Genomic DNA, 44519 nt, shown 5'->3' on the forward strand with positions numbered 1-44519 from the left:
GGCGGGCGGGTACAGGTTCCCCATGACGATCCAGGACAGCTCCCCGGACCAGCGCGCCGTCGGCACCGTCGTCGTGGCGGGCGTCGGCGGGGTCATCGGCCGCCACGTCGCGATCGAGCACGCCCGCCTCGGCCACCGCGTCGTCGGGCTGTCGCGTCGCGCCCCCGGCGACCTGCCGGACGGCGTCGAGCACCGCGCGGTCGACCTCTCCGACCCCGCGCCCGACGCGCTCGGAGGCGTCGGCGACGTGACGCACCTGGTGTTCGCGGCCTACGTCGAGGCCGGGCCGCCGGCCGAGCTCGTCGCCCCGAACGTGGCCCTGCTGCAGGGCGCCCTCGACCTCGCGCAGGCCGGCGGGCACCTGGAGCACGTCACCCTCTACCAGGGCGGCAAGGCGTACGGCGCGCACCTGGGCGGCTTCCGGACGCCCGCCAAGGAGAGCGACCCGCGGCTGCTCGCGCCGAACTTCTACTACGCGCAGGAGGACGTGCTGCGCGAGCGCGGGGCCCGGGACTCCTTCGCCGTGACGATGCTGCGCCCCGAGGCCGTGCTGGGCTACGCCACCGGCAACCCCATGAACCTGCTGATGGCGATCGCGGTCTACGGGAGCGTCTGCGCCGCAGCCGGTCTCCCCCTGTCGTTCCCCGGCAGCCGCGCGGCGTACGAGGCGCTCTACCAGTCCACGGACGCGGAGCTCCTCGCCCGCGCCACGGTGTGGGCCGGCCGCAGCCCGCACGCCGACGGTCAGGTGTTCAACGTCACCAACGGCGACCAGTACCGGTGGGCGAACCTGTGGCCCCTGCTGGCCGAGGACTTCGGGGTCGACGTCGGCCACCCGCTGACCGCGCCGCTCGTGGACACGATGTCGGACAAGGAACCCGTGTGGCGCCGGCTCGTCGAGCGGTACGGACTGCGCCCGACGCCGTTCGCGGACCTCGTGCAGTGGCCGTTCGCCGACTTCATCTGGAACTCCGGGTTCGACAACGTCAGCTCCACCGTGAAGCTGCGCCAGGCCGGGTTCGGCGACTGCCTCGACTCCGAGGACCGCTACCGCGAACTGCTCGCCCGGTTGCGGGAGAACCGCGTCATCCCCCCGCGCGGCGCCCGCGCCTGAGCGACCACGACGAGGTCGCCCGGCCGGGTCGCCCCGGCCGGGCGGGACGTCAGAAGCGGAAGCCGGACACGAGCTGCTGCAGCCCGGCCGCCGTGCGCGAGACCTCCGCCGCGGTCGCGGCGGTGTGCGTGGCGCCCGAGGTGGTCTGCGCCGCCGCGCCGGCGATCCCGGCGATGTTGCGCGAGATCTCCTGACTGCCCGTGGACACTTCGGTGACGTTGCGGACCATCTCCGCCGTGGTGGCCGACTGCTCCTCCACGGCGGCGGCGATCGTCGACTGCAGGCCGTCGATGCGCTCGATGACGTCGGCGATGCCCGCCACGGCCGCGGCCGCGTCGGTGGCGTCGGCCTGCGTCGCGTTGACGCGCGCCACGATGTCCTCGGTGGCGCGGGCGGTCTGCTGGGCGAGTTCCTTGACCTCCCCCGCGACGACCGCGAACCCCTTGCCGGCGTCCCCGGCCCGCGCAGCCTCGATGGTCGCGTTGAGGGCGAGCAGGTTCGTCTGCTCGGCGATCGAGGTGATGAGCTTGACGACGTCGCCGATCTCGCGGCTGGAGGAGCCGAGGCGGGCGATCGTGTCCCCCGCGGTCTGCGCGGAGTGCACCGCGGTGGCCGCCGTGGCCGACGCCTCGGAGGTCGACGTGGCGATCTCGCGGATCGCGGACGTCATCTCCTCCCCTGCGGCGGCGACCGTGCCGATGTTCGCGGCGATCTCCTCGGTGGCGGCCGAGACGACCTGCGACTGGGCCGAGGACTCCTCGGCGCCGGCGGACAGCCGGGTCGCGACGGTGGTCAGCTCCTCGGACGAGGCGGCGAGGGTGGTCGCGCTGCCCGCGATGGTCCGCAGCAGGTCGGACAGCCGCTCGACGGTCGCGTTGGTCGCGGTGGCCAGCTGACCCACCTCGTCACGGCTGACGTGGTGCACGCGCTGGTCCAGGCGGCCGTCCGCCATGCCCTGGACGACCTGCACGGTCTCCGCGAGCGGACGGGCGATCGAGCGGGAGACGGCGACGGCGAGCAGCACGGCCGCGGCGACCGCCGCCCCCCCGAGGGCGAGCAGCGCGACGACCGACTCCCGGTAGCGGGCCGCCCCGTCGGCCGAGATGGCCTGGGCGGCCGCGGACTCCGTCGCGGTCATGTCGGCGAGCGAGGCGACGAGTTCCTTCGACACGGCGTTGGCGACCTTCGCGCGCTGCGCGTAGAAGCCCGCCACGTCCCCGGCCCGGGCGAACGGCAGCATGGTCTCGCGGCCCGTCCGGTACGTGGCGAGCGCGTCGACGAACACCTGCCGCTGGGCCGGCGTGGTGCCGGGGTTCGTCGTGAGGTACTCGGCCCAGGCCGCGTCCACGACGGCGTCGTCCGCGGCGAGCGTCTCGGTGGCCTTCGCCCGCTCCTCGGCGTTCGGCGACATGGCGATGTTCGCCAGGTCCAGGCGGAGCTGGATGAAGGAGGCCCGCACCTGCCCGATGGACGTCACGGACGCGACACCGGAGGTCGTCATGGTGTCCAGGGCGGCCTGCGACTGCCCCAGCCGCACCACCCCCAGCCCGATGACCGCGGCCAGCAGGACGCAGACGATGCCGAAGCTGGCGAACAGCTTGGAGGCGACCCGGAGGTCGCGCAGCCGGGAGGTCATGGGAAGGCCGTCCTGTCGGGGAGGGTGGCGTCGTCGCCTCGGGTTCCATCGGCCGGCGCGGGCGCTGGGTGAAGCTCCGGGCCAGGCCGACGGCGCCCGGACGTGTGACGGGCAGCGGATCGGGTAGCCGGACGGGTGACCACCCCGACCCCAGGAGGAACCGTGTCCGAGCAGTCCGAGCAGACGTCCCAGCCGGCCCAGCAGCAGCGGCCGCCGGGTGAGACAACGCAGATGACGCCGAAGCCCGACCACGGCGAGGACAGCTACCGCGGCAGCGGCAAGATGACCGGCAAGGCCGCCGTCATCACGGGGGCCGACTCCGGCATCGGCCGGGCCGTCGCGATCGCCTACGCCCGCGAGGGCGCCGACGTGCTCATCAGCTACCTGTCCGAGGACGAGGACGCCCGCGAGACCGCGTCGTGGGTCGAGAAGGCCGGCCGCAAGGCCGTGCTCGTCCCCGGCGACGTCTCGGACCCCGCGCACTGCCGCTCCATCATCGGCAAGGCGGTCGAGGAGTTCGGCCGCGTCGACGTGCTCGTGAGCAACGCCGCGTTCCAGATGAGCCACGACTCCCTCGAGGAGATCCCCGACGAGGAGTGGGACTTCACCCTCGCCACCAACCTCAGCGCGTTCTTCCACCTCAGCAAGGCCGCCGTGCCGCACATGCGGCCCGGCTCGGCCATCATCGGCTCCAGCTCCGTGAACTCGGACATGCCCAAGCCGACGCTGATCCCGTACTCGGTCACCAAGGCCGGCATCGCCAACATGTGCGCCTCGATGGCCCAGCTGCTGGGGGAGAAGGGCATCCGCGTGAACAGCGTGGCGCCGGGTCCCGTCTGGACGCCGCTGATCCCCTCGACGATGCCCGAGGAGCAGGTCGAGACCTTCGGCCAGCAGGTGCCGCTGGCCCGTCCCGGTCAGCCCGCGGAACTCGCCCCCGTGTACGTCCTCCTCGGCTCGGACGACGGCAGCTACGTGTCCGGCGCCCGCGTCGCGGTCACGGGCGGCAACCCGATCCTGTGATCTGGTACCCGCTGCGGCTCGGCAGCACGGCCCGGACGGGCGACCGGGGAGGTCGTGCGATCGCGGACGTGCTGGGCCGCAGCGGGCTGCCCGACGGCCCCGTCCTAGACTCCACCGAGGTGGGCGACCCGGACGGAGCGGTGGTCAGCGAGGGCGCGCTGGCCGGGCGGACGCTGCAGAGCCTCGTCGAGGAGGATCCCGCGGCTCTCGTGGGGCCCGGCTGGTGCGGCGAGCGCTTCCCGCTCGCGGTCACCTTCGTCGACGGCAGCGCCGCCCTGCCCGTCCACGTCCGCCCCGCCCCCGCGACCCGCACCGCCGGGCCAGCCGGCCCCACGGGCACCTGGCACGTCCTGGCGGCGGCCTCCGGGGCCACGGCGTGGTGCGGGGTCCGCGACGGCACGGGGGCGGAGGAGCTACGCCGCGGCCTGCTCGCCGACGACGTGGGCTCGGTCCTGGAGCCCCTGCCGGTCAGCGCGGGCGACACGGTGCTCGTCCCCGGCGGGGCCCCGCACTGCTTCGGTCCCGGCACGCTGCTCTACGAGGTGCAGCCGGGGTCCGGCCCTCCGCAGGCCGGCGTCCCGCGCGGGGGCCGGCGCGGTCTGCCCGGCGACGACCGGGAACGCCGCGCGAACGTCGACGCGCTCGTGCGGGACACCCGGCTCGACGCCCGGGCCGTGGTCCGGGGGGCGCTCGCCGCGGTCGACGAGGACGGCGTCCGCCGCCTCGAGTGCTGCGACGGTCCGTCGGTCGGGTTGCAGCGCTGGCGCTCCGGCGCTCCCGTCACGGTCCTGCGCCGGTTCCGCTCGGTGCAGGTGCTCAGCAACCTCGGCGACCCCGTCCGCGTGCGCACGTCGACGTGGGACGGCGTCCTCGGCCGGGCCCGCAGCCTCGTCCTGCCCGCCGCGCTGGGGCGGGTCCACCTGCAGGGCACGCTGGACCTGCTCATCGGCCACCTGCCCACGGCGGGAGCCTCCCCGCCCACGGGCTCGCGCTCGCCCGGCCGGGAGGCGGTGGGCCCGCGGGCGTCGCCGCGGTGACGGTGCGGACAGGTTTGACCGCCGGTCCGCGCCCGGCGAGGGTGGCTCCGGCGCCCCCGGGCGCCGCCCGACGCCGACCCGCCCGACCCAGCGAGGACCGATGAGCCCCGAAGCCCCCCGCGCGACGCCCCGCGGCCCCGTCGACGCCACGCGGGTCCCCCGCTACGGCGGTCCCCCGACGTTCGCCCGGCTGCCGCGGCTGGACGAGGTCTCGCGCGCCGACGTCACCGTGGTCGGGCTGCCGTTCGACACGGGCGTCAGCTACCGGCCCGGCGCGCGCTTCGGCCCGGGGCACATCCGCGCGGCCTCGAAGCTGCTGCGCCCCTACAACCCGGCCCTCTCGACGGCGCCGTTCGGCACCCAGCAGGTCGCCGACGCGGGCGACCTCGGGCTGAACCCCTTCGACATCACCGAGGCGCTCGCCACGACCGAGGCCGGGCTGCGCGGGCTCGCCGAGGACGGGTCCACGCTGCTGGCCCTGGGCGGCGACCACACGCTCGCGCTGCCCGCCCTGCGGGCGCTGGCCTCGCAGCACGGGCCGCTCGCGGTCGTGCACTTCGACGCCCACCTCGACACGTGGGACACCTACTTCGGGGCGCCCTACACGCACGGCACCCCGTTCCGCCGCGCCAGCGAGGAGGGGCTCGTCGACCTCGAGCGCAGCGTCCACCTCGGCACGCGCGGGCCCCTCTACAGCGAGCAGGACCTCGAGGACGACGCGCTCCTGGGGTTCTCCGTCATCCGCGCCGACGACTACGAGACCGACGGGACCGCACGGGCCGTGGAGCGCATGCGGCGCCGGCTCGAGGGGGCGCCCGTCTACGTCTCCGTGGACATCGACGTCCTCGACCCCGCGCACGCCCCCGGCACGGGCACGCCCGAGGCGGGCGGCCTCACGAGCCGCGAACTGCTGCACACCCTGCGCGGGCTGGTCGGCGCGAACGTCGTCGGGGCGGACATCGTCGAGGTGGCCCCCGCCTACGACCACGCGGAGATCACCGGCATCGCCGCGGCCCACGTCGCCTACGAGATCCTCTCGGTGCTGGCGCTGAACAGCGCGGCCGCCCGCTCGTGACGCTGCCCACGGGAACGCCCGCGCAGGGGCACGGACCGGCACCGATCACGATGCTGGTGCCCGACTTCCCGTTCCCCTACGACGACTACCTCGCCTCCCCCGCGGGCCTCGGCAGCGTCCCGCCGCACCGGCTCGGCACCGAGGTGGCCGTCGTGGGCGCCGGCATGTCCGGGCTGGTCGCCGCCCACGAGCTGATGAAGCTGGGTCTGCGGCCGGTCGTGTACGAGGCCGGCGAGATCGGCGGGCGGCTGCGCTCGGCCGCGTTCCCGGGCGTCCCCGACGCGGTGGCCGACCTGGGCGGCATGCGGTTCCCCAGGTCGGGCCGGGCGTTCTTCCACTACGTCGAGGAGCTCGGCCTGCGGACCAGCCCCTTCCCCAACCCCCTGGCGCCGCAGACGCCCAGCACGGTCATCGAGCTCGGCGGCCGCGCCCACTACGCCGAGACGGCGGCGGACCTGCCGCCGCTGTTCGGCGAGGTGGCGCAGGCGTGGCGCGACGCGCTGACCGAGGGCGCCGAGCTGGAGGCCATGCAGCAGGCGATCCGCGACCGCGACCTGCCGCGCATCAAGGAGATCTGGAACCGGACGGTCCCGCGGCTGGACGAGGTCACGTTCTACGGCTTCGTGTCGGCGTCGAAGGCGTTCTCGCAGCTGCCCTTCGGGCACCGCGAGACGTTCGGCCAGGTGGGTTTCGGCACGGGCGGCTGGGACACGGACTTCCCGAACTCGATGCTCGAGATCCTCCGCGTCATCCACACCGACGCCGACGACCAGCACCAGCGGATCCTCGGCGGGGCGCAGAGCGTCCCGCTGGCGCTGTGGCGCCACGCCCCCGCCGACGTCGCGCACTGGCCGGCGGGGACGTCGCTGGAGTCGCTGCACGGCGGTTCGCCGCGGCCCGGGGTGCGGCGCATCCGCCGCGGCGACGACGGCCGGCTGCTGGTGCTGGACCGCTGGGGCACCGAACGCCCCTACGAGGCCGTCATCACCACGTGCCAGTCGTGGCTGCTGTCCGCGGGGATCGACACCGACGAGGCGCTGTTCTCCCACGACCTGTGGATGGCGATGGAGCGCTCGCACTACATGCAGTCCTCCAAGACGTTCGTCCTCGTCGACCGGCCGTTCTGGCGCGACGTCGACCCGGACACCGGGCGGCACGTGATGAGCACGACGCTGACGGACCGGATGACCCGCGGCACCTACCTGCTCGACGGCGGCGACGGCGTCGACGACCCGGCGGCGGCCGACCGCCCCGCCGTGCTCTGCCTGAGCTACACCTGGAACGACGACGCGCTGAAGTGGCTGGCCCTGCCGACCGACGAGCGGGTGCGGCTCATGCTGCACTCGCTCGCGCAGATCTACCCCGGCCTCGACATCGCCTCCCACGTCCTGGGGGAACCCATCACGATCTCGTGGGAGCGCGAACCGCACTTCATGGGGGCGTTCCGCGGGAACCTGCCCGGGCACTACCGCTACCAGCAGCGGCTGTTCTCCCACTTCGTCCAGGACGGCCTGCCGGCGGCGCAGCGCGGCATCTTCCTCGCGGGCGACGACATCTCCTTCACCCCGGGCTGGGCCGAGGGCGCCGTGACGACGGGGCTGAACGCCGTCTGGGGCGTGGTGCACCAGCTGGGCGGCGCGAGCGCCCCGGGCAACCCCGGCCCCGGTGACCGCTTCGCCGAGCTGGCGCCCGTGGTCCTGCCCGACTCCCCCTGACGGGGGCCGGTCCCCGCAGGCCGGTCCGCTCAGGTCAGGCCGAGCCGCACCGCGACGTCCTCGACGAGCCCGGCGAGGTCGCGGGAGCCGTCGACCGGCACGTGCGCCAGCCCCAGCGCCCGCACCCGCTCGTGCAGCCGCTCGGTGAACAGGCGGTCGCGCTCGAGGAGGTTCGCCAGCGCGCGGGGCGGGTCGCTCGTCCTGCCGGCGACCGTCCACAGCCCGCCGCGGGCCTCGAACGCGGTGCGGCGGAACGTCGGGGTGGGCAGGAGCCACACGGCCCTGCCGGGGCGCGCCAGCAGCGGCTGGACGAGGTCGGGCAGCAGCCGGAAGCCCTCGACGAGGACGGGACGGTCCGCCGGCAGGGCCAGGAGGTCCTCGACGAGGAGCCCGAACCCCTCACCGCGGAACCAGGGGAAGTCCTCCAGCATCGCGGCGGGCGTCCGGCCCAGCCACCGCTCGTCGGGCCCGGCGGCCAGGAAGCGCTGCAGCGCAGGCGTCCGGTCCGGGCGGGCGCGCCGGGCGTGGTCCGCCATCGCGGCGTCGGTGTCGAGGACCCGGAGGTCGCACCGCTGCGCCAGCGCCCGCGTCACCGTGGACTTGCCCGCGCCGCTGCCACCGCCGATCCACCGGACGTGGGCGAGCCGCTCGCGCACCTCGTCCACCGTCACCCCGGAGACCTCCACGCCGTCGAGCATGACCCACGGGTGGCCCGCCGGGCGCGGAGCGGGTCAGGAAGGCGACCACCCCAGCGCCGGCCCGAGGTGCGCGGCGGTGTCGGTGAGGATCTGCACGTAGTCCTCGTGCGCGAAGCCGAACGGCAGGGCGAAGACGACCTCGTCGACCTCGCGGTACCCCGCGTGCTGCTGCAACCGCTCCGCGATCTGCTCCGACGGGCCGAGGAGGTCGGGCGCGAAGAGCAGGCGGCCGGGTCCCTGCGGCCGGACGGTGCGCGGCGTGCGCGCGTCGACGTAGGCGGTGTACTTCGCCCGCTGGGCCGGCGTCGCGGAGTCGGTGGGGACGACCACGAGCCCCTGCGACGTGCGGGCCGCCGCCGGGTCCGGGTGGGCCGCGCGGTAGGCCTGCAGCTGCGCCGCCTGCAGGCGGGCGAAGTCGTACTCGGCCGGGTCGTCCGGGTCGGCCGCGGTCTCGGCGCCCTCGTAGCGCACGACGCTGGACGTCAGCAGGTTCAGGCCCTGCTCGCCGGCCCAGGTGGCCGAGCGCACGCTCACCCCGCCGTACCAGAGGCGGTCGGCGAGCCCGGGCGAGTGCGGCGTGACCACGTCGGTGAACACCTCGATGCCCTGCGTCCCCGCGAACCGGCTGGCGGGGTCGCCGCGCAGGAAGCGGTGCAGGCGCAGCACGCGCTCGTAGCCGAAGTCCTCCTGGTCCGCCGTGTCGGGGTACAGCGCGTCCCGGACGTCGTCGAACCGCATCGGCGGGCCGACGCTGACGCCCGGTTCGACCCGCCCACCGGACAGCACGTCGACGGTGGCGAGGTCCTCGGCCAGGCGCAGCGGGTTCTCCCAGCCCAGCGGCGTCACCGCCGTGCCGAGGTGGATGCGGGACGTGCGCTGGCTCGCGGCGGCCATGATGGCGACGGGCGAGGAGATGCCCGGCTGGAAGTGCCGGTGCCGCAGCCAGGCGCTGTCGAAGCCCAGCCGCTCCCCCAGCTCGATGACCGCGAGGGTGCTCTCGTGGCCCGGGCCGGGGTCGTCCAGGTCGAAGGAGCCGATGGTGAGGAAACCCATCCGCCGCAGCGCGGCACCGGCGACCGGCACGTGTCCTCCTCGGGGCCCGGGGCGAGCGGGCGCACCGCCCGGGCCACCATCGTGCCGGACGCCGGCGCCGCGCGGCGGGCCGGCCGTCAGGCGGCGCGGTCCGCCTGCGCGAGGACCACGTCGCCGCGCTCGACCGCGGCCCGCTCGGCGCCGCGGTCGAGGCCGCGGCCCAGCAGCAGGTAGAGGACACCCGGGACGACGAGGCCCACGACGACCGCGACGTCGACCCCGCCCAGCGCCGCGGCGACCGGCCCCGTGAACGCGCCGGGCACCGCGATGAAGGGGATCTCGAGCGCGAGCCCGACCGCGTACGCCGTCAGTCCCCGCCCGCCCCAGCGGCCGTAGACGCCGTCGGGGGTGAACAGGTCGGGGATCGCGTAGTGGCCGCGGCGGACGAAGAAGTAGTCGACGAGGTTCACCGCCGTCCACGGCGCGAGCAGGTAGAGCATCAGCAGCAGCGCGGTGTTCAGCGCGTCGCTCGCGTCGCTCAGGCCCACGCCGACGACCGTCCACACCACCGCGAGCACGAGGATCGCGCCGACGCGGACGGCCCGCGTCCGCGGGACGCGACGGACCGCGTCCACGGCCGTGACGAGGGAGAGCATGCCGCTGTAGGCGTTCAGGCCCATGGTCGCGACCAGGGCCAGCACCGCGAGGACCGCCAGGACGCTGCCGAGCGCCGGGACGACGGCGTTGCCCGCGTCGTGCAGGCCCACGAGGCCGTCGGTCGCGCCGAGCCGCGAACCGAGCCAGGCCCCGAGGGGGATCAGCCAGGCCGGCGACGCGGCCGCCCCCCAGAACACCGACAGGACGATCGCGGCCGGCCGGGTGTCCTCGGGCAGGTAGCGGGAGTAGTCGGAGACGTAGGGCGCGTAGGTGATGTTGTAGCTGGCGGCCGCCGTGAACATGACCACGAAACCGCTCAGCGTGACCCCGCCGGGGTCGGGCGCGTCGCTGCCGCCGGCCGTCCCGGCGAGGATCCCCACCGTCAGGACGACCCAGAAGGGCAGCGACACCCAGAACAGGACCGTGAACGCGCGGTGCAGCCAGTCGTGCCCGAACACCGCCAGCGCCGTCGCGACGACGCTGATGGTGATGCCGACCGCGACGGCGTTCCAGCCGAAGATGCCGTTCAGGCCGGCGGAGATGATGACGGTGTCGACGACGTTGAACGCGACGAAGGTGACGAGGGTGCCGACCAGAGGCACGAGCACGCCGCTGTAGCCGAACTGCGCGCGCGACTGCACCATCTGCGGCAGGCCGAGGCGCGCACCCTGCGTCGCGTGGAAGGCCATGAAGAAGGTGCCGAAGAGGATCCCCGAGATCCCCGCGACGGCGGTCCAGCCGAGCGAGAGACCCACGGCCGGGCCCAGCAGGCCGATGGCGACCGTGAACGGCTGGAAGTTCCCGAGGAACCAGAACGGGCCCTGCCGCCAGACGCGGCCGTGCCGCTCGGCGCGGGGCACCCAGTCCAGCGACCTGACCTCCACCGCCGGGCGAGGGGTGGACGGTGGTGCGCTCACGCTGGCTCCCGGTGCTCGACGGACGGTCCCGCCGACCGCCCCCGCCACGGTGGCGTCGCGTCACGGCGCGGTCAACACCTGGGGTGGAGACGTCATGCGGTGGTAACACGGGCCGTCCGACCGGGTGTGCGGTGGCGCGCCCGGTCCGCCCGGTGACTCAGCCGTCGACCAGGACGTCCTCGTCGGCGGTGGCGGCGCGCAGGACGGCCGGGCCCGGTGCGGCGCCCGCCGGCACCCGCACCCGCCAGCTGATGGCGTACCCCTCGTCCCCGCCCGCAGCGTCAGCCGTCCCGAGGGTCCAGGTGGTGCCGTCCTGCTCGAGCACGAGGTCCACCCCGCGCATCGGCACGACGGGCGGGGGCCCGTCGCACCCCCACCCGCCGGTGGTGTCGTCGCACCCGTCGGCGAAACCCCGCCCCGACACCTCGATGTCGCCGTCCGAGGTCAGGACCGGCGACGCCGACCCCGTGGGCGACGGTGCTCGACCGGGTCGGCTCTGCTCGACCTGCAGCTCCTGCGGGCCCGCGCAGCTGGCCGAGGCGGACGGGACGGGGAGGACGACGAGGAGGCAGCAGCAGGTCAGAGCCCCCGCCACGGTCAGCGCTCGACCACGGCCGCGGCACCGCAGCGTTCGCACCCGCTCCTGGTCGATCGCCATCCCGCACGCTCTCACGCGCCGGCCTGCACCGCGTCGTGGTCACGACCACCGGGGCCGTGTCCGTCGTGGCGCACGCGTCGCGCCGACCACGACGACGACGGAACCTGCCACCCCGGCGGCGACGAGCACCGAACCGCTCAGAGCGCCGGAGACCCGGTCGGGCCACGGAAGGTGCTCGGAGACGGTGAAACCGCCTCGCACGAACGGCTCGAGGAGGGCCCCGACGGGCACGGTGAGACGAGCCGGCAGCCCCAGGGGTCCCCGGCTCCGAGCGACGGCCCCGACCACGCCCAGCGGCCCGCCCGCGACGGCGGCGATCGCGAACCACGCGGCGTTCTCCGCCCAGATGGCCGGCGCGTACACGCCGAGCAGTCGACCGGCCCCGTAGTGCACGACCAGCGCCGTGAGCGAGGCCACGACTCCCATCAGGGAGCCGTGCAGCGGCCTCCGGGCGAGCCAGCCGGACAGGACCGCCAGCCCGGCCCACACCACGCCCGCGTTGAGCACCTCGCTGACGCTCCGGAACGCCGTCAGCAGCCCGATCCCCTCCCCCGGCAGCCGGCTCGTGACCGCGGCGATCGAGGCGAGCGACACCAGGGCCAGGACGACCGCGGCGGAGAGGGCCGGCCACCACCTCGCGCCCGCCACGCCCGGAGCCTGTGGGGGGCCGAGCGGTGCGGGTCGTCCTCGACGGACGGGGCGTTCCGCCGGGGTGGGCACGTCTCCGACTGTGCCGCAGAGCAACGCCCGGGGGCAGGGCGACCCGCCAGCAGGCACCACCAGCGCACGACCTCTTCACCCAGAGCCTCTCGCCCGTGACGTCACCCCCTCGCCGGCGCTGAGACGACGCCCCTCGGACTCGGCGCGTCGTCCCCGTCGGGTGACGAGGAGCGGGAGCGCGTGGAGGGCACCGGCGCGGTCAGGCACCCGTGCCGACGCTCGAGCGCCTCCGGACGCCGGGAGTTCGAGGAGCGTCGCGAGGCGGTCCCGCGGTCACGGTCGCGAGCCCGTTGACGGCGGTCGAGCCGGGACGTGCCCCGTCGATCTGCACGTGGACCGCCACCGGCCGGGCCGTGGCGTCGTGCGTGGGGAACCAGGTGCGACCGGAGCGCACCAGCACTAGGAGGCCGTCGTCGTCGCCCACCGCCGCGAAGTCGGCCGACGGTGCGTCACCGAAGAGCTGCAGGCCGAAGGTGCGGGCCAGCCGTGCCGCGGCCACCGGCACGTCCGGGACCGCCAGCCCGACCTCGCTGACCCCCAGCAGTGCGTCGGGGCCGAACACGCTGGCCCCCAGCCGGTGCGGTCGCCGCCGTCGGGCGATCAGTTCGAGCACCATCCCGTCCGGGGCGCGGAAGTACAGCGACTGCGAGTTCCACGACGGTGCTCCCTCGAGGAGCGTCCGCCCGGCGTGCGGCAGGACGCGGACCCGGTCGCGCAGCCAGTCGTGGGCGCGCCGGCCGGCGTCGCCGGGCACGGTGATCGCCAGGTGCTGCGACGAGGGGTCCGCGGAGGCGTCCTCGACCAGCACCAGCGTCGTCGCGCCGAGCCGCACGGTCGTCGCGCACGGACCACCGGTGCCGCACCCCGCGGCGGTGTCCGCCCGGGCGCCGAGCACGTCGACGTAGAAGGCGGCAGCGGCCACCGGGTCGGGCACGGGCAGCTGGACGTGGGTGATGCGCATGCCGGCACTCCACCTGCTCAAGCTCCCTTGAGGTCAAGCCCTCACCGAGGGATGCTCGGGCCTGTGCCGGACGACCTGCTGAGCATCGGTGCCGTCGCCTCCCGGGCCGGCGTCTCGGTGCCCGCGGTCCGGTACTACGAGGAGCGCGGCCTGATCACGTCCGCGCGGGACGCCGGTGGCCGGCGGCGGTTCCCCCGGTCGGTGCTGCGCCGGCTCGCCGTGATCGCGGCCGGTCAGCGCATCGGGCTGTCGCTGGCCGAGATCGCCGGGGCCCTGTCGAGCCTGCCCTCGGACCGTGCCCCCTCGACGTCGGACTGGGCCCGCGTCGGCGAGCGCTGGCAAGGGCTGCTCGACGCCCGCCTGCGGGAACTCCAGGCGCTGCAGTCGTCCCTGACCGCGTGCATCGGGTGCGGCTGCCTCTCCCTCGAGCGGTGCGGCCTGGTCAACCCCGCCGACGAGGCAGCCGCCGAGGGACCGGGCTCCCGCTGGCTGCGCGGCGCCCGCCGGACGGCCGCGTCGCCCGACGGCTGAGCGCCCGCGGTTGGAGGCGACGGCCGGCTCGTGGACGGCGCCGCCGCCTCCTTGCCCCGCGGGTAGGTCGCCGGGGACACTGAGTCGTGCGCACCACGATCCGGGACTTCGCGACGGAGTTGGCCTTCAGCCTGCTGCTGGTCCTCGTCGCCGAGGTCGTCGTCCGGCAGTTCGCGTGGGACCGCCTGTGGGCCCTCGTGGCGGTCTTCTCGATCGGGCACGCCGCGAGAGCGGTGGTGACGCGGCGGCGGCGCGTGCTCCGTGCCCGTGGTGGCGAGACCGCGGCCCTGCCTCGCTGACGGGTGGTGCGCGGCACTCCCGCCCCGGCACGGTGCGAGGCGCACCCGCGCGGCGGGCATCAGCTCCGGCCTGGTCGCCGGCACCGGACGGATCGGTGAGCGGGCCCCGACGGGCGAGCAGACCTCGATCGACGTCCCCGACCCGCCGACGTCGCTCCGGCTGACCGTGGTGGCGGGTCGGACGGCCGACGCAGGCGTCGCGCACCGCGCGGCCACCGACCGGCGTCAGTCGCGGGGAGGGGCACCCCCCTCGTCGCGGGCCCGCTTGCGCGGCCAGAGCCCGATCCACACCACCGACGCGATGGCGGCACCTGCGATCATCGACGGGACGTCCATGTCTGAGTCTCTCAAAGCGGTCCGGGACCGAACCGACCTGGTCATCGCCGACGTCGGCCGGCCCGCGAGGTGACACGTAGGCCCGGACCGCCGACGTGCCTGGCCGCGAACGGCGCCCCGTGGAACGACGGACGCCCGCGCACGAGAGGTGCGCGGGCGTCCGGGTCGTGCAGGTCAGTCGCGGGTGAGCTTGCGGTACGTCACCCGGTGCGGGCGGGCCGCGTCGGGGCCCAGCCGCTCCACCTTGTTCGCCTCGTAGCCCGCGAAGTTGCCCTCGAACCAGTACCAGTTCGCGGGGTCCTCCTCGGTGCCCTCGTAGGCGAGGATGTGCGTCGCCACCCGGTCCAGGAACCAGCGGTCGTGGCTGACGACCACGGCGCAGCCGGGGAACTCCAGCAGCGCGTTCTCCAGCGAACCCAGCGTCTCGACGTCGAGGTCGTTGGTGGGCTCGTCGAGCAGGAGGACGTTGCCGCCCTCCTTCAGCGTCAGGGCCAGGTTCAGCCGGTTGCGCTCACCGCCGGAGAGGACGTTGGTGGGCTTCTGCTGGTCCGGGCCCTTGAAGCCGAAGGCCGACACGTAGGCGCGCGAGGGCATCTCCTGGTTGCCGACCTGGATGAAGTCCAGGCCGTCGGAGACGGTCTCCCACAGCGTCTTGGTGCCGTCGAGGCCGCCGCGGTTCTGGTCGACGTAGGACAGCCTGACCGTCTCGCCGATCTGCAGCTTGCCGCTGTCGAGGGGCTCGAGGCCGACGATCGTCTTGAACAGCGTCGTCTTGCCGACGCCGTTCGGGCCGATGACCCCGACGATGCCGTTGCGCGGCAGCGAGAACGAGAGGCCGTCGATGAGGGTGCGGTCGCCGAACCCCTTCTTCAGGTCCTTGGCCTCGATCACCACGTTGCCCAGCCGGGGGCCCGCGGGGATCTGGATCTCCTCGAAGTCGAGCTTGCGCGTGCGCTCGGCCTCCGCGGCCATCTCCTCGTAGCGGTTCAGCCGCGCCTTGGACTTCGTCTGGCGGCCCTTGGCGTTCGAGCGGACCCACTCCAGCTCGTCCTTCAGCCGCTTCTGCAGCTTCTGGTCCTTCTTGCCCTGCACGTCCAGACGCGCGGCCTTCTTCTCCAGGTAGGTGGAGTAGTTGCCCTCGTAGGGGTAGGCGCGACCGCGGTCCAGCTCGAGGATCCACTGGGCGACGTTGTCGAGGAAGTACCGGTCGTGGGTCACGGCCAGGACGGCACCCGCGTACTTGGCGAGGTGCTGCTCGAGCCACGTCACGCTCTCGGCGTCGAGGTGGTTGGTCGGCTCGTCCAGCAGCAGCAGGTCGGGCGCCTCGAGCAGGAGCTTGCACAGCGCGACGCGGCGCTTCTCACCGCCGGAGAGGACGGAGACGTCGGCGTCGCCCGGCGGGCAGCGCAGCGCGTCCATCGCCTGCTCGAGCTGGGAGTCCATGTCCCACGCGTTGGCGTGGTCCAGCACCTCCTGCAGCTCACCCATCTCGTTCATGAGCTCGTCGGTGTAGGCGGTCGCCATCTCCTCGGCGATCGCGTTGTACCGGTCCATCTTGACCTTGAGCTCGCCGAGGCCGTCCTGGACGTTCTGGAGCACGGTCTTGGACTCGTCGAGCTTGGGCTCCTGGGCCAGCATGCCGACGGTGTACCCCGGCGACAGCCGCGCCTCACCGTTGGACGGCTGGTCGATGCCCGCCATGATCTTCAGCACGCTCGACTTGCCGGCCCCGTTGGGCCCGACGACGCCGATCTTGGCCCCCGGGTAGAAGGACATCGAGACGTCGTCGAGGATCACCTTGTCACCGTGAGCCTTGCGCGCCTTGTGCATCACATAGATGAATTCCGCCACGGACCCCAGGCTAGTCGAGTCCCAGCCGGGCGCGGTCCAGCGCTCGGTAGGGTGCCCTCGGACAGGCCCTCGTAGCTCAGCGGACAGAGCACCGGACTTCTAATCCGACGGTCGCAGGTTCGAATCCTGCCGGGGGCACTCCTACGTCACCGCGGGCCCCGCGTCCTGCCCGTGCAGCGTGCTGACGTCCGTGTTGGCGCCGCAGACGACGACGGCCACCCGCGCGCCCGGCGCCGGCGTCCACGCGCCGCTGGTGAGCGCAGCCCACGCGGTCGCCGCGCCGTGCTCGGCGGCGATGCGGTAGTCCCGCCACAGCGCGGCGCGCGCCGCGGTGATCGCCGCGTCGTCGACCAGGACGCTCACGGGATCGACGCGCCGGGCGACGCCGAAGGCGACCTGCCCGAGGCGGCGCGCCCCGAGCGCGTCCGCGGCGACGCCCGACACGGCGACGTCGACGGGGCGGCCGGCCCGCAGGGCCTCGTGCAGGGTCGGGGCGGTCACCGGCTCCACGGCCACCACCTGCGCGCGTCCCGCCAGCGCCGCGGCCACGCCCGCGAAGAGGCCGCCGCCCCCGACGGCCACGACGACGACGTCGAGGTCGGCGACGTCCTCGGCCAGCTCCTCGGCGAGGACGCCCGCCCCGGCGGCGACGTCCGGCTGGTCGTAGGCGTGGCAGAACAGCGCGCCCGTGCTCACGACGTGCTCCAGGGCCGCGTCGTAGGCCTCGGCGTACTCCGCGCCCACCTGGTGCACGCGGGCGCCGAGGCGCCGCAGCCCGTCCACCTTCACGCGCGGCGCCGTGGCGGGGACGAACACCGTCGCCGGCACGCCGAGCGAGGCGGCCGCCCAGGCGTTGGCCAGCCCGGCGTTGCCGCCCGAGGCCGCGACGACACCCACCGCCGGGTCCAGCTCGCCGCGCTCCTCGGCCGCCAGCTGGCGGTTCAGTGCGCCGCGCGCCTTGAAGGTCCCGGTGTGCTGGAGGTGCTCGCACTTCAGCCAGACCCCGGCGTCCGCGCTCCCCGGCTGCTCGCCGAGGAGCACGGGCGTGCGGCGCACCCGGCCGGCGGTCCGGGCCCGCGCGGCGAGCACGTCGTCGCGCGTGATCGTCGTGGTCCCGCCCGCGGCGGCGGTGCTCACGCCTGCGGGCCCGAGCGCAGCTCCTCCGCCGCGGGATCGGCGGGGCACAGCAGCAGCGACATGCCCGCGTAGGGCGCCAGCCAGACGCCGAAGCTCTGCAGGTCGTCGACCCAGCCGATCTCGGCGCCCGACGTCGTGTCGAGCACGGGCACGCGGGGCGTGAACGTCTCCGAGCGCACGGTCCCCTCGATGGTCTCGCCGCCGAAGTTGAGCACCGTGACCTGCAGGGCCTCGCGCCCGTCGTGGTCGGCCGGGTCCAGCGCGTGCACCATGACGAGCATGGCCGGGTGGGCGACCTGGGGGATGTCCACCTGGCGCGCGGAGGCGATGCGGTGGCGCGAGCGGACCTCGAGCACGTCCGCGAGGCGGCGCACGAAGGACGTCTCCGACGCGAGCTGCTCGGGGATCGTCCCGTACAGCGAGCGCCCCACGGGCACGCCCGAGCTGGACACCGTCGCCTCGGGGGCGACGCCCATGAGGTCGTGCGAGGCCCGCTCGATCCAGCGGGTGTCGCCGCTGGTCAGCAGGGGGCGGATGCTCTCGGCGGGCAGCGGCAGCATGCCCAGCAGGTCCCAGCCCGACAGGGCGAACACGCCGGGCTGCCACGCGTTGAACATGGCCATCAGCAGGTGCGCGCGGCGGATCTGCTCGACGTCGTCCTCGGTCAGCGCGTCGAGGTCGCGGTGCCCGCGGGTCGCGGCGATGACGCTGGCCGACGTGCAGGCGATGCCGTTGGTCGTGAACACCTGGTTGTACGGGCCGGCGTCGCCCGTCAGGTGGCGCGTGAGGTCCGCGCGGATCGTCTCGGCCAGCTCCGCACCGGTGGTCTCGCGTCCCCGGAAGGAGTAGACGTCCTCGGCGTGCCGCGTCGCCCAGTGCACGAGCTCGTAGGTCAGCTCGTCGTGGTTCTGCAGGGCGTGCACGAGGGAGGCCGGGTCGACGCCCAGCTCCAGCGACGTGCGCAGCGTCAGGCGCAGGAACTCCGTGTCCCCCGTCGCGAGCGCGTGCTGGTAGGCGGGGCGGTTGATGAAGTCGTAGGACAGGTCCGCGCCGACCTCGGAGGTGTCGCGGATGTCCTCGATCGTGAGGTTGAGCTCCTGGAACGTGAACCCGCCGACCTTGCGGACCATGCCCGCGATGAGGTGGTTCGCGGCCTCCGAGAGCGGGTGACCCTCCGACCACGCCGGTCCCTCGACGCTCTTCTCCACGCCGAGGAACCCGTTGGCGTCCAGGCGGAGTGCGCTCGTGCCGAGGTCGCCCAGGGAGTGCAGGGCGTCACCGATGACGAGCTTCATGCCCGCGAAGGAGGGGTCGAGCCAGTTGATCGACGGCTGCCCCTGCTTGAAGTAGTGCAGGTACACCCAGCGGCGGGCGACCCCGTCGACGCCCACGACCTCGCGGGTCGCTGACCAGTTCGTCTCCTTGATGCCGGGCGCGTAGAAGATGACGCGCTGCAGCTGGCCGACGATGAACCCGAGCTCCTGCAGCGCGGCCTCCGCGACCGCGTCGAGGTTGGCCGCGTCGTGGCCCGGGGCGACCTCGGGCAGCAGGTGCCAGTGCTCCGGGTCGATCTCCACCATGTGGTAGATCCCGGGGTAGTCGCCGTGGTTCATCTCCGCGAGGCGGAAGTCCGCGCCCTTGCCGGTGTGGCCGGGGACGATGTCGTCGATGACGCTGCCGTCGTGCTCGGCCGCGACCCGGCACACCTGGCGGAACTCCTCCTCGGTGCCGAAGACGGGGTCGATCTCGGTGGAGATGCGGTCGAAGTGACCGTCGACGCTCGGCGTCTGGCGCCACCCGTCGAGGCCGCCGGCGTTCTTGACGGGACCCGTGTGCACGGCGTCGATGCCGATGCGCTGGAACGCCTGCCACAGCGCCGGGTCGCCCAGCGAGGCCAGGAAGGAGGTCCCGGGCGCCGTGACGAGGGAGATCGGGTAGGCCGTGAACCACACCGACGCGGTGTCCAGGGCACGGCGGGCGTCCGGCTTGGCGTAGGGGTTCTGCCACATGCTGGCCTTGCCGGAGAACTGCCGGCTGATCGCGGCCGCGTCGGACAGCATGGACTTCGACAGCAGCCAGTCGACGTACTCGGCGTTGCCCGCCTCGGCCCGGCCCTCTCCGGACACGGTCGGCGCGGCGTGGTCAGCGGCCCGCAGCCGGGCCTGCGGGCGCAGGCTCCGGGGACGCGCCGGGTAGCGCACCTCGTCGTAGGTGATCTCGCTCGGTTCGTGCGCCGGCACCTCGAGGTCCGCGAGCTGGTCCTCGACGGCCGGTGCGGGGCTGCCCCCGGTCGGCTCCCCGACGACTGCCTGCCCGACTGCCTCGTCCACGCTCGTGCCTCCTGCTGTCCCTGTCGTCCGTCCCGGCGGCCGCCGAGCCCGCCGATCACCTCACCACACCTGCGGCGGAACCTCGACTCCGTGGGGCCCGGGGTGACACCCCACCGAAGGGGTCAGGACCCCGGCGTCCCGGGGCCGCCGGGCTCCAGCGCCCCCGCGGCGGCCAGGGCCGCGAGCAGCCCGGCCGTCGCCGTGCGCGCGAAGGCGTCGACGGGCGTGAGCTCGGCGCGGGGCGCGCGGACGCCGTGCAGCCGGGTCGCCGCGGCGGCCAGGACCAGGGGCCGGTCGGTGGCCGCCGCGAGGTAGGTCCCCGTGAACCCGGGGTGGGCCACGACCGGCAGCGGGCCGGCCGGGGTGTCGAGGCGAGCGCGGCGGAACCCGAGGGCCTGGTCGGCGTCGGGACCGGGGGCCGTGAAGCGGGCCCGCACGTCCGCGGGCAGGAAGCCCTCGTCGTGCACGAGCGCCGCCCCGAGGCGCAGGAGGTCGGGCAGCGGCGCGAACAGGCCCGCGTGACCCGAGCAGCCGCCGAGGGCGTGCGCCGCGTTGCCGTCGGCGACCTCGCCCCGCACCGGGCCGGTGCGCCAGCCGTCGAAGTCCGCGACGCCGAAGCCCGTGGGGTACGGCTCACCCGACGCCAGCATCTCCCGCTCGACGCCGTCGCCGTCCGAGCCGGTGGCGGCGCTCGCGGGCGGCACCGGCCCGAATACCGTGCGCTGCAGGCCGAGCGGGGCGGCGACCCAGCGCCCGAAGGCCGCGGCGAGGCCCTCCCCCGCGAGACGCTCGAGCAGCCGGCCGAGCAGCGCGAAGCCCAGGTCGGAGTAGACCGTGCGCTCGCCGGGCGGCCCGGCCAGGGGAAGGCGCTCGACGAGGTCGAGGGCCGCTTCCCGCTGCGTCGTCGTGCAGTACAGGGGCACCCAGGGGGCCAGGCCCCCGCGGTGGCGCAATAGGTCGGCGGCGCTCACGCGCTCCTTCCCGCCGCCCGCGAAGCCCGGGAGCACCTCGGCCACGGGGGCGTGGAGGTCCAGGACGCCCGCGGCGACGAGCCGCGCCGCGACGGCCGTGGTGGCGGCCACCTTCGTGACCGAGGCGAGGTCGAGCCGGTGCGCGGGGGTCATCTCCTCCCCCGCCGCCGGTGCGTCCCCCGCCCGCGGCAGCGCGGCCCAGCCCGCGGCCGCGAGCACGCCGCCCGTGGCGGGCGTCCAGGCGCCGACGACGGCTCCCGCCGGGCGCCGGCCCTCGGCACCCGTGGCGAGGACGGCCCGCGCGGTCGCGGTCACGGCGGCGCCGAGGTCGCTGTCGGTCCCGAGGGCATCGGCGGTCCCGAGGGCGTCGGCCTCCACTCAGCGACCCGCCACGACGTCGCCCAGCCGGCCACCCGCGGCGTCGAGCGCGGCGCGGGCCTCGTCGGCCCCGCACCCGAGCACGAGCATCGCGACGGCCGTCCGGGCCTCCCCGCCGGCCGCCGCGAGCGCGGCCGCGGCCTCGTCCTCCCCGGCGCCGGCGGCGGTGACGACGATGCGCACCGCGCGGCGGCGCAGCTTCTCGTTGGTCGCCCGCACGTCGATCATCAGCGAGCCGTAGGTCTTGCCCAGCCGGACCATGGCCAGCGTGGACAGCGTGTTGAGGACCATCTTCGTCGCGGTGCCCGCCCGCAGCCGGGTGGACCCGCGCACGACCTCGGGCCCCACGGCCACCTCGATGCCGAGGTCCGCGGCCGCCGACAGCGGCGTGCCCTCGTTGCAGGACAGGCCGATCGTCAGGCACCCGTGCGCGCGCGCCGCGGCGACGGCCCCGAGCACGTAGGGGGTGCGGCCGCTCGCCGCGATACCCACCACCGAGTCGTCGGCCGTCAGCCCCAGGGCCTCGACGTCGCGCCGTCCCGCGTCCGCGTCGTCCTCCGCGCCCTCGACGGCGCTCACGAGCGCCTCGGGCCCTCCCGCGACGAGCCCGACCACCACGCCGGGCGGGGTGCCGAACGTGGGCGGGACCTCCGAGGCGTCCAGGACGCCCAGCCGGCCCGACGTCCCTGCGCCGACGTGCACGAGCCGGCCGCCGCGGGCCATCCGCTCCGCGATCGCGTCGACGGCCGCGGCGATGACGGGCAGCTGCGTGCGCACGACCCCGGCGACCGTGGCGTCACCGTCGTTCATCCTCCGCACCAGCTCCGCGGTCGGCTCCGCGGCGAGGTCGGCACCGACGCCGTCCAGGGCCTCGGTCGTGAGCGCGTCGAGGCGGCGGGCCTCGTCCCGCACCGCGTCCTCGTCCCGCACCGCGTCCTCGTCCCTCACCGCGTCCTCGTCCCGCACCGCGTCCTCGTCCCGCACCGCGTCCTCGTCCCTCACCCCTCGACCAGGACCCGCCAGCTGTGCCCGCCCAGCTCGACGACGTCACCGTCGGACAGCTGGCGCCCGCGACGGTCGTCGACCTCGCCGTTGACCAGGACCTCACCGGCCGCGAGCACCTCGCGCGCCTCGCCCCCGGTGCCGACCGCACCAGCCAGCTTCAGCAGCTGCCCGAGGCGGACCAGCCCCGTGACCGGCACGTCCTGCGGTGCGCTCACGCCTCGTCGACCGCGAGCGCCGCGAGGACGCCGGCGAGGCGGTCGGCCTCGGCCCGCGTGAGCCGCGCGGGCACGCGCAGCTCGGCGGAGGTGCCGTCCGCGAGCGGCACCACGTGGGTGAGGAAGGCGCGGCCGGCCGGCTCGGCGGCGGTGGCGGCGACCGGCTCGGGAACGGTGGGCGCGGGGGGTTCGGGCGTCTGCGTGGTGCCCGGCCGGCCGGGGTCCGTCGCGGCCGCCCCCGACAGGAACGACCGCACGCGGTCGATGCCGTCGCTGGCCAGCCGCTGGGCCGTCGGGTCGAAGCGGCCCGTGCGCAGCAGCCGCTGCAGGACGTCGTCGATGGGGTCGCCCCCCGGTCGTTCGCTCATGGCTCCTCCTCACCGACCGGGGACCCCGGTCGCTCGGCCTCCAGGATCGCACCGCACCGGGAGCGCCGCCTCCACCGTCGGGACCATCCGCGGACCCCCCGGACGTCGCTCGCCGCCCTCTCAGCCCGCGAGGTGGCCCCAGTCGGCCTGCAGGTCGCGCCAGGGCCCGCTCGCGGCGACCCGGCCGTCCTCGAGCACGACGACCCGGTCGGCGCGCAGCAGCGCCGACCGCTTCGAGGACGACCCGACGACCGTGACCCCCCTGCGCCGCAGCGCTTCCCAGAGCTCCACCTCGGTGCGCGCGTCCAGCGCGGAGGAGACGTCGTCGGCGACGAGGAGGTCCGCGCCCGTGGCGAGCGCCCGGGCGAGGGCGAGCCGCTGCACCTGTCCGCCGGACAGCCGGATGCCGCGGTGGCCGACGAGCGCCGCGTGCCCGCCCGCGTCGAGGAGGTCGGCGTGCAGCCGGGCGTCGTCGAAGGCGGAGGTCAGCCGCTCCTCGGGGTGGGCGTGGTCGAGCAGCACGTTGTCGGAGAAGGACCCCGACAGCACGCGCGGGACCTGCGCGACGAAGCAGACCTGCCCGGGGCGCAGGAACGTCTGGGGGTCGGAGACCTCGGCGTCGTTCCAGCACAGCGAGCCCTCGTGGTCGAGCAGGCCCGCGAGGGCGCCGAGCAGGCTGGACTTCCCGGAGCCGACGCGGCCCGCGAGCAGGACCAGCTCACCCGCGCGCACCGTGAGGTCGACGCCGTGCACGCCGACGGTGCCGTCGTCGTGGACGGCGGCCAGACCCGCCAGGCGGAGCTCCCGCAGCGGCCGGCGCGGCGGGACGTCCGGCCGCGGCGCCCGCCCGCCCCGCAGGTCCACGCCCGGCGGCGAGGAGACGAGGTCGTCGGTGCCGGCGAGCTCCGTCATGGCCCGGACCCACTCGCGGGCCACGGGGGCCTCGGTGACGACCGCCCCCGCGACGGTCCCGAAGTAGGTGGCCCCCGCGAGCGTCGTGGCCACCAGCAGCGTGGTGGCGATGTCCCAGACCCCGGCCAGGTAGACCGACCAGGTGGCGACGGTGGCGACCTGCACGAGCACGCCGGGGACGCCGTCCAGGAGGGCGCGGACGCGGAACTCCCGCACCGACGCGGCGACCCGGTGCCGGTCCACCTCGGCGAGGTGGCGCAGCACGGCGCCGCCGGCGGCCGCGAGCTTCACGGTGCGGGCCGCGTCGAGCGCGGAGCCCAGCGAGCGGCCGAAGGCGACGCGCGCGTCGCCGGCCGTGCGCGCGGAGGCTCCCGCGACGGGCGCCCCGGCCACGGCGACGGCCGCCGACAGCGCCATCACGGCGGCCACGACCCCCGCGGCCGCGGCGCTGCCGGCGACGACCCCGGTGACCGCGACGACGGCGGCGCCGATCACGACGTCGACCCAGCGGTCGGTGTAGAGGACGAGCCGCTCGGAGTCCAGGCAGCGGGCCGTGACCTCCCCCGGCGGCGTCCGGAGCAGCCGGTGCTGCCGCGTCTGGCCCCGCAGGACGGCCAGCCGCAGCCGCAGCGTCACGAGGTTCCACCACAGCGGGTAGACCCGGAAGGCGGCCGCGAGCGCGACCGGCAGCAGGAGCAGGCTCGCGCACAGGCCCGCCGTCGTCCACGCGACCTCCGCGAGCCCCTCGCCGGCGCGCAGGTCGCGCACCAGCAGGCCCCACAGCCAGCCCGTGAGCGTCCCGTACGCCCCGAGCACGGAGACGGCCAGGAACATCAGGGCGCCCGCGACGCCCCACGCGGGCGCGACGGCGACGGTCCGCAGCACCGTGCGCGTCAGCCGGGGCCGCAGCGGGGCGGGCGCGGGACCGCTCTCGCGGCGCGGGCGCGGCAGGAGGGGGGCCGAGGCCACGTCGGCGGTCCCCACGTCGTCGCCCGCGGCCGCGAGGAGGTCGCGGAAGGGCCCGGGCACGCGCGCCAGCTCCGCGCGCGCCCCGTGCTGCACGAGCCGGCCGCGCTCGAGGACCGCGACCGTGCCGGCGCGGCGGGTCGTGGACAGCCGGTGCGCGATGAGCAGACCCGTGCGCCCCACGAGCAGCCGCTCGGCGGCCGTGGTGACGCGGTGCTCGGTCACGGGGTCCATCCGCGCCGTGGCCTCGTCGAGGACGACGACGCCGACGTCGCGCACGAGCAGCCGTGCGAAGGCGACCAGCTGCTCCTCCCCCGCCGACAGGCTCAGGCCCCCGACGCCGAGGCGGGTGTCCAGGCCGTCGGGCAGCGTCGCGACCCAGTCGGCCAGGCCGAGCTCAGCGACGGCGCCGGCCACCGCGGAGCGCGGCACGTCGGTGAACAGCGTGATGTTCTGCGCGAGCGTGGCTGCGAGCAGCTCGGTGCGCTGGGTGACGACGCCGATCGTGCGGCGCAGGTCGACGAGGTCGGTGTCGCGCACGTCCCGCCCGCCCAGCAGCACCGCGCCGCGGGGCGGTTCCACGGCGCGCGAGAGCAGCGAGGCCAGCGTGGACTTGCCGGCCCCGCTGCGGCCCACGACGGCCAGCGTCGTGCCCGCTTCGACCGTGAGGCTGACGTGCTGCAGGGCGAAGCCGCCGTCGTCGTAGGCGAAGGAGAGGTCGCGCAGCTGCAGCTCGAGGGGCCCGTCGGGGACGGGCGCGCCCTCGACGTCCTCGGCCGGGGCGGCGAGCAGGCTGCGGATGCGGGTGAGCGCGCCCAGCCCCGCCTGCACCTCGGGCAGGCGGTTGCTGACCTGGGTGACGTCGCCGACGAAGCCGCCGACCAGCAGCCACAGGGTGACGAGCTCGCCGACCTGCAGCCCGCCGCGGCTGACGAGGACGACCCCGCCGACCGCGAGCGCCACGAGCAGGCCGGACAGCACGAGGGTCGTGCGCAGCCCCACGGTGGCCGAGGCGACGCACGTGGCGCGGACGGCGTCGAGGACGGCCTTGGCCTGCACGGCGTAGCGCCGGACGACGTGCGCCTGGCCGAGGCTGGAGCGCACGTCGTCGCGGCCCGCGACGACCTCCTCGAGCTGGGCGGCGTGGTCGGTCCACGCGGCCTCCTCGACGACCTTGCGCGCCGCGAGCACCCGCGTGAGGGGCCGGGCGACGAGCAGGGCGAGGGCCGTGACGAGGGGGAAGGCGATCCACGCGGGCCACCACGTGAGGCCGGCCACGACCCAGGCCAGGCCCGAGCGGACCACCGCGCGGGCGAGGTCCCAGCCCGTCGTGCGCAGCAGCTGGGCGAACTGCCGCGGGTCGTCGTCGACGCGGTCGAGCACCTCGCCGACGGCCTGCTCGGCGAGCGCCGGCAGGGGCTGCGCCAGCGCGGCGTCGAGCAGGTCGGCGCGCAGCACGCCCTCGGCACGCCCGACGGCGCCCGAGAACAGGGTGCGGCCCACGGTGTCCAGGACGGTCGAGCCGACCAGGACGGCGGCGAGCGCCACGACCAGGGCGGTCGTGGCGTCCTCGGCGAGGCGCCCCGTCACGACGGTCGCGGCCGTCTCGGCCGCCGCCGCGACCACCGCCAGGACCAGCGAGGCCGTGACGGCGGGACCCGCGAGCCGTCGTGCGGTGAGCGTGCGCTCCGGCACGACGACGCCTCCCGTCCCCCGGCGCGCCGGCGGCGCGCTCCCGGCCGACGCTAGCTCCTCGACCGGGGGCGGCACCGCTGCATTTCCGCGGGCGGCTCAGCCCCGCCCGGGGGCCTCAGGCCGCGGCGAGGTACTCGTCCCAGCGCGGGTCGGGCTGCTCGGCCCCGCGCACCGCCCACGACGCGCCGCGCGGCGCCGCCGGCCGGAACGGCAGGTGCCAGCCCATCTCCTCCGGCGTGCGGTTGCCCTTGGCGTTGTTGCAGCGGATGCAGCAGGCGACGAGGTTCTCCCAGCTGTCCGGGCCGCGGCGGCTGCGGGGCAGGACGTGGTCGACCGTCGTCGCGTGCCCGCGGCAGTAGGCGCAGCGCTGGTGGTCGCGGCGCAGCACCCCGCGCCGGCTCACCGGGACGACCGAGCCCCGGGGCACCCGGACGTAGCGGGACAGGAGGATGACCGACGGCCGTTCCAGGCTCATCGACGCGCCGAGGACGGGTTCGGCGTCGGCCAGGACGACCGACGCCTTCCCGGCCAGGACGAGGACGAGCGCCCGGCGGAAGGACACCACCGCGAGGGGTTCGTAGCCGGCGTTCAGCACGAGCGTGCGCACAGGCACCTCCACAGACGACGAGAGGCGCCGTCCCCGAGGGGGAGGGCGCCTCTGACGGCGACGACGTGCGACAGCACGTGGACCGGATGGTGGTGCCTGCGGGGAGCCTGGACGTGGCCGGGCGCGGTGGGCGTCGTGGGCGCGGCGTCCGGGTCGGGACGCACGGTGCGCTGGGACATCGTGGCCTCCCCCGCGGGTGCAGTCGTCGTGACCGCACTGTACGTCCGCTCCGGGCGCACGTCAGCGCGATGGTGACCCTGTCGGCGGCGGGTCGCGGCGCGGCCACCCTCCCGACGGCGGCCGGACGCGGGGTGGACGCGGGCCGGCCACCCGCGGACGCGACGAGGCCCGGCACCCCCCGAGGGGGTGCCGGGCCTCGTTCGTGCTGCGGGGGAACGGCTCAGGCGACGGGCGCGACGCGGCCGAAGGTGACCGCGCTGCTCCAGATCGTGCGGAGCTGGACGGGCTTGCCGCTGCGGGGCGCGTCCCACATCTGGTTGCCACCGGCGTAGATGCCGACGTGGTACGCCCGGCCCCCACCGTTGGAGAAGAAGACGAGGTCGCCCGGGACGGCCTGCGAGCGGTCGATGCGCGCCGCCGCGCCCTTCTGCGCGTTGGCCGTGCGGGGCAGCGAGATGCCGAGCTGGCGCATGACGTAGCTCGTGTAGCCCGAGCAGTCGAAGCCGGCGGGGGTGCTGCCGCCGTAGACGTAGGGCACACCCGCGTACTGCGCCGCGGTGGCGAGGATGCGCTCGCCCATGCCCGCGGGGGCCGGGGCCGGCGCCTGGACCTCGACGACGCTGACGGCCGCGACGGCCGCCTCGGGCGCCGGGGCGGCCACGGGCGCGTCGGGGGTGACGGCGCGGACCTTCGGCTTGGCCACGGCCCCGCGCACGGAGCGCTTGACGGTGACGGCGGGCTCCACGGCCACGGCCGGGACGACGACCACGGGGGCCGGCGTGGGGACGGCCGTGAAGGTGGCGGCCGTGGTCACCACGGCGGCGGCGGCGGGCGCCGAGACGACGGCCGGGACGGAGGTCCCGAACGCGCTGTCGACGGCCGTGGTGACGGCGGCCGGGACGCTCGCGGGAGCGGCCTCGGGGGCGGCGTTCGCGGGGAGGGCGATCGTGGCGACCAGGCCGCCGGCGGCCGCGAGGACGGCGACGCCGCGACCGGCACCGCCGGCCGTGCTGGACACCGAGTGGGACAGGGTCGTGAAGGGCGTGAGGGGACGCACGGCAGCGCGGTGCCGCCCCGGGACGCGACGGGTCAAGGTGGTTGCCTCTCCGACGCCTGCGAGGTGAGCTGTCGGGTTCGGGCGGGAAGGTCGCCCGGCCGGTTCTCACCGGCTTCACCCCGAGGACGTCGCGCGACCTAACGGTCGTGCTCGGCCCGGGAACGTGGTTCCCCCACCCCTGCCATGAGGTGTCGTGGGACCTCCTCGCGGTGGCAGGGCTCGGCGTCCGCGTGAGGACTCCCCGGATGCGTGTTCCAGGAAGCGGGTGGACAGTAACCCACCCGCCGCGCCGATGTCACGCACCGGTCACGGGCAGATGCCAGATCGGCTACCGTCCGTTCAGTCATCGGCGCTCTGCGCAACCACCTTGAACGCAGCGAACGCCCGCCACCGCAACGGGTGACGGGCGTCCGGGAGGTGCTGCGACGTGGCCGGTGTGAGGTCCGTCTCAGTCGGTGGGGCCCACGAAGATGTGCCCGGCCTCGGCCGTGGACAGGTCGACCGCCGTGTCGCCCACGAGGACCTCGAACCCCGAGGCCGACGCCTTCGCGACGACCTGCGCGCCCGGCGTCAGCCCGGCGGCCCCGAAGCGGGCCATCAGCGGCACGTCCGTCTGCAGCGGCTCCCCGAGCCGGCGCACGACGACCGTGCGGCCCTGCAGCTGCGGCGTCGTCAGCGGCTGGACCCCCGCCCGGAAGTCCTCGGTCACGCACAGCTCCCCCAGCTCCTCCAGCCCGGGGATGGGGTTGCCGTAGGGCGAGGAGTGGGGGTGGTCGAGGATCTCGACCAGGCGGCGCTCGACCTCCTCGGAGATGACGTGCTCCCAGCGGCAGGCCTCCTCGTGCACCAGCGACCAGTCCAGGCCGATGACGTCGGTGAGCAGCCGCTCCGTGAGCCGGTGCTTGCGCATGACGCGCATCGCCTTCGCCTCACCCGCCTCGGTCAGCTCCAGGCGGCGGTCGGTGCCGACGTGCAGCAACCCGTCGCGCTCCATCCGCGCGACCGTCTGCGACACCGTGGGTCCCGAGTGGTGCAGCCGCTCCGCGATCCGGGCGCGCATCGGGACGATGCCCTCCTCCTCGAGCTCGAAGACCGTCTTGAGGTACATCTCGGTGGTGTCGATGAGGTCGCTCACACCCCGCATCGTCCCTCATGCCGCACCGGCGGCGCACGCGTGGCCCGGCGGGCACCCGGTGGTGCCCACCGGGTCCCCCGGCTACCGTCCGCAGACGTGACGGAACTCCCCGCCCTGCTCTGGTTCCGCCGCGACCTGCGCCTGCGCGACCACCCCGCGCTGCTCGCGGCGGCCGCCGACGGCGAGGTCGTCCCGCTGTTCGTCGTCGACCCGGCGCTGTGGGGGCCCTCGGGCGACGTCCGGCGCGTGTACCTGCTGCGCTCGCTGCGCGCGCTGGACGCGTCCCTGGACGGCCGGCTCGTGGTCGAGGAGGGCGACCCCGCGACCGTGCTGCCCGCCGTCGCGCAGCGCACGGGCGCCCGCCGCGTCCACGTCACCGCCGACACCGGCCCCTACGGCCGCCGCCGCGACCAGGCCGTCGAGCAGGCGCTCGCCGCCGCCGACCGCGAGCTCGTGCGCACCGGCACCAACTACGCGATCGGGCCGGGGACGCTGCGCACGGGGTCCGGGTCGCCCTTCCAGGTGTTCACGCCCTTCTCCCGCGCGTGGCGCGAGCACGGCTGGCCCCGGCCCGCCGAGTCCCCCGGCTCCGCGCGGTTCGTCGCGGACGCCGGTGCGGGCGTGGGCGGCGCGCACTGGCCGGCGGAACCCGACCTGGGCGACCTCGTCCTGCCCGAGGCCGGCGAGGAGGCCGCCGCCCGGCGCTGGCACGACTTCCTGGACGAGCGCCTCGACGACTACGCGGGCGACCGGGACCGCCCCGACGTCAACGGCACGTCGCAGCTGTCCGCACCCCTGAAGTGGGGCGAGCTGCACCCCCGGACGATCCTGGCCGCCCTGAGCAGCGAGCGGTCGGCGGGCGCGGAGACCTACCGCACGGAGATCGCCTGGCGGGAGTTCTACGCCGACGTGCTGTGGAACCGCCCGGAGACCGCGCGCGAGTACTACCGCCCGCAGCTCGAGGCACTCGCCTACGCCGAACCCGGCGCCGCCTTCCGGGCCTGGAGCGAGGGCCGCACGGGCTTCCCCGTCGTGGACGCGGGGATGCGCCAGATGCGGGCCGAGGGCTGGATCCACAACCGGGTGCGCATGATCTCCGCGAGCTTCCTCGTCAAGGACCTGCACGTGGACTGGCGCCACGGCGCGCGGGAGTTCATGCACTGGCTGCGCGACGGGGACCTGGCGAGCAACAACCACGGCTGGCAGTGGGTCGCCGGGTCCGGCACCGACGCGGCGCCCTTCTTCCGCATCTTCAACCCCGTGACGCAGGGGAAGAAGTTCGATCCCCAGGGCGACTACGTGCGCCGCTACGTGCCCGAGCTGCGCCACCTCGCGGGCAGCGCCGTGCACGAGCCCTGGGCCGCCGCGGACGGCTACGCCGAGGGCTACCCCGAGCGGATCGTCGACCACGCCCACGAGCGCAAGGTCGCCCTCGACGACTACGCCCGCGTGCGCGCCTGACGTCCCGGCCGTCCTCGTGCGGGCACCCGCACGAGGACCGGCGCGTCAGGCGTCGAAGTCGGTGCTCGCGCTGAGCTCGCGCCACTGCGCGATCTCGGCGCGCTGGGCGTCCAGGACCCCCTCGGCCGCGGCCAGGGCGTCCGTGCCGAGCAGCAGGAGGTTCGGCGCCGCCCCGGACTCGACCGCCGTGACGATGGCCCGTGCGGCCTTCGCCGGATCGCCCGGCTGCGTGCCGTGCACGGTGTCGTTCTCCTTGCGCCGCGGCCCCGCGGTCTCGGCGTAGTCGGCGATCGGCGTGGCCGACTGCGTCAGGGACCGGCCCGCGAAGTCGGTGCGGAACCCGCCGGGCTCCACCGCGACCACCTGGATCCCCAGGGGCTGCAGCTCCTTGCGCAGCGAGCCGGACACGCCCTCCAGCGCGGCCTTGGCGGCGGCGTAGTAGCCGGACCCGGGCGGGCAGATGCGCGCGCCGATCGAGGAGACGTTCACGATCGCCCCCGAGCGGCGGTGGCGCATGCCCGGCAGCACGGCCTTGACCATGGCCACGGCACCGAAGAAGTTCGTGTCGAACAGGCGCTGCACGTCGGCCTCGTCACCCTCCTCGACGGCCGCGCGGTAGCCGTACCCCGCGTTGTTCACGAGGACGTCGACGCCGCCGAAGCGCTCCTCGGCGCGGCGGACGGCCGCGGTGACCTGAGCGGGGTCGGTGACGTCGAGCGCGAGGGCCAGCGCCGCGTCGGGGGAGGCGTCGGCGAGGTCCTGCACGGTCGCGGCGTCGCGGGCCGTGACGACGGCCTGGTGCCCGCCGGCCAGGACGGCCTCGGCGAGGGCGCGGCCGAGGCCGGTCGAGCAGCCGGTGATGAGCCAGGTGGCCATGGGTGATCTCCTCAGGGCGGGCGTGCGGGGACGGGTCGAGGGCTGCGGGTCTAGGGCTGCGGGTCGCGGGCGTCGTAGCGGACGAACCGCGGCTGGGCGCGCGCCAGGAGCAGGACCCCGACCACGCAGAGCATCCCACCCACCAGGGCCGCGAGCCCCTCGCCCGTCACCTCGGCGGTCGACCCCAGCACCAGGTCGCCCAGGCGCGGCCCGCCCGCGACGACCACGATGAACACGCCCTGCAGCCGCCCGCGCATGGCGTCGGGGGTCGCGACCTGCAGGATCGTGCCGCGGAACACCGAGCTGACGGCGTCGGCGGCGCCCGAGACCGCGAGCAGCACGACCAGGACGGGCAGCCGCCAGTCCCCCGCGTCGGGCGCCAGCACCAGGACCAGACCGAAGCCGGCGATCGCGGCGCCGTAGACGACGATGCAGCCGACGACGACGGCCCCCTGCCGCCGGACGGCCCCCAGCGGCCCGGACAGCAGCCCCGCCAGCACGGAGCCGATGGCGATGCCGGCCGTGAGGACGCCGACGGTCTCCGCCCCGCCGCCGAGCAGCACCGCGCCGACCGCGGGGAAGAGCACCCGCGGCATCGCGAAGACCATGGCGCACAGGTCGACCAGGAAGGTCATCCGGACGTTCGGGCGGGTCCCCAGGTACCGCAGCCCCTCGAGGACGGACCGGAACCCGGCGCGGCGCGTCCCGTCCGCGCCGGCCTCGGGCGGCAGCGGCGGGAGCCGCCAGACGCCCCACAGCGTCGCCAGGAACGTCACGGAGTCGATCGTGTAGGCGACCTCGAAGCCCCACGTGGCCACGAGCACCCCACCCAGCAGGGGCCCCAGGGTGAGCGCGAGCGACCACGTCGTGGCGTTCAGGGCGTTCGCGGCGGGCAGCTGCTCCGGGGGCACGAGCCGGGGCAGGATGGCCGAGCGCGCCGGGTTGTTGATCGCGAAGGCGGCGCTCTGCACGGCGACGAGCGCGTAGAGCAGCCCCACGGAGCCGACGTCGAGCCAGGCCTGCGCGGCCGTGGCGACCGAGACCACCCAGAGCACGACGGACGCGGCCAGCGCGACCCGGCGGCGGTCGTGCGCGTCGACGAGGGAGCCGCCGTAGAGGCCGAGGGCGATCAGCGGCACGAGCGCCGCGAGCCCGACCAGACCCACCGAGAAGGTGGAGCGCGTCAGCGCGTAGACCTGCAGGCCGATCGTGACGACGGCGAGCTGGTTGCCGATGCCGGCGAGGGACTGGCCGATCCACAACCGCCGGAAGTGCGGGCTCTGCCGCAGGGGCGTCGTGTCGACCAGGAGTCGCCGGCGCACCCGCGCCGGCGCGGCGGGGGAGGTCACACGCCCCAGCCTAAGTGGCCCGGGGCCACCGCCGCTGCGCCGTGGCTCGCGGCGCCGGGGTCCCGGGGGGCGGGGTCCGGGACGGCTGGAGCCGCGAGGACCCCGGACAGGGGAAGTCCCCGGGCGCTTCCTCCACCGCGGTGGAGGGCCGGCTGGACAGACCGGCGCCCGGGGACCCGGTGACTGCCTGGGTTTCGCCGCGCTGCGCGGGGCGACCAGAGCGGTCCGCGTCCTGCACGCAGCTGCTAGCTGGCAGCCACCTCACGTGTCCGAGAAGAACTCATGCTCTGGACCACCTCCTTCCTCGTGTCCGAGAACGGTACGTCCGCTCCCCCGCGGTTGTCACCCCCGTTTCCGGCGGGTCCTTCCCCGGCCCGGCGGGCGGCCCCACCGGCGGTGGCCGCGCGCGGCGGCGACGACGTCCGCGACCGCGGGACCGGACCCCGTCGCGCGACTGCGGGTCAGAACCACCCGAAGACTGGGGGTCAGAACCACCCGAAGACTGGGGGTCAGAACCACCCGAACACGCCGGGCGGCTTGCCCGCCCCGCGGGGCATCGCCTACTGTGCTCACCAGCAGTTGTTGTCGGAACCACCTTTACTCGCGGGAGCGAAGGGTCCGGCACGCACCCGAGACGGCGGCGCACCGATGAACGGCACCTCGCAGGCGATCCTCGTCGCGGTGTCCACCGTGATCTTCGCCCTGCTCCCCGACCGCGACGGCCGGGTCCGCGTCCACCTGCCCCTCGTGCGGCGCACGCGCGACCCCTTCGGGGGCCAGTGGGCCCTGCCGGGCGGCTGGGTGCGCACCGACGAGAGCCTCAGCGACGCGGGCCGGCGGACCCTGGCCGAGACCACGGGGCTGCGGCCGAGCTACCTCGAGCAGCTCTACACCTTCGGCCGCACCGACCGCTCCCCCGGCCAGCGGGTCGTCTCGGTCGTCTACTCCGCCCTCGTGCGCAACCACGAGGCCGCCGCCGCGGTCGAGGGCGAGAACGTGCGCTGGACGGCCGCGGACGACTGCACCGGCCTCGCCTTCGACCACGACGAGATCGTCCGCTACGCCCTGACCCGCCTGCGCAGCAAGGTGCAGCACGCGCACGTCGCCCTGCACTTCCTCGGGGAGCGGTTCTCCCTGGCGCAGCTGCGCGAGGTCCACGAGGCGATCCTGCAGCGCCCCCTCGACCCCGCGAACTTCCGCCGTCAGATCGAGGGCTCCGGCACCATCGCCCCGACGGGGGAACGCCTCACGGGTGGCCGGCACCGGCCGCCGCGGCTCTACCGCGCGCTCGTCGCCGCGGGGTCCACCGGCCCGTTCCAGGACGTCGGCCCGCTGGCCTGAGCCGGCCCGCCGCGTCCGCCCCCGGCGCACCACCGCAGTCCCCTCCGCGTCACCGCTCCGACCTCCCAGCCCAGGAAGGCTCCTCCGATGGCCTCCGTGCCCGTCCAGATCGACCTGCTCAGCCGCACCCCGTCGCCGCACACCGCCCCGTCGCCGCGGACCGCCCCGTCCGTGTGCGACCCCGCGCTCGTGGACGGCCCGTGGACCCTGGACGCGGTCCCGGGGCTGCCGCTGCCCGCGCCGAGCTACGGGGCCGGCGCGTCGCGCCTGGACGTCGCCCCGCCCACGACCCCCGTGCAGCAGCAGATCCCGGCCGAGTACCGGCGGACGCCGGAGCCGGAGCTGGCGCAGCGGATCCAGGCGGCGAAGGACGCGCTGGGCGAGGAGCTCGTCGTCCTCGGCCACTACTACCAGCGCGACGAGGTCGTCCGCTTCGCCGACGTGGTCGGCGACAGCTTCCAGCTGGCGCAGGCGTCGCGCGCCACGACGGCCCGCTACGTCGTGTTCTGCGGGGTGCACTTCATGGCCGAGACCGCGGACCTCCTCTCGCGCGAGGACCAGGTCGTCGTGCTGCCGAACCTCGCGGCGGGCTGCTCGATGGCGGACATGGCCGACATCGACTCCGTGACGGCCTGCTGGGAGCAGCTCGAGGCGCTGTACGGCACCGAGCCCGACGCCGACGGCCGCGTCCCCGTCGTGCCGGTCACGTACATGAACTCCTCGGCGGCGCTGAAGGGGTTCTGCGGTGACCACGGCGGCATCGTCTGCACGTCGTCCAACGCCGCCCAGGTCCTGGAGTGGGCGTTCGCGCGCGGGCAGCGCGTGCTGTTCTTCCCCGACCAGCACCTGGGCCGCAACACCGCCAAGGCCATGGGCGTGCCGCTGACGCAGATGCCGGTGTGGGACCCGCGCAAGCCGCGCGGCGGGAACTCCGCCGAGTCCCTGACCGACGCCCGCGTCGTGCTGTGGCGCGGCTGGTGCTCGGTGCACCAGCGGTTCACGGTCGAGCAGATCGCTCAGGCGCGCGCCGAGAACCCCGACGTCCGCGTCGTCGTGCACCCCGAGTGCCCCGCCGAGGTCGTCGACGCGGCCGACGCGAACGGGTCCACCCAGTTCATCCAGCGGGTCGTCGACGAGGCTCCCGCGGGGACCGCCTTCGCCATCGGCACCGAGGTGAACATGGTGCGGCGCCTGGCCGACGCCCGACCCGACCTCACCATCACGTGCCTCGACCCGGTGATCTGCCCGTGCTCGACCATGTACCGCATCCACCCCGCCTACCTGGCCTGGGTGCTCGAGTCGCTCGTCGCGGGGACCGTCGTGAATCAGGTCAGGGTCGCCGACGACGTCGCCGCCGCGGGCCGGGTGGCGCTCGAGCGGATGCTCGCGGTGCGCCCGTGAGCGCGCTCTCAGGGTCACCGGCCGAGCGCACCGACGTGCTCGTCGTGGGGGCCGGCATCGCGGGCCTCACGGCGGCCCTGGAGGCGGCGCGGACCCGGTCCGTGGTGCTCGTGACGAAGACCTCGCTGGGCGACGGCAGCACGCACTACGCGCAGGGCGGGATCGCGGTCGCCAGCGGCCGCGACGACGTCGCCGCGCACGTCGCGGACACCCTCGCCGCGGGTGCGGGTCTCGCGGTCCCCGCTGCGGTGCAGGCGCTCTGCGCCGCCGGCCCGGAGGCCGTGCGGGTCCTCGCCGAGCGGGGCGTCGCGTTCGACCGCGGCGACGACGGGCACTGGTCGCTGGGCCTGGAGGCCGCGCACTCGCGGCCGCGGATCCTGCACGTCGACGGCGACCGGACCGGCGCGGCCATCTCCGCCGCGCTGTCCGCCGCCGTGCGCCGCAGCGACGTCGACGTGCGCGAGCAGGCGTTCCTCGCCGACCTCGTCGTCGAGGACGGCCGCGTCGTGGGCGCCGACGTCCTGCTGCCCGGCCCGGACGGGCGCGACGTCCGCCGGCGCTTCCTCGCGTCCGCGGTCGTGCTCGCCACCGGCGGAGCCGGACAGCTGTTCTCCCGCACCACGAACCCCGCGGTGGCGACGGCCGACGGCCTCGCGGCGGCCTGGCGGGCGGGCGCCGACGTCAGCGACCTGGAGATGTACCAGTTCCACCCCACCGCGGCCGCGCTGCCGCGGCCGTTCCTCGTGTCCGAGGCGGTCCGCGGCGAGGGCGCCGTGCTGCTCGACGCGACCGGGCACCGGTTCATGCCGGACGTCGACCCCCGCGCGGAGCTGGCCCCGCGCGACGTCGTCGCCCGCGCGATCGCGGCCGCCATGGGCCGCACGGGCGGGCGGCCCGTGCTGCTCGACGCGACCGGGGTCTCCGCGCGGCTGGGCACGCCCTTCGCGCAGCGGTTCCCCGGGATCTCGGCGCTGTGCCGCGAGCAGGGGCTGGACCCCGAGACCGACCCCGTGCCGGTCACGCCCGCCGCGCACTACTGGATGGGCGGGGTGCGCACCGACGCCGCGGGGCGCACGAGCCTGCCCGGGCTGTGGGCCGCGGGCGAGGTGGCGTGCACGGGCGTGCACGGCGCCAACCGCCTCGCCTCGAACTCCCTGCTCGAGGCCCTCGTCACGGGCGGCCGGGTCGTGGCGGACCTCGACGCCGACGGGCCGCCCGCGCAGCCCGGGCCGGACGAGGACGTCCGCACCGTCGCCGGTCCCGCCGCCACGGTCGCGGCCCACCTCCCGCGCCGCGACCTGCAGGCCGCGCTGTGGGAGCACACGGGGCTGGTCCGCGAGGCGGCCGGCCTCGCGGTGGCCACCAAGCTGCTGACGCCGGAGGAGGAACCCGTGACGCTCGACGCGGCGGCGGAGGTCCACCGCGGGACGCGGGAGGACGCGAACCTGCTGCTCGCGGGACAGCTGCTCGTGACCGCGGCCACGGCGCGCGAGGACAGCCTCGGCGCCCACCACCGCAGCGACCACCCGGCCCCGCCGCGCGCTGCCCGGCGACTGACCCTGCGGAGGACCCCGTGCTGAGCTCCCACGCCGCCGCGGCCGCCGTGGTGGCGGCCGCCCTCGCCGAGGACGCCCCGTGGGGCGACCTCACCAGCGACGCCGTCGTCCCCGCGGGGTCGCTGGCCTCCGCCGAGCTCCGCGCGCGCGAACCCGGTGTCCTCGCGGGCGGCGCGGCCGTGCACGAGGCGTTCACCCAGGCCGCCCGCCTCGCCGGCACCGCCGTCCGCGTCACCGACGTCCCGGCCGACGGCACCGCGTTCGCCGCCGGCGACGTGCTCGGGCGCGTGGCCGGCGACGCCCACGCCGTGCTGCGCGCGGAGCGCGTCGCCCTGAACCTGCTGCAGCACCTGTCGGGCGTCGCGACCACCACGGCGGCGTTCGTCGCCCAGGTCGCCGGCACCCGCGCGCGCGTCGTGGACACCCGCAAGACGACGCCCGGCCTGCGCGCGCTCGAGCGGGCCGCCGTGCGCGCGGGGGGCGGGCACAACCACCGGTGGTCGCTGTCGGACGCCGTCCTGGTGAAGGACAACCACCTCGCGGTCCTCACGGCCGGCGGGCTGGACGTCACGACCGCGCTGAAGGCGGTGCGGGACAAGGTGCCGCACACGACCGTGGTGGAGGTCGAGGTCGACTCCCTCGACCAGCTGGACGCCGTGCTCGCGGCCGACGTCGACGTGGTCCTGCTCGACAACTTCTCCCTCGCCGACCTGGCCGAGGGCGTCCGGCGGGTCGCGGGCCGCGCGCTCGTCGAGGCCAGCGGCGGGGTCCGGCTCGACACCGTCCGCGCCATCGCGGGCACGGGCGTGGACCTGGTGTCGGTCGGGGCGCTGACGCAGAACTCCCCCACCCTCGACATCGGGCTCGACATCGCCCTGGTGGCGGCGGCGTGATCTACCTCGACCACGCCGCGACGACCCCGCCGACGCGGGAGGCGCTCGAGGCCGCCTGGCCCTACCTCACGCAGGTCACGGGGAACCCCGCCAGCGCGCACGAGGTCGGGCGCGCCGCGAAGGCGGGTCTCGACCTGGCCCGGGAGACCGTCGCGGAGGTGCTGGGCTGCCGCCCCGGCGAGGTGGTGTTCACCTCCGGCGGCACGGAGGCCGACAACCTCGCGGTGACCGGGATCAGCACCGCGACCCCGCGCGGACGGCACGTCGTGACGACGGCCGTCGAGCACCCCGCGGTCCTCGAGACCGCCCTCGCCCTGCGGCAGCGCGGCTTCCGCGTCGACGTGGTCGGCGTCGACGCGACCGGCACCGTCGACCTCGACGCGCTGGCCGCGCTCGTCACCGACCGGACGACGCTCGTGTCGGTGATGACGGCCAACAACGAGGTCGGGACGCTGCAGCCGCTCGCGGAGGTCTCGGCGCTCTGCCGCGCCCACGGGGTGCCGCTGCACACCGACGCCGTCCAGGCCGCGGGCCACCTGTCCCTCGACGTCGACGCCCTGGGCGTGGACGCGGTCTCGGTGTCCGGGCACAAGCTCGGAGGGCTGCGCGGCGCGGGGTTCCTGCACGTGCGCGGCGCGGTCGCCCTCGACCCCCTGCTGCACGGCGGCGGGCAGGAGCGGGGCCGGCGGTCGGGCACCGTCGACGTCGCCTCGGCCGTCGCGACGGCCGTCGCGCTGCGGCGCGCGGACGAGGCCCGGGTCCACGAGGCGCCGCGGCTGCGGGCCCTGCGCGACGACCTCGTCGCCGGGGTCCTCGCGCGCGTCCCGTCCGCGGTGCTGACGGGCCACCCCGTGCGCCGGCTGCCGGGACACGCGTCGTTCTGCTTCGCCGGCGTCGGGGGCGAGACCGTCCTGGCGGAGCTGGAGCGGTTCGGCGTCGTCTGCTCGAGCGGATCCGCCTGCGCCGCGGACTCCGACGACGCCTCCGCCGTCCTGCTGGCCATGGGCATCGACGCCGACCTGGCGCGGACCGCGGTGCGGTTCACGCTCGGGGCGACGACCACGGCCGACGACGTGGCCGAGGTCCTGCGCGTGCTCCCCGCCGCCGTCGGCGCCGCGACCGTCGGCTGACGGCGCCGCGCTCCAGCGCGCGGGATCCGGGACAGCGGGCACACTCGTCTCTCGACCGCGCACCCGGCCGGCCCGCGTCCGACGGAGGACCCCCGCATGAGCACGACACCGCCCGCCGGGACGGGAACGGTCGAGGTCGGGGCGCCGACGCGGCAGCAGCTGCGCACCACCGTGCTCGCCGCGTCGTTCGGCAACCTCGTCGAGTGGTTCGACTTCACCACCTACGGGCTGCTGGCCACGACCATCGCCGTGCACTTCTTCACCGCGGAGGGCGCGGCGGAGAGCAGCACGCCGGTGCTGCTCGCGTTCGCCACGTTCGGCGTCGGGTTCCTGGCCCGTCCCCTGGGTGGCCTCCTGATCGGCCTCTACGGCGACCGCAGGGGCCGCAAACCGGCGCTGCTGCTGTCCATCGGCCTCATGGGGGCCTCGACGTTCGCCGTGGCGCTGCTGCCCGACCAGTCCTCGATCGGCCTGGCCGCGCCGCTGCTCCTCGTGCTGCTGCGTCTGCTGCAGGGCGTCGCGGCCGGTGGGGAGTGGGGCGGGGCCGCGTCGTTCCTCGTCGAGTGGGCGCCCACGCGACGCCGCGGGCTGTTCGGCAGCGTGCACACGGCCACGATCTTCGTCGGCACGCTGACGGGTTCCCTGACCATCGCGGCCCTGACCGCGGGGCTCGGCGCGGACGCCATGGGCGACTGGGGGTGGCGGATCCCGTTCGCCATCGGGGGCGTGCTCGCCCTCATCGCCATCCCGGTGCGGCTGCGCGCCGAGGAGACGCCGGTCTTCCGGGCCGAGGCCGCGCACGCCGCGGACGCCGCCGCGGGTGCCTCCACCACCGGGACCACCACGGCCGGGACCACCACGGCCGGGACCCTCGCCGCCGAGCGTCCCGGGGTGGCCGCGTCGATGCCCACGACCCGACGGGCCCTGCTCCGCCGGCTCGGGTTCACGTTCTGCCTCGTCGGGATGCAGTCCGCGGCCGTCTACACCTACACGAGCTACTTCCCGACGTTCGCCCAGCGGTACACCACGAACGGCGGTGAACCGGTCGGGGCCGACGCGGCGCTGTTCTCCAACGCCCTGGCCAGCGTGGTCGTCATCGCGGTCGTCGTGGCCTCCGGCACGCTGTCCGACCGCGTCGGCCGCAAGCCCGGCATGGTGCTCAGCTGCTTCCTGGTGCTGACGCTGTCCTACCCGCTGATCTGGCTCGCCTCGACGGCCGACAGCCTGGCGGTGACGGTCGCCGTGCAGTGCGCGCTCGCCGCGTCCGTGGCCGTGTTCCTCGGCTGCCTCCCCGTGGTGCTGGTCGAGCTCTTCCCCGCCCGGGTGCGGGTCGCTGGCCTGAGCACGTCCTACAACATCTCCTCGGCCGTCTTCGGCGGGTTCGCCCCGCTGATCGCGAGCGGCCTCGTCGACGTGACCGGGTTCCCCCCGAACGCGTCGCTGTGGGCGGTCACGGCCGCCGTCGTGTCCACCGTCGCCGTCCTGTTCTTCCGGGAGACGCGCGGCGTCGACCTGGCGTGAGGCCCGCGGCGGCGTCGGGGCGCGCCCGCGCCGACCGCTCCCGCGTCAGGCGAGCAGCGGGACGGTGTCCACGAGCTCCCAGGGTCCGCCGAGGTAGCGGTGCACCGCAACGCCTCTCGCGGCCACCGTCCACGGCGTGAACCCCGCGCCGAGGTCGGCGACGAGGGCCCGGGCCGCGGCGGGCGCGAGGAAGTTGGCGACCGTGACGTGCGCGGCGAACCGCTGGGCGTCCTGACGGGTCAGCCACGGCGAGAAGCGCCGGGCGAGGTCGGCGCGCAGCGCGTCGAGCTCCGCGGAGCGCAGGACGAGCGCCGCCCCGCGGCCCAGCGAGCGGACGCCGGTGACGTCCACGCCGAACTGCTCCCGGCGGCAGGCCTCCCCCACCTGCTCCAGCACGGTCGGCAGCTCCTCGCCCGGCAGCTGGTGGAACAGCGTGACGTGCGCGCGCAGCTGGTTGCGCTCCGGCGGGAAGTGCCGCTCGCGCAGCGCGTCGAGCCGCTCGGCGTCGGCGTCCGCGAGCGCCAGGGCGAGGACGAGCGGGGCGCTCACCGGGTCAGGACGACCCACGCGCCGAACACCGCGAGGAGCGCGGCGACCGCCGCGAGGGCGACGCCGGCGATCCACCAGCCCCGGTCCGGCCCGCCGGCGCGCAGGTGGCGCACGGAGGCGGTCCCGCTCACGGCGGCGATGACGAGCGCGAGCGGGAAGAGCGGGCCGCTCACGACGATCGCCACGATCCCCGCGACGACGACGGCGATGGCGCCGGTCGAGGCCTGGCGACGGGGCGGGGCGGCGGGCACCCGCCCAGTCTCGCACCCCGGACGCACGACGGCCGCCGCACCCCGGTGGGTGCGGCGGCCGGCGTGGACGCGGGTGTCGTCAGTCGATCGCGATCACCGTGGGCGTCGGGGAGTCCCCGAAGGTCATCCACCCGAGGTAGCGGGTGCCGGGCTCGAGGCCCGACCAGCCGAGCGAGAAGGTCGCCGGCTCGCCCGCCGTGACCGGCACGGGGTTCGGGTCGACGGTGAGGTCGCCCTCGGTCGTGTCGGGCGTCACGGCGTAGCTGGTCAGCTCGTACGGCGCCGACGCCTTCCCGGGGGCCGCGGCGTAGCCGGCCACCTGGACGACGTACGTGCCCGCCTCGGGGGCGAGGACGTCGATCAGCTCGTCGGCGGACGCCGTGGCCGAGACCGCCACCTGCTCGGCGGTGCCGTCCGCGGCGAGCCGGAACAGCCCCAGGTCGAGGTCGGAGAGCGGGTCACCGGCGCGGACGTCGAAGCGGGCGAGCGTCGTGCCCTCCGCGATCTCGACCCGGTACTGGTCGTCGGCGCCGGGCGCGAGGTCGCCCTCGCCGGTGGAGCCGGCCGCGAGACCCGCGGTCGTCACGGGCAGGTCGCCCGAGACGCCGGAGGTGACGGTGACGTCGGTGCTGCCGGCGGTGCCCGTGCCGGTCACCTGGTCGGGCGCGACGACGGGGATGGGCTTGAGCGCGATCGGCGAGCGCACGGACAGGTTCGCCCCCCGCCACGTCAGCGAACCCGTGGCCCACTCCTCCTGCTCGGCCGTGGTCCGCGTGAAGGTGACCGTGAACTTCTTGGTCTCCCCCGGCGCGTTGAACACCAGGACGCTCGGGGTGACGCGGACGTCGAACCCGGGCACGGTCGCCGTGGCGTTGAACAACCCGGCCGTGGTCGACGTCACCGACCGGGTCACGGTCTGCTCGCCCGCGAGCGAGCCGACGGCGATCGAGGCCTGGTTCAGGTCGCTCGGGTCGACGGCCTCGACGCCGGTGCCCGTCTGGATGCCCGCCCCCTCGAGGAAGGCGACCCAGTCCGGCGCCGCGGAGTCGTAGACGAGGCCCGGGTTCAGCATCTTGGTCGGGTCGACGAAGCCGGCCCCGCCGTCGAAGGGGTTGCGGTTCTCGCTGCCGTCGGCGTTCACGAGCGCGCGGGAGGTCGTCATCATGGCCGACTTCACGGCCATCGGGGACCAGCGCGGGTTGACGCCGAAGTAGAGGGCGGCGAGGCCCGCGATGTGCGGGGCGGACATCGAGGTGCCCGAGAGCGACCCGAACAGGTTGCCGCGGTTGGGACCGGGGGCGACACCGGCGATGACGCCGACGCCCGGGCCCGCGATGTCGGGCTTCAGGACGTCGCCGTCGGTGGCCGCGGTCGGGCCGCGCGAGGAGAACCCGGCGATCTGCGGGGTGGGCGTGCTCCTGACGGTCGTGCTGCCGACCTGGAACTGGGCGGTCGGCTTCGCCGTGGCGGCGATGTAGGCCTTGACGCGCTCGCCGGCCCTGGTGTCCAGGTGCACGGTGGGGACGGTGTGGGCGTCGGCGTCGACCGAGTTCGGCGTGGGGTTGACGAGCACCATGCCGGCGCCACCCACCCGCGCGACCTCCGCGGACTTGGCGACGCGGTCGCTGACCCCGCGGTTGCAGACCACGATCTTGCCCTTGGCCTGCGCCGAGAGGGTGCCGGCGATGCAGTTGGCGACGTCCGCCGCGGGCTTGCCCGCCACGGCGACGGCGCTCGAGAGCACCAGGTCCCGGGAACCGAGGGGCTGCTGGACGAGGCGCGCCCCGACGAGCTTGGTGCCGTCGCCGAGCAGGACCGTGCCCTCGCGCGGCACGGCGGTGGCCGCCGCGACCGTGGTGAGCCACGGGCTGGCGTGGTCCAGCGTCGAGGCGCCGGGGCCGGAGTTGCCCGCGGAGGCGGAGACGAAGATGCCCGCCGACGCGGCGGACAGGAAGGCGAGCTCGACCGGGTCGTTGACGGTGGTCGCGGGCCCGCCGCCGACGGAGTAGTTGATGACGTCGACGCCGTCGGCGATCGCGGCGTCGATGGCGCCGACGATGTCGGAGGTCATGCAGCCGTCGTCACCGCCGGGCGCGGCGGACCAGCAGACCTTGTAGACGGCCAGCGACGCGGCCGGCGCCATGCCGGAGGTCTTGCCGTAGCCGGCCTTGTCGATGGTGGCGGGGACGCCGTTCAGGCCGACCGCGGTGGTCGCGGTGTGCGTGCCGTGCCCGTCGCCGTCGCGCGCGGAGAGGAACTCGTACTGGCCGAGCCCGGCCACGCCGCCGTTCGCGGCGAGGTAGCCCTCGCCGAAGGCGCGGGCTCCGACGACCTTGGTGCTGCAGTTCGCCGCGGTCCAGCCCGCACCCGTCTCGCAGGTGCCGCGGAAGGTGCCGCCGTCGTTGCGGCGCTGCACGACCGTGCCGGACGCCGTGCGGTAGGCGGTGTACGGCGCGCCCGCGGTCGGGGCCGAGCCGAGGGGCTTGCCCGCGACGGAGGGGTGCTCGGGCCACAGGCCCGAGTCCAGGACGCCGACGACGACGCCCGCCCCGGCCTTGGCCACGCCGCCGGTGGCGGCCCACACGCCCTGGTTCCCCGTCAGGCCGAGGTAGTCGGGCGTGGCGGTGGTGTCGAGGTGGCGGACCGAGTCGGGCACGACCGACAGGACCCCCGGCTGACCGGCGAGCTTCTGCGCCTGCGCGGCCGACAGCGCGGCCGAGAACCCGTTCAGGGCCACGGTGTAGCGCTGCAGCGGCTGCACGCCGGCGCTGCGGGCGACGTCGGTCTGCTCCTGCAGGAGGCGGGCGCGGTAGTCCACCGCGGCGCGCTGGGTGACGTCGACCCCGCCGCCGGGGGCGGTCTTCAGCTGCGGCAGACCGGGCAGCGACCCGTCGTACTCGGCCATCGAGTCCGAGGCCAGCGTCACGACGTAGCGCCCGTCGGAGAAGGCGGACGCGGCGGGCAGCGCGGACGGG

The 44519-nt window shown here is 75.6% G+C and carries 37 protein-coding genes, 1 tRNA gene and 1 riboswitch; of the genes, 15 read left to right on the forward strand and 23 right to left on the reverse strand.

All coding sequences use genetic code 11. The annotated features are described in order from the left end of the window. Positions 1 to 22 precede the first annotated feature (22 nt). Positions 23 to 1114: an SDR family oxidoreductase gene (locus GTR02_RS02540; RefSeq protein WP_166605909.1), complete on the forward strand. Its 1092-nt coding sequence runs from the start codon at positions 23 to 25 to the stop codon at positions 1112 to 1114. A 49-nt stretch (positions 1115 to 1163) separates the two neighbouring features. Here GTR02_RS02540 and GTR02_RS02545 read toward each other — a convergent pair whose 3' ends face one another. Beyond that, entirely contained in the window at positions 1164 to 2750 is a 1587-nt protein-coding gene (locus GTR02_RS02545) for a methyl-accepting chemotaxis protein (protein WP_166605910.1), read from the reverse strand. 231 nt (positions 2751 to 2981) lie between these two features. Between GTR02_RS02545 and GTR02_RS02550 the strand changes: the two genes are divergently transcribed. From GTR02_RS02550 to GTR02_RS02565, 4 genes are all read left to right on the forward strand, one after another. Next, a complete protein-coding gene (locus GTR02_RS02550) occupies positions 2982 to 3773 on the forward strand; it encodes an SDR family oxidoreductase (protein WP_166605936.1) in 792 nt (263 codons plus the stop codon). Continuing rightward, complete coding sequence (locus GTR02_RS02555) at positions 3770 to 4810, forward strand: cupin domain-containing protein (protein ID WP_166605911.1); 1041 nt, start codon at positions 3770 to 3772, stop codon at positions 4808 to 4810. The genes GTR02_RS02550 and GTR02_RS02555 overlap by 4 nt, the downstream gene beginning before the upstream one ends. A gap of 100 nt (positions 4811 to 4910) precedes the next feature. Further along, complete coding sequence (speB, locus tag GTR02_RS02560) at positions 4911 to 5885, forward strand: agmatinase (RefSeq protein ID WP_166605912.1); 975 nt, start codon at positions 4911 to 4913, stop codon at positions 5883 to 5885. A gap of 50 nt (positions 5886 to 5935) precedes the next feature. Continuing rightward, positions 5936 to 7600 carry a flavin monoamine oxidase family protein gene (locus GTR02_RS02565; protein WP_166605937.1) on the forward strand — a complete coding sequence of 555 codons (1665 nt, stop codon included), beginning with the start codon at positions 5936 to 5938 and terminating at the stop codon, positions 7598 to 7600. Between the two features lie 29 nt (positions 7601 to 7629). Here the strand turns inward: GTR02_RS02565 and GTR02_RS02570 are convergent, their stop codons facing one another. From GTR02_RS02570 to GTR02_RS02595, 6 genes are all read right to left on the reverse strand, one after another. Then, entirely contained in the window at positions 7630 to 8298 is a 669-nt protein-coding gene (locus GTR02_RS02570; protein WP_205708504.1) for a shikimate kinase, read from the reverse strand. A 33-nt stretch (positions 8299 to 8331) separates the two neighbouring features. Beyond that, the gene (locus tag GTR02_RS02575) at positions 8332 to 9381 is read right to left on the reverse strand and encodes an LLM class flavin-dependent oxidoreductase (RefSeq protein ID WP_338073532.1); all 1050 of its coding nucleotides are present in this window, start codon (positions 9379 to 9381) and stop codon (positions 8332 to 8334) included. Between the two features lie 86 nt (positions 9382 to 9467). After that, a complete protein-coding gene (locus tag GTR02_RS02580; protein ID WP_166605913.1) occupies positions 9468 to 10904 on the reverse strand; it encodes a cytosine permease in 1437 nt (478 codons plus the stop codon). 157 nt (positions 10905 to 11061) lie between these two features. Next, positions 11062 to 11499, reverse strand: a complete 438-nt coding sequence (locus GTR02_RS02585; RefSeq protein WP_166605914.1) for a hypothetical protein — start codon at positions 11497 to 11499, stop codon at positions 11062 to 11064. Positions 11500 to 11601: 102 nt separating this feature from the next. Continuing rightward, the gene (locus GTR02_RS02590; protein WP_166605915.1) at positions 11602 to 12210 is read right to left on the reverse strand and encodes a hypothetical protein; all 609 of its coding nucleotides are present in this window, start codon (positions 12208 to 12210) and stop codon (positions 11602 to 11604) included. Between the two features lie 271 nt (positions 12211 to 12481). Then, entirely contained in the window at positions 12482 to 13243 is a 762-nt protein-coding gene (locus GTR02_RS02595) for a VOC family protein (protein ID WP_166605916.1), read from the reverse strand. A 51-nt stretch (positions 13244 to 13294) separates the two neighbouring features. On the opposite strand from GTR02_RS02595, the gene soxR reads away from it, so the two are divergent. Next, positions 13295 to 13774, forward strand: coding sequence for a redox-sensitive transcriptional activator SoxR (gene soxR / locus GTR02_RS02600; protein WP_166605917.1), 480 nt, complete (start codon positions 13295 to 13297; stop codon positions 13772 to 13774). A gap of 86 nt (positions 13775 to 13860) precedes the next feature. Next, complete coding sequence (locus GTR02_RS02605; protein WP_166605918.1) at positions 13861 to 14073, forward strand: hypothetical protein; 213 nt, start codon at positions 13861 to 13863, stop codon at positions 14071 to 14073. A 510-nt stretch (positions 14074 to 14583) separates the two neighbouring features. On the opposite strand, the gene ettA is transcribed toward GTR02_RS02605, so the two are convergent. Beyond that, entirely contained in the window at positions 14584 to 16260 is a 1677-nt protein-coding gene (gene ettA / locus GTR02_RS02610; protein ID WP_166605919.1) for an energy-dependent translational throttle protein EttA, read from the reverse strand. A 65-nt stretch (positions 16261 to 16325) separates the two neighbouring features. Here ettA and GTR02_RS02615 point away from each other — a divergent pair. Further along, positions 16326 to 16398: transfer RNA gene (locus GTR02_RS02615), tRNA-Arg, on the forward strand. A 3-nt stretch (positions 16399 to 16401) separates the two neighbouring features. Here GTR02_RS02615 and GTR02_RS02620 read toward each other — a convergent pair. The 10 genes from GTR02_RS02620 to GTR02_RS02665 form a co-directional block, all read right to left on the reverse strand. After that, positions 16402 to 17397 (reverse strand): serine/threonine dehydratase, encoded by a 996-nt coding sequence (locus GTR02_RS02620; protein ID WP_338073534.1) that lies wholly within the window; start codon positions 17395 to 17397, stop codon positions 16402 to 16404. Beyond that, positions 17394 to 19637 (reverse strand): maltose alpha-D-glucosyltransferase, encoded by a 2244-nt coding sequence (treS, locus tag GTR02_RS02625; RefSeq protein ID WP_166605941.1) that lies wholly within the window; start codon positions 19635 to 19637, stop codon positions 17394 to 17396. The genes GTR02_RS02620 and treS overlap by 4 nt, the downstream gene beginning before the upstream one ends. A gap of 212 nt (positions 19638 to 19849) precedes the next feature. Beyond that, positions 19850 to 21076 (reverse strand): serine hydrolase, encoded by a 1227-nt coding sequence (locus GTR02_RS02630; RefSeq protein ID WP_166605920.1) that lies wholly within the window; start codon positions 21074 to 21076, stop codon positions 19850 to 19852. Continuing rightward, positions 21077 to 22006 carry an N-acetylmuramic acid 6-phosphate etherase gene (gene murQ, locus GTR02_RS02635; RefSeq protein ID WP_166605942.1) on the reverse strand — a complete coding sequence of 310 codons (930 nt, stop codon included), beginning with the start codon at positions 22004 to 22006 and terminating at the stop codon, positions 21077 to 21079. 68 nt (positions 22007 to 22074) lie between these two features. Next, positions 22075 to 22296, reverse strand: coding sequence for an RNA-binding S4 domain-containing protein (locus GTR02_RS02640; protein WP_166605921.1), 222 nt, complete (start codon positions 22294 to 22296; stop codon positions 22075 to 22077). Further along, positions 22293 to 22664 carry a hypothetical protein gene (locus GTR02_RS02645; RefSeq protein ID WP_166605922.1) on the reverse strand — a complete coding sequence of 124 codons (372 nt, stop codon included), beginning with the start codon at positions 22662 to 22664 and terminating at the stop codon, positions 22293 to 22295. Before GTR02_RS02645 ends, GTR02_RS02640 begins: the two co-directional genes overlap by 4 nt. 120 nt (positions 22665 to 22784) lie before the next feature. After that, positions 22785 to 26237 carry an ATP-binding cassette domain-containing protein gene (locus GTR02_RS02650; RefSeq protein WP_166605923.1) on the reverse strand — a complete coding sequence of 1151 codons (3453 nt, stop codon included), beginning with the start codon at positions 26235 to 26237 and terminating at the stop codon, positions 22785 to 22787. Between the two features lie 115 nt (positions 26238 to 26352). Further along, on the reverse strand, positions 26353 to 26844 hold the full coding sequence (locus GTR02_RS02655) for an HNH endonuclease (RefSeq protein WP_166605924.1): 492 nt from the start codon (positions 26842 to 26844) through the stop codon (positions 26353 to 26355). A 400-nt stretch (positions 26845 to 27244) separates the two neighbouring features. Further along, positions 27245 to 28081, reverse strand: a complete 837-nt coding sequence (locus GTR02_RS23625) for a C40 family peptidase (protein WP_338073537.1) — start codon at positions 28079 to 28081, stop codon at positions 27245 to 27247. 38 nt (positions 28082 to 28119) lie between these two features. Beyond that, positions 28120 to 28282: riboswitch (cyclic di-AMP (ydaO/yuaA leader) on the reverse strand. 247 nt (positions 28283 to 28529) lie between these two features. Continuing rightward, the gene (locus GTR02_RS02665) at positions 28530 to 29216 is read right to left on the reverse strand and encodes an iron-dependent transcriptional repressor DtxR (protein ID WP_166605925.1); all 687 of its coding nucleotides are present in this window, start codon (positions 29214 to 29216) and stop codon (positions 28530 to 28532) included. Positions 29217 to 29312: 96 nt separating this feature from the next. On the opposite strand from GTR02_RS02665, the gene GTR02_RS02670 reads away from it, so the two are divergent. Next, positions 29313 to 30677, forward strand: a complete 1365-nt coding sequence (locus GTR02_RS02670; protein WP_166605926.1) for an FAD-binding domain-containing protein — start codon at positions 29313 to 29315, stop codon at positions 30675 to 30677. Between the two features lie 45 nt (positions 30678 to 30722). Here the strand turns inward: GTR02_RS02670 and GTR02_RS02675 are convergent, their stop codons facing one another. Continuing rightward, the gene (locus GTR02_RS02675) at positions 30723 to 31553 is read right to left on the reverse strand and encodes an oxidoreductase (protein ID WP_166605927.1); all 831 of its coding nucleotides are present in this window, start codon (positions 31551 to 31553) and stop codon (positions 30723 to 30725) included. Between the two features lie 50 nt (positions 31554 to 31603). Then, the gene (locus GTR02_RS02680; protein ID WP_338073538.1) at positions 31604 to 32902 is read right to left on the reverse strand and encodes an MFS transporter; all 1299 of its coding nucleotides are present in this window, start codon (positions 32900 to 32902) and stop codon (positions 31604 to 31606) included. Positions 32903 to 33550: 648 nt separating this feature from the next. On the opposite strand from GTR02_RS02680, the gene GTR02_RS02685 reads away from it, so the two are divergent. The 6 genes from GTR02_RS02685 (at position 33551) to GTR02_RS02710 (ending at position 40744) form a co-directional block, all read left to right on the forward strand. Further along, entirely contained in the window at positions 33551 to 34243 is a 693-nt protein-coding gene (locus tag GTR02_RS02685; RefSeq protein WP_166605928.1) for an NUDIX hydrolase, read from the forward strand. Positions 34244 to 34330: 87 nt separating this feature from the next. Further along, on the forward strand, positions 34331 to 35644 hold the full coding sequence (gene nadA, locus GTR02_RS02690) for a quinolinate synthase NadA (protein ID WP_166605929.1): 1314 nt from the start codon (positions 34331 to 34333) through the stop codon (positions 35642 to 35644). Beyond that, positions 35641 to 37224, forward strand: coding sequence for an L-aspartate oxidase (nadB, locus tag GTR02_RS02695; RefSeq protein ID WP_166605930.1), 1584 nt, complete (start codon positions 35641 to 35643; stop codon positions 37222 to 37224). Before nadA ends, nadB begins: the two co-directional genes overlap by 4 nt. Further along, a complete protein-coding gene (gene nadC, locus GTR02_RS02700; RefSeq protein ID WP_166605945.1) occupies positions 37221 to 38093 on the forward strand; it encodes a carboxylating nicotinate-nucleotide diphosphorylase in 873 nt (290 codons plus the stop codon). Before nadB ends, nadC begins: the two co-directional genes overlap by 4 nt. Next, a complete protein-coding gene (locus GTR02_RS02705) occupies positions 38090 to 39223 on the forward strand; it encodes an aminotransferase class V-fold PLP-dependent enzyme (RefSeq protein WP_166605931.1) in 1134 nt (377 codons plus the stop codon). Before nadC ends, GTR02_RS02705 begins: the two co-directional genes overlap by 4 nt. Positions 39224 to 39319: 96 nt before the next feature. Further along, positions 39320 to 40744 carry an MFS transporter gene (locus tag GTR02_RS02710; protein ID WP_166605932.1) on the forward strand — a complete coding sequence of 475 codons (1425 nt, stop codon included), beginning with the start codon at positions 39320 to 39322 and terminating at the stop codon, positions 40742 to 40744. A gap of 45 nt (positions 40745 to 40789) precedes the next feature. Here the strand turns inward: GTR02_RS02710 and GTR02_RS02715 are convergent, their stop codons facing one another. The 3 genes from GTR02_RS02715 to GTR02_RS02725 form a co-directional block, all read right to left on the reverse strand. Next, positions 40790 to 41293 carry a 2'-5' RNA ligase family protein gene (locus GTR02_RS02715; RefSeq protein ID WP_205708507.1) on the reverse strand — a complete coding sequence of 168 codons (504 nt, stop codon included), beginning with the start codon at positions 41291 to 41293 and terminating at the stop codon, positions 40790 to 40792. Continuing rightward, positions 41290 to 41544, reverse strand: a complete 255-nt coding sequence (locus tag GTR02_RS02720; protein WP_166605934.1) for a hypothetical protein — start codon at positions 41542 to 41544, stop codon at positions 41290 to 41292. The genes GTR02_RS02715 and GTR02_RS02720 overlap by 4 nt, the downstream gene beginning before the upstream one ends. A 79-nt stretch (positions 41545 to 41623) precedes the next feature. Further along, positions 41624 to 44519: S8 family serine peptidase (locus GTR02_RS02725; RefSeq protein WP_166605935.1), on the reverse strand; the 2896-nt coding region annotated here is incomplete at its 5' end.

The organism is Kineococcus siccus (assembly GCF_009906795.1).
Classification (GTDB): domain Bacteria; phylum Actinomycetota; class Actinomycetes; order Actinomycetales; family Kineococcaceae; genus Kineococcus; species Kineococcus siccus.

What these genes read in the sequence shown, in the direction of transcription:
- GTR02_RS02540 (WP_166605909.1), top strand. Translation starts at nt 23, where the DNA reads ATGACGATCCAGGACAGCTCCCCGGACCAGCGCGCCGTCGGCACCGTC.
- GTR02_RS02545 (WP_166605910.1), bottom strand. Translation starts at nt 2,750, where the DNA reads ATGACCTCCCGGCTGCGCGACCTCCGGGTCGCCTCCAAGCTGTTCGCC.
- GTR02_RS02550 (WP_166605936.1), top strand. Translation starts at nt 2,982, where the DNA reads ATGACGCCGAAGCCCGACCACGGCGAGGACAGCTACCGCGGCAGCGGC.
- speB (WP_166605912.1), top strand. Translation starts at nt 4,911, where the DNA reads ATGAGCCCCGAAGCCCCCCGCGCGACGCCCCGCGGCCCCGTCGACGCC.
- GTR02_RS02565 (WP_166605937.1), top strand. Translation starts at nt 5,936, where the DNA reads ATGCTGGTGCCCGACTTCCCGTTCCCCTACGACGACTACCTCGCCTCC.
- GTR02_RS02570 (WP_205708504.1), bottom strand. Translation starts at nt 8,298, where the DNA reads ATGCTCGACGGCGTGGAGGTCTCCGGGGTGACGGTGGACGAGGTGCGC.
- GTR02_RS02595 (WP_166605916.1), bottom strand. Translation starts at nt 13,243, where the DNA reads ATGCGCATCACCCACGTCCAGCTGCCCGTGCCCGACCCGGTGGCCGCT.
- soxR (WP_166605917.1), top strand. Translation starts at nt 13,295, where the DNA reads ATGCTCGGGCCTGTGCCGGACGACCTGCTGAGCATCGGTGCCGTCGCC.
- GTR02_RS02645 (WP_166605922.1), bottom strand. Translation starts at nt 22,664, where the DNA reads ATGAGCGAACGACCGGGGGGCGACCCCATCGACGACGTCCTGCAGCGG.
- GTR02_RS02675 (WP_166605927.1), bottom strand. Translation starts at nt 31,553, where the DNA reads ATGGCCACCTGGCTCATCACCGGCTGCTCGACCGGCCTCGGCCGCGCC.
- GTR02_RS02685 (WP_166605928.1), top strand. Translation starts at nt 33,551, where the DNA reads ATGAACGGCACCTCGCAGGCGATCCTCGTCGCGGTGTCCACCGTGATC.
- nadA (WP_166605929.1), top strand. Translation starts at nt 34,331, where the DNA reads ATGGCCTCCGTGCCCGTCCAGATCGACCTGCTCAGCCGCACCCCGTCG.
- GTR02_RS02710 (WP_166605932.1), top strand. Translation starts at nt 39,320, where the DNA reads ATGAGCACGACACCGCCCGCCGGGACGGGAACGGTCGAGGTCGGGGCG.